We start from the raw sequence: 57671 nt of genomic DNA on the forward strand, positions 1-57671 counted from the left end.
TCAAAACTTCCTATTCTATAAGATGCATTTCCTTTAAGTGCAGGACTTGCAGGCTTTTCTGTAATAATATTGATTACACCACCTAAAGCTTCACTTCCGTATAAACTGCTCGATGGCCCTTTAACCACTTCTATTTGTTTAATATTCCCAACAGTAAGACGACTCAAATCAAAATTACCTGCGCTACGACCTACTAATGGAACTCCATCGATTAAAATCAGAATATAATCTGAAGAGATTCCTTGAATTTGCACTCCTTCAAAACCACTCTCGTCTGCAACTGTTATTATACCGGTTTGCTCATTTAGAATCTCATTCAAACGTATGGCTCCAGACTTCTCTATAGTCTTTTTAGAAATTAAGGTCACTGGTAATGGAAGTGACGATAATTGACGCTCTGTACGTGTAGCTGTTAGCACGATTTCTTCTAATTGTTCTGTCTTTGTAGTGTCCACTACTTTTTGTTGCGATTCCGCTTTCGCGAAAGCGAATAAACATAAACAAATGAAAACGTGATACTTAAACATAATACTAAATAGAATCATTCTTAATAAAGCACAAATATATGTCTTATTCTTATTTAGATTTAATAAAAACAATTATTTTTGCCAAAAATTTTAATCTTAAATTAATTTAGTATGAGAACTACCTACATCTCTTTATTATCATTTTTGACACTATTAATTGCAAGTGCGCAAGACAAAAAGAATCAAGATATAGACGCCATAAAAAGCATGTGTGGTTGCTATGAAGTCACCTTTAATTTTACAGAAACCTTTAATTATTCTAATGATTCTTTATACAAACCGTCCAAAACTAAGGTTGAAAAAGCTCTAGAATGGGCACAACTAATTACTGACGAAGAGAATAAAATCCAAATCCAACATTTATTACAAGTAGGTAACCCAGCAAAACCTATGATCGTTAAGCACTGGAGACAAGACTGGCTTTTTGAAAATCAAGATTTATACACTTATGATGCAAACAACAAATGGAAATTTGAACAAAGATCATCAAGTGAGGTAGATGGGCAATGGACTCAAAAAGTATATCAAGTAGATGACAGCCCTAGATATGAAGGGACAGCCACATGGGTTCACGTAGATGGTAAAAGTTACTGGGAAAACACTACTCCTGCACCACTAGCCCGTAGAGAATATACCACACGTAGTGATTATAATGTACTAGTAAGAGGAAACCGTCAGGAAATTACAAATTATGGCTGGTTGCATGATCAAGACAATCACAAAATCATTAAAGAAGAAGGGAAAGAAGAAATGCTTCTTGCTAAAGAAAAAGGATATAATACGTATGTAAAAGTAGATGATAGTCGCTGTAAAGCCGCCGCAGACTGGTGGACAGAAAATTCTAATAAATGGGCAACAGTACGTGCAAAATGGGATGATGTTTATGCTCGTAATAAAGACTTAGTGCTGGAAGAAAAAGTCGATAATAAGGTATTATACAAGCATCTATTTGATGAAGAGGTGACAGAAGTAAAACAAATCGACACAGTAATAGAATCTTTTGTAAAGAAGTAACCAGATGAAAATGATACTTAAGGCAGTTGCGATACTTTTTATAAGCTCTCACTGTATCGCTCAAGAAAATATTTTTTATTCTAGCGATTTTTGGAAAACTAATCCTAGCCTCAATCAAGTAAAAAACTTGATTGAGGAAGGTAATGATCCCGTGATGCTGAATGATAACGGTTTTGATGCTACTGTTTATGCCATTATACGTAAGGCAAATAATGATATTATCACCTATTTACTTGCTATGGAAGGTAATCATCCTAATAAGAAGACCCATGATAGCCGAAATTATTTGCACTGGGCAGCTTATGCTGGTAACGTAACCATTGTTAACGAGCTTTTAAAAGCTGGAGCCTCAATTACCCAATTAGATAGTAATGGAAATACACCATTAACTTTTGCGGCAAATGCTGGTGTAAAAGATTTAAAAATCTATAAGGCTTTTAAAAATCATGGTGTTGATTTAAAGAAAGAGCATAATGAAGATGGCGCTTCTGTTTTACTACTGGTTGCTGCTCATTTAGAAACTGAAAATGAGCTCAATGAATTTCTTACATTAGGTTTAGAGTTTAAAAAAGAAGATAATGATGGGAATAACATATTTCATTATGCAGCAAGAAAAGGCAATATTCCTTTTTTAAAATTACTAATTGAAAAAGGAATCGACCATAAAGCCAAAAATAAAAAAGGTGGTAATGCCATATTAATGGCAAGCCGTGGAGCAAGAGGTCATCAAAATTCTTTAGAAGTTTATAAGTTTCTAGAATCCCAAGGGATAGAAGTAAACACAATAGGTGATTATGGTCGTAATCCATTACACGCTATCGCCTTTAAAACAGATAACATTAATTTACTTGATTACTTTATCAATCGCGGCGTAGATGTAAATCTGCAAGATGATGGAGGCGACACTCCTTTTATGAACGCTGCAAACAGTAATCAACTAGAAATAGTAGCGTATTTATTTAAAAACGTGAAGAATATGAACACTCAAGATGAAACTGGTAAAACAGCTCTTACCATGGCTATCAATAGAAACACAGCTAATGTCGCAGCCTTTTTACTTAAAAATAACGCAAACAGTAAGGTGATCGATAAAAAAGGAAACAGTCTAGCATACTACCTGATAAATTCTTTTAGTGTTAAAAATATGAGCGAATTTGAAGAAAAATTGGACTTATTAAAAGCTCAAAATGTTTCTATGACTTCTATACAAGAACAAGGAAATACGCTTTACCATCTTGCTGTTCTTAAAGGGAATCTGGATCTTGTTCACTTACTAGCCGATTTTGACATCGATATCAACGTGAAAAATGATGAAGGCCTTACCGCATTACACCTTGCAGCTATGAAAGCTAAAGATGATGCCATTATTAAATACTTGATTTCAAAAGGTGCTGACCTCAATATCAAAACCGATTTTGAAGAGAGCGTTTACGACCTGGCCAGTGAAAATGAAATCCTTCAAAACAACAATACCTCATTAAACTTTTTAAAATAATGAAGACTTTATTTAAAATAGTACCAGCGCTTTTAATAAGCGCGCTTTTACTCATAAGTGCTGTAAAACCTATTGAAAAAGTTACTTATAAATGTATGATTCAACTTAAGAATTATACAGGAGAAGGCGCTTACGTCATTATTTCTCTTATTAATCCTAATGGAGGTTATGAAGAAACACTATATGTACAAGGTAAAGATGCTGAATGGTACAGCGAGATAAGTGAGTGGTGGAAGTTTTACGGTAAGCGCCGTCCAGATATTGATGCGATTTCTGGAGCAACTATTAGTGGTGGAGAACGCGCTGTTCATGTTATACAGATACCAGAGGAAAAAATGGGAAAAGGTTACAAAATCAGATTTGAAACAGCAGTTGAAGATCAAGAATATTATACCAAAGATTTAGAATTTGACCTTACTCAAGCAAATCTTAAAGGTAAAAAAGAAGGAACTGGCTTTATACGCTACGTGCGATTAATGCAACAGTAAAAACAATCCCATGATACTCTCTTTCTGGCGATACTGTCATTTGCTATTAGCATTTGTTTCGACATTATTTTTAATTGTTGCGGCAATTACTGGTGCAATTCTGGCTTGCGAGCCTATAGCAAATACTATACAAGCACATCAGGTTATAGATATAAAAGATGTAACTGCTGCAACAACTATTACACAGCTTGAAAAAAATTATGAAGAGGTATTATCGTTAAAGGTAACTGCAAATAAAGATGTTACTGCATCAGTTATATCAAAAGATGGTACTAGTGAAGATATTTATGTCCATCCACAAACAGGAGATAAGCTAGGTGTTGTTCAAGAAAGAGATCCTATTTTTATATGGACTACTAACTTACACCGATCTCTATTTTTAAAAAGTACAGGAAGGTTTTTTGTAGGTTTAGTTTCATTTTTGCTTTGTTTAATAGCTATTTCAGGTATTTTTTTGCTCGCACAGCGTCAGGGCGGTTTTTTAAAACTATACCGTAGGATTAAAGAAAAAGACTTCAACCAGCAATACCACGTTATTTTAGGAAGATGGTTATTGATTCCAATAATTGTAATCGCTGCAACTGGCGTTTATTTGTCGCTGATAACTTTTGATATATTAGCAACTAGCAAAACAGAACATGATTGGTCTAAAGATCCTATAAAACAGGTAGACAATGGAGATATTGCAGATATACCGTTTTTTCAAGAATTAAGCTTGAGTGAAATTCGCGATATTAATTTTCCATTCTCTGAGGATGAACTTGATTATTATGAAGTAAATCTAAATGATCGTGATTTATTAGTACATCAATATTCTGGCGAGATCATAAGTGACATAGAGCATCCTTTTAACTTTATACTTTCTAGATGGAGCTATGATTTGCACACTGGTACTGGAAATATCTTATGGTCTACCATATTGTTTATATCAAGTGTTAGTTTGCTCTTTTTTATATTTTCTGGTTTTGCCATGTATTTCAAAAGAAAACGTAAGACGAAGCCTCAGCTAGCTTTAGAAGATAAGGATTCAAGTGAAATTGTGATTTTAGTAGGCTCTGAAGGTGGTAGTACGTTCGCTTTCGCGAAAGCGCTGACAACACAATTATCTAAACAAGGAAAAAGTATTTTTCTAAGTTCATTAAATGAATACACCACGTACCAAAAGGCTACTCAACTAATTATTCTAACGGCAACTTATGGCGATGGTGATGCGCCTACAAATGCACGACATTTTCTGAAAAAATTAAACGCAATCCATCCACCTAATGTTCTTCAATATTCTGTAGTAGGATTTGGTTCTAGGGATTATGATCATTATTGTCGCTTTGCTGAGAAAGTTGATATAGCCCTCGTAAAAAATGATCAATTCAAACCTTTGTTAGAACTACAAAAAATTAACGATCAGTCCCAAGATGAAATTAACAACTGGTTACAAAACTACAGCCATGCAAGCGGTATTGAGCTTAAAAAAGAGCTAGCTGTAAAAAAGAGCTATGAATATATACAGTTTGAAGTGTTAGAACGATCTCCTTTAAACCTGGACGACACATTTATTTTAAGATTGAAAATTAATGATGATTTAGTTGTACAATCTGGAGATGTTTTACAAATTCTAGCTCCTACCGCACACAAACCTAGAGCTTATTCTATCGCATGTATTGATAATGAAATATTGTTAAGCATCAAGATGCATGAAAATGGTATTTGCTCTTCCTATTTGAGTCTCCTTAAAGCTGGTGATAGTGTCAAAGCATATGTAGAAGAAAATCCTAATTTTCACTTACCTAAAAGTAAAGCTCCTGTGATTTTTATTTCTAATGGAACAGGTATAGCACCGTTTTTAGGAATGGTTAATAGTAAAGACAAACATGACATTGATAGAGATCAATACCTGTTTTGGGGTGGAAAACTTAAGCAGAGTTTTGATATTTATAAACCCTATCTAGAAACAGGAAAACACCATATTAATAATTGTCAAGTTTCTACTTCTCGAGAATCAAGCAAAACATACGTACAAGATGAATTATGGGAACAAAAAGAACTGCTCTCTAGCGTTTTAAATCAAAATGGAACTATAATGATTTGTGGTTCTATAGCCATGCGCGATGACGTACTAAAAGCACTAGAACAAATTATGGAGCAAGTAAGTGAATCTGAATTAGCTTTCTATGAACAAAACGGTCAGATTCTATCTGATTGTTATTAATAAAAGCTTTTTGAAATATTACCTCAAAAAATTAACCATACACTGCACGGACTGCCTTAAATCTTCTGGCAAACGATCTTGATTCCATGGATGTGATGCACCAAAAACATGGTTTGCTGCTCTAATTAATTTAAGTTGTGAATTAGGGCTCGCTTCATGCAATTTATGAGCGTCGTTAACATGAACGGCTTCATCATTATCACCATGTAAAATCAAGTGTAGCTGCTTAATTTTTTGAGCTTGTCTTAAGATGGTTAACGCTTCTTCATTGTGTTTAAAATCTTCAAAGAACTGATACAAATGCGGCATATCCTGTTTAGTACGTCCGTTTTTAACATGCATCACACCTTTTTCTTTCCACTCTTCAAGTGCTTTCCCTGATGGAAATCGCTCGGCATAGTCAGCTACTCCAGCAAGTGTGACTAACTTAGAAACTCTGTGGTCATTTGCTGTTACAATAGTGGTAATTCCGCCGGCTCGCGAGTGACCGATAAGATTAATTTTTGTTTTATCTACTGGTAAATCAGCGCTCTCGATCCAGTCCAGTACTATTTTTGTTTCTCTTACTTCAATGCTGTAGTTATTCTTTGAGAAAGCGTCGAGATCTGGAAAATCGATAGGTTCTTCAACAGTGCCACCATTGTGTGAATAGTTGAATTTTATGAATAAGAATCCCGCTTTCGCGAAAGCGGAACCCATCAAACTCCACGCTCCCCAATCTTTAAACCCTTTGTAACCGTGGCAAAAAACTACTACTGGCAACGGATGATCGGTTTCTTGATACTGATAATCAAGTAAAATCACGCGACCATTTTCTCCTTTTAAAATATTATTATTACTCGTAATCATACTGGTTTTTCTTCTAAAGGTTTTTCTTTATTGTACAATTCTTGGATCAAAGCAAAAAGCTCTTGTTCAAACTTTTCTAACACCGCTAGGTCGATCATTTTTTCTTTATAAGATCTACCAGCTTTAAATCCGAAAGGAATATAGCCTTGATCAAAGTTCTTAAAACTAATAATTCCTGCGCTGGCCTCTGTGAAAGGATCGTTAAGACTGTATAAATAGGTGTACATGAGAACTTGAAAAGCTTTAGATTTTTTATACTCTTCTCTTAGAATACTAAAATACTCTGGATCGATTCCTACATTTCCTTTATCTGTAGCGCCAGATTTGTAATCAATAATACGCAGTTTACCATCCAGCTGATCGATGCGGTCCACCATACCATGAATTTTCACTTTACCGATTTGTGGTACATCGATCACTGCTTCTAACTTGCGCTCCACGCTTTTGATAATTAATTCTTGACCATTTTTAACAAGTTCTAAATCACTCTGCACCATTTTCTTGATGTAGTGTAAAGAAACTTCGTAAATAATCTTATTCTTACCTAAAGGAGCAGAATCTGAAGTGTAGCATTCCCGATATGCAACGTCTAATTCGGTTTTGACTTGTTTTTTAATTGTTGCAAAATCTTCTTTGATCAAAATCTTATCGACATAAGGCTGATACAATTTATCTAGTGCTTCATGAATGATGGAACCCATCGTATTTGCAGCGATATTTTCTTCTACATCTTCCATGTCTGAAATACGTAAGATTTTACTTGCATAAAAATCTATTGGATTGCGCACATAACTGGTCAATGCAGATGGACTAAAACCGTTTGCTGCTATTTGATTTAATCGATCAAAATAAGATAGCTCTTTCTTAATCACCATCAACTCTTCTTTTATCGCACTATTCTTAAAAATATAGTGTTTGTGAGTGACGATGTGATTAGAGTTTTGATCTGTTTCTAATTGAGTTAGAAATCGGCTTTTCTCGCCACCACCTAACGTATCGCCTTCAGTATTATAAATAAACGCTGCGTTTTCTACTCGATGTAATAACCTGTAAAAATGGTACGCATAAACGCTGTCTTTCTCTGAATAGGTAGGAAGATCAAATTGATATTTCATATCATTTGAAATGTATGAAGCTGTAGATTTACCAACTGGTAAAATACCTTCATTAACAGATAGCATGATTATATTCTTATAATCTAAAGCCCTTGTTTCTAGTAATCCCATGATTTGAAGACCACGTACTGGTTCTCCTATAAAATCTAGATTCTTAAGCGGTACAAGTTGCTTGTATAGGTAAGCAACGGTTTTTAAGTCTTTTATTTCTTCATTGTTATCGATAATGGTAGCAAGGTTTTGAACAACTTCAGTAATTCCAAGCAATTGTTCAATTTCTAGTCTTCTATTTTCTTCTTTAAACAATTCGGCCTTTAATTCTTGAAGTATAGATTGAACGAGGTGTATAAGCTCGCCTACATTCTCTACTGGCCTAATGATACTATGTAGTTTTGGTTCTTTAGAAACCTCATCAAAACTTGTTGGTGAGATATAAATCAAGTTATTATCTCTGATAAATTTTATCAACGACCTCGAATTATTTCCTAATAGAATATGCGCAAAAGAGGATTCTAAAATATTAATCATCCCTTTGTAATAATACCCTTCTTCTACCGCTTCCGTATGTAATTTTATGATGTCGTAGATAAAAGCAGATAATGGCAATTGATCTAACGCCAGTCCCATAGTTACATTAAAGTGCTTAATATTTTGTGGAATAACGTCTAATAGCGGCAGTAACAAACGCTCATCTGCTAGAATGATAGCAGTATGTTCTAATTCTTCTTGAGGAATTTGCTCCATTAATTGAGCTGCTACTTGAATCATACTTAAATTACCTGCAGCACCGTGAATATTTATTTTTTTAGCCGTTTGATAAGAGTTTCCTAATAAGCTTAATTCATTATTTTGATAGTATTTCCATTCCTTTTTAAATGCACGAATGAATTTTCCTGACTCATGATAAGTAAGCTGTGCCAAATAACTATCTATATCCCAGTAAACAGAAGCTTTTCCTTCTTCCAGAAGTTTTTGTATGATTTTAGATTCGGCTGTATTAAGCGCATTAAGTCCTAAAAAAATGGTTTTCTCCTTAAGATCTGAAATGAAGGATAATTGTTCCGCTTTTGCGAAAGCTAACCTATAAGCCATCCCTTGATAAACCGTTTCATTTTCTATGCATAGTTTCTGAAACGCATCGTAGTAAAGGTGTAGTTTTTTCCAAAACCTCAGATACTTTGAAACCATTAAAGTAGGGTTTTGATTCAAAGCCCAATGATCCATTTCTTTAATACTGCCTAAATAATTGAAAAAATGTTCTGGATCAACTAGATAACGATCCATCTCATTAAAATCTTTAAGAATAGTAGTTGCCCAACCTATAAATTCATCAAAACTATCTAGGTTTTCTTCATTTTCAACAGTTTTGTAAGCTTTATAAAATAAAGGTAATAAATCAAGGTCATTTACTATTTCAACCTCAGCGAGTTGTTCTATATATTCTTCTACACTATAAATTTTAGGTAAAAATATAGGTTGTTCAATGTGTTGTGATATATATCTACTTAAAAAAATACCTACACGCCGCGATGGTACCACATAACAAAGGCTAGTAATATCTTCTTGTTCTTTCTTAAGATCTATAAGAATGTTTTCTAAAAATGAATTCATCTGGTTAAGATAATTAATATGTACATTTTAAGGATGCCTTTACACCATTTTTAGGAATAAAAAAAGTCCACTTGCAATTGCAAGTGGACTTTTCAGCATTGGGTTAGTTAGTAATACTATCTATCTTTTTGTGATCGTAAATTCAGATCTACGTGATAACTCATATTCTTCTGACGTACAACTTTTTGCAGCACAGTCTACAACTGGATTTGCTTCTCCACGACCTTCTGCAGTTAATCTTGAACTATCCACTCCTTGAGACTCTACATATTTAATGATGCTATTTGCACGTCTTTCTGTAAGAGCAAGGTTATAAGAATCAGAACCTCTAATGTCTGCATATGTTTCTGCTTTAACTTCTAGAGTTGGATACTTCTTCATCAAACTAACAAGTCTGTCTAATTCTAAAGCAGCATCTGGACGTATATTAGATTTATCTAGATCAAAATAAATTTTGTTTAAAATAATTTTGTCTTCAACTATTTCTGGCTCTGGTGCCATCATTACTTCTACCATCGCTGTTTCTTCTTCTGCAACAGATAAAGTAGCCTCACCACTTTCATATTTAGTTTTTGCACCTCTAGCCGTAAGTTCTAGGTTACAGCCTGTGGTGAATACTGCCATACCATTTGCATCTGTAGTCTGACCAGGCATGGTATTACCATCTCCATCTTGAAGTGAAACAATAGCTCCTGGAAGTGGCATACCTGTTTCAGAATCTATTGCTTTTACCGTAACGGCAACTTCACAAATTTCAATTCTTTCTACACCATAAATATCATCGCCACCTTGTCCACCTTTTCGGTTTGAAGAAACATATCCTTTACCTGTAGCCTCAGAATAACTGAAAGCAAAATCATCTAAAGAACTGTTTACAGGTGATCCCATGTTAGTTACTTTACCATCTTTATACATGAAAACATCTAGACCACCTAAACCTAAATGACCATTACTTGAAAAGTAAAGAGTACCATCCTCAGCTATGTAAGGAAAAGAATCATCACCAGAAGTGTTAACAGTAGGTCCTAAATTTACAGGGTTGGATATTTTACCATCTTTAAGAGCTGCTTTATAAATATCTGTTCCACCTTGTCCACCTGGCGCCTCGCTTGCAAAAAAGATAGCTTTACCATCTTTTGTAATAGAAGGATGACCTACACCATATTCTTGAGCCTCTAAAGAAGTTGTTTTTACATCTCTCCATTCTCCACCAGCATTGATAGCTCTATAAATATTTAATTTACTTTCTCCATCACTTGCTTTTTCATAATCACCATTGATATAATCTACACGAGTAAAAAACATGTATTTCCCATCTGGAGTGATGTCTAATGTACCTTCATGGTACTTTGTGTTAACGTCACCTTTAAGAAGTTCTGGTTTTGCAACTACTCCTGCTGGGTCTACAAGCGCTTCATAAATATCTAGATACGGTTCTTTATTCCAGCCGTAATTTTTTCTAGACTCATTACGAGCACTAGAAAAATATAATTTATCACCAACTCTAACCGCAGCAAAATCACTTGATTCTGTATTAAACGGATTAGATTTAGTCGTAAAAGCTTCTTTCATATCTTGAATCGACTGAATGTAATCAGGATTAGATTTGAATTGTTTAGCACGATCATCTGCTGGATTTAAGTTAGCAAATTGTTTCATAATCGTGTTAGAAAGATCATATTTTTCTGAAGCCTTTAATGACTGCGCATAACGATACAATGTCTCTGGTTGAGGATCACGTTTGATCGCTCTTGCATAATTTCTTTCGGCATTTTTAAAATCGCTGTTATAAAAATAAGAGTCTCCTAGTTTTGTATAAACGTGCTGAGTCCTTACTCCTTTAGTAAGAAGTTTTTCATAAGCTTTTGCTGCATCTACATAACGTAGTTGTTCATATAGTTTATCTGCTTTTGCAGTTTGATCGCTTTGTGCTTGCGCGCTCATTGCAACACCAACGAATAAAATTAAAAGTATGTATAGTTTTTTCATGGTAGTATTCTTTGCTGTTTTGGAATTAGAAGAAACGTGGTGATTGCATCACTTTACGTGGGAAGGCAAGACCGAAAGTTAGAAATACCTCATGAGAGCTAGGTGCTACCACAGATATATCAGAAACTACACGATCGTAAGCATAACCTACTTTAATAGTATCAGTAATATTCATTCCTATTAAACCACTAAATGAATCTTCTAAACGATAAGAAACACCAACTTCAAACTTATTATTGAACAATACGTTTGTGTTTAAATCAAAACTAATTGGAGAATCAAAAGCTCCTTTAACAAGCACGTGTGGCTTTAATTTGATATTATCTGCAACATCAAAAACATATCCACCGGTTAAAAAGTAGTGTTGCGTTTCACTACCAAACTCTAAACCATTTTCATCTAGGTGCGTGCTGTTTAACATGTTTGGTACAGAAAAACCAGTATACCAGTTTTCTCCATATAAAAATGCTCCTGCACCTAAATTGATGTACGTTTCATTTAATTCTTCAGAAAAAAGAGGATCGCCAGGCACAGTGGTTTGAACCGTGTTTAAGTTTACATCAAAAAATGTAAGACCTGCTTTAAGACCTAAAGCTAAAGTGGTTTTCTCTCCTACTTGTAATCGATAAGAGAAATCTCCATAAGTATTCGTCTCACTTATAGGACCGATGTTATCTGAAATTACTGATAACCCAACACCTAACCTGTCACCAATAGATGTGCTACCAGATAAAGTAATAGTTTCTGGAGCACCTGTGATTCCAGACCATTGTTGCCTATAAAGGGCTGTAATGTTCATTCCATCCTGGGTTCCTGCATATGCCGGATTAATAACGTTCTGATTGTACATGTACTGTGTGTACTGAGGATCCTGTTGTGCGTGCACTACACTAGTAGCAGCGATAGAGATAAAGAGCCCCATTGCAAGTAATTTTTTCATTCTCACAAAGTTAGTTTTAAGGTTGCGTTCATAGTTTTTGATGGCTAAATATAGCACGATTCTAATTACTATCGTTCATTTCTTTGCTGTAATTCTGCTTTCGCGAAAGCGGAAACGTGAAAAACCCCTTGAATTAAGTAAGATAATGCCACATCTAAAGCGTGTAATATATAAAAAATCTTCACCTAACTTAGGTTTAACAATTCCTTAATAGATGAATAGATAGGTTTTGAGGTTGTACAACGTGTTAGTTTTTTCTAAAAACAGCAAAAACAGGAAAATGGTCGCTATAGCCACCTTTATAATTGCGCCCTGAAAAAGTCCTAGCTGGTTGCCCACGATACTTTCCTTTCCACTGTCGCAGCATGATATCATCAAATATATCTGCTTTGTGAAAATACAACGAATTAGGGACGTCATTATGTAAGCTTTTACTTATCATAATTTGATCAAATAGGTTCCATTTGAAATTATGATTTAAAGAGCCTCTATGAAAATTTTTCAATGATGCCGTAGGATTATCAAACCCATGAGGTAAAATCCCTTTTTTTATACTATCATTATCGGGATCATCATTAAAATCACCCATAATAATTATGTGATGTGCATCTTCCTTTGATAGATGATTTTCATTGCGTTTACTGTTTGGATCTTTATGACCAACATGGCTCATTAATTGATTTGCTACGCTCAGTCTTTTGTCATTTGTAGCATTTGCACCGTCACGTCGCGATGGCCAGTGATTAATATACACATGAACTGGTGTGCCTGCAAGAGTTCCCTCAATATATAAGATGTCTCTGGTAGTGTCTCGAACTCCTTTCTCATCTTCTAAATGAATATGTAACGGTTCTGAATGAGTAGGTTTAAAAACAGTAGTATCATAAAGTAAAGCTACATCTATTCCTCTTTCATCTGGACTGTTGTAATGAATAAAGTCGTATTTAGTATTGACCAGTTTAGGTTGCTGGATTAAGTCATTTAATACTTTTTTATTTTCAACCTCGGCTAGACCAATTATTGCTGGTAATTTACCTGTAGATTCAAAACCTATCTTACTTATAGCATCGCTTATTTTAGAGAGTTTTTTTAAGTACCTGTTTTCAGTCCAATTTTTACGACCGAATTCTGTGAAGTCTTCATCTAAAAAAACATGAGGATCATCAACGACGTCAAAAAGATTTTCTACGTTATAAAAAGCAACGGTATATTGTTCAAATGATTGTGACGGAATGGACAAATGGAAATGGTTTAGCTTTCAAATGTAATGTATGAAAGCGCTTATGTAAGTGATTTTGAAAATTTATTCTAAACTAGAATTCCCTTATTTACATTTCTCAAAAAATCTATACAAATAGTAAGCGCCTGATTATTACGTTCCAATTTACTCATCATCATGCTACCTTCTAATGTTGCGATAAAGACATGAACGATTTGGTCTACATCTGTATCTGCTTTAATCTGGTGTTTCTTTTTACCGGTTTCTAAAACTCTTTTTAATAAAGACTTTAAATTCACTAACATTCCGAAAGCTTGCTGACGCAGCACAGGATTTGCGTCATCATTTTCTGGTAAAATAAAAAAGCTTTTCCCAAATCCATTGGAATTTTCCTCTAATAGCTCTTCTAATCTTATATCTAATTCCGTTTTAGCTAGCTCGTAATTATCAGACTCCTCAAAAGAAATTGAAAATAAAAATATAAAGCTTAAAAAGTATAAATTTCTATTTTTATATCTCTTGTTAAATTAACATTATTTTCACAATCGTGACGCTTTTGTGATATTTTTCAAAATACAGAGTACAGTACCTTTGCTTAATGAATGTATTGCAATATAACTATGTAGATCGTCAACAACCTGTACTGCTGTTCTTACATGGATTTTTAGGCAGCATGGATCAATGGCAGTATATTGAAAAAGAGCTACCTATTAGTTTTTCTATCCTAAAAGTTGATCTTCCAGGCCATGGATTAAGTCCAGAATTCTCTGAAAATTATACGATTTTAGATATAGCTGTTTTAATCGATGAAATCCTAATCGCAGAAGATATAGATCATGTTCACATTGTAGGTCATAGTATGGGCGGCTATTTAGGTGCCGCTTTAGCAAAAGCGAGACCCAAAAAAACTTTATCATTAACAATGATTAATAGTATAGCAGGAGAAGATCCTGTAGAAAGAAAATTATTACGTGACAGATCTATACGACTTATTGAAAAGCATCAAGAAGCATACTTAAATATGGCTATAGCTAATCTATTTACTACCAAAGAAAGATTACTTTTTAAGTCCAGAATTGAAAAAATGAAGGAACAAGCACATCATATTTCTATAGTAAGTATTGTTCAATCTTTAATTGCGATGCGTGATAGAGATAGTTCTTTAAAAGCAATCAAGGAATTAGATATTCCTGTTACTTATATATACGGACAAAATGATGGAATCATACTGCCAAAATACATGAAAAATGAATGCGATATTTTATCTATCAAAGGAAAAAGCATCCAAAGTGGTCATATGTCATTGCTAACTAACGTTCCTGAAGTTCTTAAAAACCTGCTCTTCATCGATTGATTTTACCTTTTGACAAATTTTATAAACTATTAACATTCAATGTGAATCTTTTAAGATAACATAATTATCTTGATTCAAATTTTAGTTGATGTCTAAAAATTATTCTCCCTTAAAATCAGCATTGTGTTCTGTTATTGGACATAATTTTAAAGTTTATCATACCATAAATGAGCGTGTACAAGAACTGCGTTGTACCAACTGTCATAAACAAATGACACGCAATATTTATGGTAAAGTAGTACCGCTAGATGATCGCTACACACAAATCAATCGCGCTATAGATGATATGGCTCGCAAAAGAAAAAAGCAAGTCTAGCCTACTCTTGAAAACTATTCCATCCCATTGCTTTAATTGGGATCTGCTCTCCACTGCGTGTTACTAGGTTCATACCGTATGACGCATCAACAACATGACCTACTATAGATAAACTAGGATTAGCTTTTATCTTAGGAAAATCCTCTTGTTTTACTGTGAATAACAATTCATAATCTTCTCCACCACTTAGTGCTACTGTCGTGCTATCCAGATTAAATTCTTCACAAGCTGTAATTACCGTAGGATCTAATGGTATTTTTTCTTCATAAATAGTCATCCCAACATTGCTGTGTTTGCATAGATGAATGACTTCAGAACTTAGTCCGTCAGATAGATCTATCATACTTGTAGGATGTACCTCAAGATCTCCTAATAGTTTAATAATATCTTTTCTAGCTTCTGGTTTTAACTGTCTTTCTAATAAATAACTATAAGCTTCAATATCTGGTTGATTTTGAGGATTTGCTTTAAAAACAGCTTTTTCTCTTTCTAAGATTTGCAATCCCATATAAGCCGCACCTATATCTCCAGAGACAACTAGTAAATCGCCATCGCCAGCACCTTTTCTATGTACTATTTTATCGGCATCCTGTTCTCCTATGGCAGTTACTGAAATTATTAGACCACTTCTTGAAGCAGTAGTATCGCCACCTATTAAATCCACATCATACGCTTTACATGCCATGTGAATTCCTTCATAAAGTTCATTTACAGCTTCTACAGGAAATCTGTTAGATATAGCAATTGAAACGGTAACCTGAGTTGCTTTTGCATTCATGGCATACACGTCAGATAAATTCACCATAATCGCCTTGTAACCCAAATGTTTTAAAGGAACATAACTTAAATCAAAATGCACACCTTCTACTAGCATATCTGTTGTGACAACAGTAGATTGAGTGTGATTTAATACAGCCGCGTCATCTCCTATACCGGTAATGGTAGAATCATTAGAAATTTTGAAATTCTTAGTTATAAAATCTATTAGGCCAAATTCACCTAAGTTTTCTACTGGAGTACGCTGTGGACTTTTATCTTCTATCATACTGCAAAATTACAACTTAGGTAAGAATGACAGCACAAATACAACATATTCTTTATAATTATCTATCCCATAAACAGATTAAATATCACTATACGAGAATATCATGATTGCCCCATGTTTACTGCTCTGAGTGTTGTATATTTGTAAGCATTTTAAATAAGCTATTAATATGATAAGTGTATCGGAAACTGCAAAGATTAAACTCGCCCAGCTAATGAGCGAAGACGGCTTTGCTATTGAAAAAGATTACGTGCGCGTAGGTGTAAAAAGCGGTGGATGTAGTGGCCTTTCTTATGATCTTAATTTTGATAAAGAAACGGTAGAGACTGATAAAGTTTTTGAGGCAAATGAAGTTAAAATAGCCGTAGATAAAAAAAGCTTTTTGTACCTAGTAGGAACAGTGCTAGAATTTAGCGGTGGATTGAATGGTAAAGGCTTTGTCTTTAACAACCCTAACGCACAAAGAACTTGTGGTTGTGGAGAGTCTTTTAGTTTATAGAAAGGCATTAGAAGTGACGCTTTCGCGAAAGCGGAATTAAAAAAAAATTATGTCAAAGTACACAGAAGAACAATTAGAAAAAGAACTTAAGAATAAAGAATACGAATATGGCTTTTATACTCAAATGGAGTCAGATACTATTCCTATAGGATTGAGTGAAGAAGTGATACGTATTATTTCTGCAAAGAAAAACGAACCACAGTGGATGCTGGACTGGAGACTAGAGGCTTACCGCGTTTTTAAAGAAATGGAAGAACCAGAATGGGCAAATGTAACCTATGAAAAGCCCGATTTACAAGCCATTTCTTATTATTCTGCTCCTAATAAAAAACCTAAATACGACAGTCTGGATGAAGTGGATCCAGAATTATTAGAGACGTTCAAGAAATTAGGCATTTCTCTAGATGAGCAGAAGAAACTTGCTGGTGTTGCTATGGACATTGTAGTAGACTCTGTTTCAGTAGCTACTACATTTAAGGAAACTCTAGCAGAAAAAGGAATCATATTCTGTCCTATATCTGAAGCCATACAAGAGCATCCAGAATTAGTTAAAAAATATTTAGGAACGGTAATACCGCAAAATGACAATTATTATGCGGCTTTAAACAGTGCGGTATTTTCTGATGGGTCTTTCTGTTATATTCCTAAAGGTGTGAAATGCCCTATGGAACTTTCTACCTATTTCCGTATAAATGAAGGTGGTACCGGACAATTTGAAAGAACACTAGTTATTGCAGACGAAGGCAGTTATGTTTCTTATCTAGAAGGTTGTACAGCACCTAGTCGTGATGAGAATCAGTTGCACGCAGCATGTGTAGAATTAATTGCACTAGATGATGCAGAGATTAAGTATTCTACCGTTCAAAATTGGTATCCTGGAAATGACGAAGGTAAAGGTGGTGTTTTCAATTTTGTTACTAAGCGTGGTATCTGTGAAAGAAACGCAAAGATATCATGGACGCAAGTAGAAACTGGTAGTGCAGTCACTTGGAAATATCCTAGTTGTATTCTCAAAGGAGATAATTCTGTAGGAGAATTTTATTCCATTGCTGTGACTAATAATTACCAGCAGGCTGATACAGGAACAAAGATGTTGCATCTAGGTAAAAACACAAAATCAACCATTATTTCTAAAGGAATAAGCGCTGGTAAATCCCAAAATTCTTATCGCGGGCTTGTAAAAATAGGTTCTAGAGCTACAAATGCTCGTAACTTCTCACAGTGTGATAGTTTATTAATGGGTAATGAATGTGGCGCACACACATTTCCGTATATAGAAAACAGTAATAGTTCTTCAAAAATTGAACACGAAGCGACCACTAGTAAAATAGGTGAAGACCAGATTTTCTATTGTAACCAACGTGGTATAGATACAGAAAAAGCGATTGCTCTTATTGTGAATGGTTTTTCTAAAGAAGTACTCAATAAGCTACCTATGGAATTTGCCGTAGAGGCCCAAAAATTACTAGAAATAAGCCTAGAAGGATCTGTAGGATAAAGCAAATCACCAACCATTTAATATATTCAATATGAAACGATTAATCGTTTTAACTTTATTAGTTATAAGTTTTATTTCTTGTAAAGATGATAATAAATCTTCAGAGGAAGAAGCAGTGGTAATTCAGGAAAAAAAAGAGGAAGTTCTTGCAGAAGGACAGCAACTTTTTAAAGGCGAATTTATTTATCTGACTGATGCCGCGGTACTTACTACTAAAAGCGAAATATATGCCGTTAACATTGATGAAAAAATGCATGAGCTTAATGAAGTAGCAAAAGCATTGAAACAAACTGATTATGACATGGTAAATGTTGTTATCCACGGCAATTTAAAACCTAATCCTATTAAGGAAGAGTTAGGTGAAGGATGGGACCAGATGGTTACCATTACAAAGATTATAGAAGTTACTCCAGCAACAAGCGCAAACGTGATAAAGACTGGAAAATCATTAGATATTAAAGAAGTTAAATAACAGCTATGTTAAAGATTAAAGACCTAAAAGCAACCATAGAAGGAAAAGAAATCCTTAATGGAATCAATCTTGAGGTAAAAGCAGGAGAAGTACACGCGATAATGGGACCTAACGGTGCTGGTAAATCAACACTTGCAAATATTATTGCAGGACGTGAAGAATATGAAGTAACTGGCGGAGATATGTCTCTTGAAGGAGAAGATATTTCAGACTTAGATCCAGAAGAAAGAGCACACCGTGGTATCTTTCTTTCTTTTCAATATCCAGTAGAGATACCAGGAGTGTCGGTGACCAACTTTATGAAAACCGCTATCAATGAGACTCGCAAAGCTCAAGGTAAGGATGACATGACTGCAAAAGACATGCTTAAAATGATCCGTGAAAAGTCAGAGATGTTAGAAATAGATCGCAAATTTCTTTCTCGTTCCTTAAATGAAGGTTTTTCTGGAGGAGAAAAAAAGCGTAATGAGATCTTTCAAATGGCCATGCTAGAGCCTAAACTTTCTATTCTTGATGAAACTGATTCTGGACTAGATATCGACGCATTGCGTATTGTTGCCAGTGGTGTAAATAAATTAAAGAGTAAGGATAACGCAACTATTGTTATTACTCACTATCAGCGTCTTCTAGACTACATCGTACCAGATTATGTACATGTATTGTACCAAGGCCGTATTGTAAAGTCTGGTGATGCCTCACTGGCAAAAGAGCTTGAAAAACGAGGTTACGACTGGATTAAAGAAGAAATAGGAGCGTAACAATCAAGTTTGGGAAATCCCACAACTATTTGAATTGCTTTTATTTTTCAATAATGAACTTTTATGAGTTCGCTTTCGCGAAAGCGAGAAAACTATAAATTATGAGTTTTAAAGACCATATACTATCTTCTTTTATTGCCCTAGAAAACGAGGCAGATACCAACAGCTACATACATAATTTACGTAGTGAAGCACTGAATGATTTTGAGAAAATGGGTATCCCTCAATTGAAGGAAGAAGCCTATAAATACACTTCATTAAAGAAGTTTTTCAATAAGGATTATAATTTTTTTCCAAAAAATGAAACCTCTATTTCTTATGCAGATATAAAGAAATATTTAGTGCATCAAATCGACGCTTATCGTGTCATTTTTATAGACGGTATTTACAGTTCACATCTTTCTCAAACTACTCATGATAAATTTGACGTTTGTTTAATGTCTAGTGCATTAAATAATGTCAAGTACACCTCTGTTATTGAAGAATACTATAATCAACTAGCGACTAAGGATGGCTTAACTTCTTTAAATACCGCGTTTGCTAAGGAAGGAGCATATATTCATATAGGCAAAAACATAGCTGTAGAAAAGCCTATCGAAATTGTATATTTCTCTACAGGTACTGAGGCAGAATTAATGATACAACCGCGCAACCTAGTTGTAGTTGGAGAAAACTCTCAAGTGCAAATCATTGAAAGGCATCAAAGTTTAAGTGATAATGCAGTGCTGACTAACAGTGTTACAGAAATTTTTGCTGCAAAACGCGCTCTAGTAGATTGGTATAAAATCCAAAATGATAACTTAAACGCATCTTTATTAGACCACACCTTTGTAGAGCAAACAGATAATTCAGAGGTTCGCGTACATACCTTTTCATTTGGAGGGAAAATGACGCGTAATAACCTTAATTTCTATCAGCGTGGTGAGCATTGTGAATCTGTCCTTAATGGCGTTACTATTATAGAAGGAAAACAACATGTAGATCATTCTACTTTAGTGCATCATACTGCACCTAATTGTGAAAGTTTCCAAGAATACAAACAAATATTTGATGAACGTGCTGTTGGTGTTTTTAACGGTAAGGTACTTGTAGATAAGATCGCACAAAAGATCAACGCATATCAACAAAATAACAATATTCTAGTAAGTGATACATCTACTATAAATGCAAAACCTCAACTAGAGATATTTGCAGATGACGTAAGATGCTCTCACGGTTGTACTATAGGTCAATTAGACGAGGAAGCGTTATTTTATATGCAAGCGCGTGGAATTCCTAAAAAAGAAGCTCGCGCATTATTAATGTTTGCATTTGCAAATAGTGTATTAGAATCGGTGAAAATTCCAGAAATTAAATCACGTATAACTAAGTTAATTGCAATGAAGTTAGGTGTAGAAATTGGTTTTGATCTGTAGAAAAAATATTATTTCAAAAAAAGAGCTGCAATTATGCAGCTCTTCTTTTATATAGTTTACTCATATTTAGAAACTGGAAGGGACATTTCTTGAGAAGAATTCTTAGCTTGACTTTTCCTATAATCCTTTTTTGCTTTTTCTAATTCGCCCAGTTGTTCATAACAATAACCGCGACTGTATTCTGATTTACCATCAGTAAAGAGGTTTACTTTAATAACAACGGTAAGGCTTTTAATTGCTTCTTCATAATTCCTTTGGACTAGATCAATAATTCCTATGTTTTGAACCGATAGATAATCTTTAGGATTTGTTTTAAGAATTTCTTTAAAGATAGCTTTTGGTTTATCATATTCCTGTGTAGCAAAGTAATCAAATGCTTCTTGATGTTTTGCTTTCACTAACATTTATATCTGTAATCATCGAAAGACAGCTTACCAAAAAGAAGCTCAAATACAGATAGAAATATATTTTGGCATGTTTAGGAACTGTGAATACTTCAAATTCAATTCTATTTTTGAATATAAAAATAGCAGACACCATATTTATTAGAGAAACGTACAACCATTCTGGCGCGTCGTAATCCATTGCTCCAAAAAGTGGTGTAAAACCAACTAACAAATACAATACAACAAGGATTTACGAAATCGTATATGCAGAAGTTGTGGTAGCTTTTGATTCAATTGTCTTATGATTCTTTTGCATATTAGATAGCTTCAAATTGTATTGTAAAGCAAATTACGTGAAAATCTTGAAATGAGTAATTTAAGTGTTCATTTAATCACATTAGTTCTATTCTAAATGAGTGTATATTTTATGATCATCTGTTAATTTTAAAGAATTTCAATTCTGTTAGAATATCTGTCAGCACTTTAACAATGTCTTCACGCCTAGATCGTACCTTTGCAAGTATGCTAGACATCAAGAAAATAAGAGCTGATTTCCCAATTCTCAATAGAGAGGTAAATGGTCGTCCATTAATTTATTTTGATAATGCTGCGACTTCTCAAAAGCCAGTGCAGGTCATCAATAAAATTGTTGAATATTATACTTTGTATAATGCAAACATTCATCGTGGCGTGCATGCTTTAAGTCAGGAAGCAACAGATCTATTTGAAGACTCTCGTGAAAAAATAAGGGCTTTTTTCAATATTCCTCATGTAAAACAAGTATTGTTCACTTCTGGAAACACACATTCTATCAATGCTGTCGCAAGTGGTGCTCATGTATTTGTTAAAAAAGGTGATGAAGTTATTGTAAGTGCTGTTGAGCATCATTCTAATATTGTTCCATGGCAAATGCTTTGTGAACGTGTAGGTGCAACTTTGAAAGTTATTCCAGTTCTTGATAATGGAACCCTAGATATGAATGCTTATCATGAGCTATTGAATCCCAAAACTGCATTTGTGGTAGTCAACCATATTTCTAATGCTTTAGGAGTTACTAATCCTGTAAAGGAGATTATTGACGCAGCTCATAAATGTGGTGCCATGACACTTATTGATGGGGCACAATCTTGTGGCCATATGAGGCTAGACATGCAAGAACTAGATGCAGATTTCTACACGATGTCAGGACACAAAATGTGTGGACCAACAGGAATAGGTATTCTTTACGGTAAAGAAAAAGCCTTGAACGCATTGCCTCCTTATCAAGGTGGTGGTGAGATGATCGATCAAGTAACTTTTGAGAAAACAACTTATGCTGGTCTGCCGCATAAATTTGAGGCTGGAACACCTAATATCGCAGGTGGAATAGCTTTGGGCGCAGCTGTAGATTACTTGAAGGATATAGGAATGGAAAATATTGCTGACTATGAAAATGAGCTCCTTCTTTATGCAACAAAACAAATTAAGAATATTCCAGGCGCAACTATTTATGGTGATGTAATTGACAAAGCTGCCGTAATCAGTTTTAATGTTGCAAGTTTACATCCTTATGATATAGGAACTATTATAGATAAATTAGGCGTTGCAGTAAGAACCGGACATCATTGTGCACAACCAGTAATGGAAAGATTTGAAATCCCTGGAACTATAAGAGCTAGTTTTGCATTTTATAATACAAAGGAAGAAATAGATGTTATGGTACAGGCTTTGCAGCGTGCTGTTAATATGTTATCTTAACAAAATAAGATCATTTAAACAACTACCATGAGAATTAAAACCATATTATTTGCTCTTATAGCCATCAGTATTACTAGCTGTAAAGAAATGAAAAAAATCAGTGGAGACTATGAAGTGACCATTGTAGGTAACAAGGACTATTCACAACATGACATCACCTTGAAAATAGAAATGGGTGAAGAGAATAGAATCTCTGGTAAATCTGCTTGTAATCAATATTCTGGTAACTTTACAAATCCTAAGGATAACCAGGTGGATATTGGAATGTTAATGGGAACAAAAATGTATTGTAAAGATACCTCACAAATAGAAAGAGATTACCTAGATCATTTATCGCAAGTAACCTATGTAAATAAAACAAAAACAGGACTTGATCTTCTGGATAAGGAAGGGAAAGTAATTATAGTAGCTATAAAAAAAGAAGATAAGTAATGCCTAGTATTCAAGAAATACAAGAAGAAATAGTAGAAGAATTCTCCATATTTGATGACTGGATGGATCGTTATGAATACATGATCGATCTAGGTAAAAACCTTCCTTTAATAGAGGAAAGTTTAAAAACAGACGACCGTATTATAAAAGGTTGTCAGTCAAAAGTATGGGTAAATGCCGAGTTAGAAAGCGATAAAATTGCTTTTACTGCAGATAGTGATGCCATTATTACAAAAGGAATCATCGCTATTCTGATTAGAGCATGGTCTGGACAAAAACCAGCAGATATTATCGCTGCAAATACAGACTTTATAGATGAGATAGGACTCAAAGAACACCTTTCTCCTACTAGAGCAAATGGACTCGTATCCATGATCAAACAACTAAAAATGTATGCTGTTGCATACCAAACTCAAGCCAACTAAGATGGAAGAAATAAACGGACAAGAAATAGGAGAAAAAGTAGTGAAAGTTCTTAAAACTATTTACGATCCAGAGATACCAGTGGATATATACGAACTAGGCTTGATCTATGACGTAATGGTAAGCAGTGATGCAGATGTTAAAATACTTATGACACTAACCTCACCTAACTGTCCTGTGGCAGAGACACTTCCTGTAGAAGTAGAAGAAAAGGTAAAGACTCTCAAAGAAGTAAATGATGCAGAAGTTGAAATCACATTTGATCCACCATGGAACAAAGATTTGATGAGTGAAGAGGCAAAATTAGAACTAGGAATGCTTTAATATGGCAGAAGAAATTATCAATCGTGTCGCAAATTCTAAGTTAAAAACTTTTGACTTAGAAGATTTCTATGCGCCAGGTCCACGCACGATCATTGATATTTCTCAATGGTTGTTAGAAGGAATTGTGTTGGTAGAATCTCGCTTTCGCGAAAGCTTAAAAACAACAGATTTCACTGCATATAATAATCATTATATAGCAGTTCAATGCAGTACAGATGCAATCGTACCGCAATGGGCATGGATGTTAGTGCAAAGTCAACTTCATGGAGTTGCTAAAAAAGTAGTCTTTGGAACTTTAGAACAACTAGAATCTGAAATTTATAGAGAAGTCCTTGAAAATATAGACGTAAGTGAGTTTCAGGATGTTCCTATGATTGTAAAAGGATGTTCTAACAAGCCAGTACCTGTAGCTGCCTATGGAATGATCACAGATAAGCTTCAAGGAGTAGCAAGGTCTATTATGTACGGTGAGGCATGCTCTGCAGTGCCAGTTTTTAAACGTAAAAAGTAATTCTACTGGTCATGTTGTCATCTTTAGATCTACAAAAAGCTATGGCACATTCCTTGAATTCAAAAATTTATATTCGAGAATGATCTCGTAATTACAAGCAACTTACCTATGTCATTTTTCGGTTATATCGCTATATTTTTTGTTCTTAGATGGATTTATAATACTTTTTTGAGTGATGGAAGTTCACAACAAGGAAGACCTATTTCAGGAAATCCTTATGCGAGACAGACTACAGTAAGTCCACAAGACTTTGAATTACACTTACTTTCACTTACCTCATTAGTCATTAAGGCAGATGGTAAAGTGACACAAAAGGAGCTGGATTATGTAAGACAATACTTTGTAAGTTCTTATGGTAAAGATAGAGCTAACGCTATTTTTAAAGTATTCAATGAGGTCGTTAAAAAACGAGAAGTAAGCGCTTCAAGAATATGCAGTTACCTTAACGCTAGAACTCGTTATGAATCTAGGTTACAAATTCTTCATTTCTTATTCGGTATTGCACAGGCTGACGGTCACGTAGGAGAACCAGAAATTAGAGTAATTCAACAAATAGCAAGTCATCTAAGGCTTACAGAACGTGATTTTATCTCTATAAAAGCCATGTTTGTTAAGGATCAAGATAATGCTTACAAAATTCTTGAAATTGACAAATCTGTTCCAGATCATGAAGTAAAAAAAGCTTACAGAACTATGGCCAAAAAATACCATCCAGATAAATTAATGGATATGGATGAAGCTTATAGAAAAGGTGCTGAAGAAAAATTCCGTAAAGTCCAGGAAGCTTATGAGATTGTGCGTAAAGAACGTGGAATGAGTTAATAACAATGCCTACTTCTTTTTTAAAGCTTTACTAATTTTTACTTTTCAATTATGTCAGATCAAGAAAACCCCTATTTAACCGGTCAAGTACTCCTTATAGACAAACCGCTAGAATGGTCTTCATTTCAAGTGGTAAATAAACTGCGCTGGTTAATTAGAAAAGAATACAAAATTAAAAAGATCAAAGTGGGCCATGCTGGAACCTTAGATCCGCTAGCATCAGGACTCTTGATTATTTGTACAGGAAAAGAGACTAAAAACATAAGTACTTATCAAGCACAAGAAAAAGAATACACTGGTACTATCACTCTAGGAGCAACAACACCTAGTTATGACCTAGAAACAGAAGTAGATCAAAAATATTCTTTGGATGGTGTTACAGAAGAAATAATCAAAGAAACAATCGCGCAATTTACTGGAGAAATACAGCAAAAACCACCCATTTTTTCTGCAATTAAAAAAGATGGAAAACGTTTGTATGAAATTGCTCGCGCTGGAGAAACTACCGAAATTGCATCTAGAACAGTAACTATTCACGAATTTGAAATTACAAGAATTGAACTTCCTGAAGTAGATTTTAGAATCTCTTGTAGCAAAGGAACTTATATCAGATCCATTGCAAACGATTTTGGTGCTGCATTAAATAATGGTGGTCATTTAACCGCGTTGCGTCGTACTGCGATAGGAAATTATCGTGTAGAAAATGCGATGAGTATTGAAAGTTTTGAAGAATTAGTTACTTCTGACTCTAAAGGTTAAAACTTTAATTTTACAGGAACACTTAAACTATCGATTACTGGAACGTTAAAATTAATAGCTCCTTTACCTACTTTAATCGTTCCTTCATACTTGACATCAATTTTTTGATTTCCCAGAATCTGGAGCGCTGCACCCAGTAAACCTTTTCCTTTATCTCCATAAAGGTCTTTGGGGTTAACGGTTGCTTTTATTGGAAATTCAAAATCAGAATTTGCCGGCATCACGACATCTTCATTCTGATCAATTGTAGCTGCTTTTTTACCATTTACATAAACGTCAAAATCCGCATTTTTGAGATTTAGCCCTACACTATTAGGATTAAAAAGTACGCAAGTAGCGGTAATCTCTAAATTTGAAACATCTGCTTTTATGATTTCTGCATTTTTAATTTCTACAAATAAAATGTCTTCGTAAGGATTATCACACGAACAGAAGAATATAATTGTGACAAGAATCAATAGCTTTCTCATAGGGTATAAGTTTAATCAAATATAGAATTCATTATAATTGATTGAGAAAATAAAATACAAGTTCTTTTACCAAATAATTTAAAACACATTTTTAACGATCAATGGCAAGAAATATAAATAACATTCTAAAATAAACACTATGTGCCTTAGGCTTTACTGTACGTTTAAAACGACTAACTCACCTTTAGGAATTAGTTTTTTTGATTTAAAGAATACCTCTTTTTGATTTTTAGAGGCTAGAATCAAATAATCGGTCCCTTGAAAAAAGGATTGCTTTACCTGTACTTCAAAACCATTTCTAGCAATAACTAATTGATGCGGATATAAAACAAGATCTTCTGAAACATCAAGCCATTCTAACGGTATTAGATTTACCTCATCAAACAAAGAAGCGGTGTATGCATTTAATGGTTTGCCGTAAACGTCTTTTGTCATTCTAAAATCTATGATCTCACCTTGTTGTAGTATCAATGTTTTATGACAAAAAGAAAGTACATCATCCCGATCATGAGTAGCCACCAGGCAACTGATGTTATTATCGGTTAGGTAAGCAAAAAGCTTCCTGCGTAATGCATTTTTTCTAAAATTATCAATATGAGAGAAGGGCTCATCTAACAATAGGATTTTTGGCTCTTGTGCAAGCGCTTTTGCAATAGCCACACGCTGTTTCTGACCTCCAGAAAGCGTTTTTACCTTGCGGTCTTTAAAGCCGCTCATATCGACTACATCGAGCAATCTTGAAATACGTTCTGATCGATCATCTATTTGAATAGATAAATGTTCTCCTACATTTTCAAATACAGTAGTAAACGGCATCAAATCAAATTCTTGCGGTACGTATTTCATCATAGCGTGTCCTGGTACTAAATGATGATCTGCCCCTAAAAGCTCTTCATTATCCCATAAAACCTGGCCGCTCTTTGCTTGTAACAAGCCATAAGTAATATCTAGCAATGTACTTTTCCCACATCCACTTTCTCCTATAACAGCAACATGAGTACCTTGTTCTATTTCTAGAGAAATGTTTTTTAGGGTTACCGCTTTCGCGAAAGCGAAATTAATTTCAATCAATTGCAACATAAAACAAAGGTATCAACAAAAAACCCATGTCGTGTAACATGGGTTCTTGAAAATTTGAAATTATTCAACTACATTTTTACTTGTTCCTTCAATTTAGGAAGCTCTGAATAACCCATGTTATAAAGGCCAAACCCATAAATATCTGCAGTTTCTTGGATGGTTTCTTCTGTAGATTTACCAGCACCATGTCCAGCGTCTACGGCAATTCTAATTAAAGTAGGTGCATCGCCTGTTTGTTTAGATTGCAACTCTGCAGCAAATTTAAATGAATGTGCTGGTACTACACGATCATCATGATCTCCAGTAGTTACCATAGTTGCTGGGTAAGAAACACCTTCTTTTATATTATGTAATGGAGAGTATCCTTTAAGGTATTCAAACATTTCTGGGTTATCCTCTGCAGTTCCATAATCATAAGCCCATCCTGCTCCTGCTGTAAATTTATTGTAACGCAACATATCCAATACGCCAACTGCTGGAAAAGCTACTCCTGCAAGATCAGGTCGTTGTGTCATCGTTGCTCCTACTAGAAGTCCACCATTTGATCCACCTTGAATTGCAAGGTGTTTTGTATCTGTATATTTATTTTCTTTTAACCATTCTCCTGCGGCAATGAAATCATCAAATACATTTTGTTTATTCATTTTAGTACCTGCATCGTGCCATTTTTTACCGTACTCGCCACCACCACGTAAATTTGCTACAGCATAAACGCCGCCCATTTCCATCCATGCGGCTCTCGTTACAGAGAAACCAGGATTAAGAGAAATATTAAAACCTCCATAACCATATAGTATCGTTGGGTTCTTACCATCTAAAACCAATCCTTTTCTGTAAGAAATGATCATAGGTATTTGTGTACCATCTTTTGAAGTGTAAAACACCTGCTTACTCTCAAAATCTTCACTGTTAAATTTAATATTTGGCTTACGGTATAATTCTGAAGTTCCTTCTTTAATATTATATAAATAGGTGCTTCCTGGTGTTGTATAATTAGTAAAACTATAATACAAAGTTTTGTCTTCTTCTTTTGCTCCAAATCCACCTACGTTCCCTATACCAGGCAACTTTACTTCTCTTACTAATTTACCGCTGTAATCATACTGTTTTACTTGAGAAACAGCATCTACCATGTATTCTGTAAAGATATAACCACCACCAGTTGATGGAGACAGTACATGTTCTGTTTCTGGAACAACATCTTTCCACGTTTCCTGAGTAGGATTTGAAAAGTCTGTTGTTACAATTCTTTTATTAGGTGCGTTATAGTCCGTAACTAGCCATAACTTTGAACCTTCATTATGTAATAAGTAGGTATTAGTATCAAAATTATCTACTACAGCAACTAGTGGCGCGTTAGGCTTATTTAATTCTTTCAACCACATTTTGCCACCATTTGTAGAGGTACTACCTGAAATGACTAAAAACTTCTGATCATCAGTAACGCCGCCACCTACATATCTATATTTTTGATCTGGAGTACCACCAAAGATCACTTGATCCTCGCTTTGTGGTGTTCCTAATTTATGGTAATACAATTTATGCTGATCTGTCATGGCGCTTAACTCGCTTCCTTCTGGTTTATCATAGCTAGAATAGTAAAAACCATCATTGCCTTTCCATGACATCCCTGAAAACTTAACGTCAACAATAGTATCTCCTATTTGCTCCATAGACTTTGTATCTAGGACAATTACTTTTCTCCAGTCGCTACCACCTTCACTTATAGAATAAGCAAATAAAGAACCGTCTTTAGTAAAACTAGTACCACCCAAAGAAGTTGTTCCTTTTTCACTAAAGGTATTAGGGTCTAGAAAAACTTCAGCAGTTTGTGGATCGCCACCTTTAGGATATCTATAAATCACATATTGATTTTGTAATCCGTCATTTTTATAGAAGTATTCAAAATCTCCTTCAATGAAAGGTGCTCCTACTTTTTCATAATTCCAAAGTTCTGTAAGTCGCTCTTTAATTTCGTCTCGATATGTAATTTTTGATAAGAAATCTTGAGTAGTTTTGTTTTGCTCTTTTACCCAATTACCTGTTTCTTCACTACGATCATCTTCTAACCAGCGATAAGGATCTGCTACCTCTACACCGTGATACACATCTACGGTATCCACTTTTTTTGTTTGCGGATATGTCGTTGCCATACTTACTTCATTTTTCTCTTCTTCCTTACAGGAAATTAATACTGCTAGAGCTGCCGCTCCTACTAGCCATTTTTTCATATTTATAGTTTTAGGAATCGTATGATTCTATTAATCAATCCTGTTATAAATTAAAGCAAAATAAGCCTAGGTTTGATTTGTTTTTGTCTCTAAAGCATGAAGCTTACTCCATCCCGTTAGACTACTCGTAAATGCTGATGAGGTTTCTGTCGAGAATTACGCTTTCGCGAAAGCGAAACAACAAATTAAAAAACCAGTGCGTATTTTTCTAATCATAACTTAAAACGTTAGAACGTAAAGTTAGAGAAAAAAAAACACTGGTTCGTTAAGGAAATCTTTTTATACCAATTCGTTTTCAATCAAATATTCTGCTATTTGAACAGCGTTTGTAGCCGCTCCTTTTCTGAGGTTATCTGATACTATCCACATGTTCAATGTATTTTCTTGAGAAAAATCTCTTCTAATGCGACCTACAAAAACATCGTCTTTACCATGAGCCATCAATGGCATAGGATAAACATTTACATCAATATTATCTTGAACAGTAATTCCAGCTGTTTCTGATAATAATTTTCTAATATCAGACACTTCAAATTCATTTCTGAATTCTACGTTCACACTTTCTGAATGTCCACCTACTACGGGAATACGAACGGCAGTTGCTGTAACTGCAATAGTTCTATCATCAAGAATTTTTTGAGTTTCTCTTACCAGTTTCATCTCCTCTTTGGTGTATCCATTTTCTTCAAATACGTCACAATGCGGGATGGCATTTTTATGGATTTGATAAGGATATGCCATAGGTCCTTTCTTACCCTGGTATTCATTCTCTAATTGCTCTACGGCTTTAACACCAGTTCCTGTAATAGACTGATAAGTAGAGATAACCAATCTTTTTACACCGTATTTTTTATGAAGCGGCGCCATAGTAGCCACCATCTGAATGGTGGAGCAATTAGGGTTTGCTATTATTTTATCTTCTTTTGTTAAGGTACTTGCATTTATTTCTGGAACGATCAATTTTTTATCGGCGTCCATTCTGAAGGCGCTCGAATTATCGATAACGGTAGTTCCTACAGCTGCAAATTGTGGTGCAAACTCTAGACTTACAGAACCGCCTGCAGAAAAAAGAGCAATCGCTGGTTTCATTTCGATAGCTTGTTTCATACTAACTACCTTAATTTGTTTACCCTTAAAGGTAATTTCTGTACCAACAGATTTCTCTGAAGCTACAGGTATAAGAGATGTAACATTAAGGTTGCGTTCTTCAAGTATACGCAACATTACCTGGCCTACCATACCGGTAACACCTACAACAGCTATTTTCATTTTCAAAAATTTAAGCCGTAAAAGTATATGGTAAGATCTATTCTACCATAAGATTGCACTATAATTTCAAAATTTTACAAATTGTTTAATAGTTAACAAAACGGATCATTTATCGTTACTCATAAGCATAAAAAAACCGCCTTGCTTTTCAACAAGGCGGCTATAATCAGTTCGTTAAAACTTTTAGATAATTACTTAGTTCTTAAAGCATCACGTATTTCTGTAAGAAGTACTTCTTCCTTAGAAGGTCCTGCTGGTGCTGGTGCTTCTTTAGGTTTTCTAACCTTATTGTATGCTTTTACAATCATGAATAAAACAAATCCTATGATAATTAATGAAATGATCGTGTTGATCCACTCACCATATAAAATAGCATTTTCTGGTTTAGTTACTACTCCATCTGCTCCTACCACAGCATCGGTAAGTATGATTTTCATGTCTTTAAAATCTACTCCACCAGAGAAGTGACCTATAATAGGCATCATAATAAGGTTCACAAATCCTTTAACTACTGCACTTACCGCACCTGCAAGTATTACTGCGACAGCTAAATCAATGACGTTACCAGTCATTATAAAATTCTTGAATTCTTTAAGCATAATTGTATTTGTTTAGTTAATTGTAGGGCAAATTTAAGAGAAATCAATAAGCGAACTTACAGTTAAAATTAAATTATGACTCATTACTGGTGAAACACGATGAATGGACAATATCTAGGTTCAGTCACTCTTGTAAACACGTTTTACCCTTTTTTGAATGCCTGTGAGTAGTTCATAAGATATCGTTTTGGCATCTTCTGCCATTTCTCTTGCACTATGTGTTACTGGATCAAAAATGATGACCTCGTCTCCTACTTTTGCATCGATGTTTGTGACATCTACCATAAACATGTCCATACATATGATTCCTAATGTAGGCGCAGGCTGTCCATTAATCCTAACTTTTAAGTTACCATAACCATAAATACGATTGATACCATCGCCATGTCCTAGCGCAATTACAGCATAAGTCGTTTTATGATTTGCAATAAATTTTCTATTATAACTTACTGATTCTCCTTTCTCGATAGTCCTTATTTGAGAAATATTTGAAATAAGAGTTGCAATAGGTTTTAAATTCACATCGTGCTGTAGATCGTTTCCATATCCATACAAGCCTATTCCAGAACGTACCATACTGAAATGAGCATTGTTATAATTTAAGATACCACTAGTATTAGATTCATGAATTAAAAATTCATAATCCAATGCTTTTTGAACGATAGGAATCAATTGTTCAAAACGAGAAATTTGTTCTTGAGTAAAATCGTCTTCATTAAGGTCTTCACTTGCTGCAAAATGAGATTGAAGACCACGTACTTTTACCGCAGGACTGGACGTTACTTTTTCTAAAGCTTTATGGACATCTTTAAGGTCCATGCCTAAACGATTCATTCCTGTATTGAATTCTAAATGTATAGGATAAGACTGTTGTTGTTTTGCATTCGCAAAAGCGATAAAAGCTTCCAGCATCTCCACACTATAAATCACTGGTTCTAAGCAGCGATCTATACACATCTCTAAATGATGCTGTTGAGGATGTAATATAAGTATAGGTTTAATAATACCATTATCTCTAAGTTCTACACCTTCTTCTGTGTAAGCTGTTGCAAAATAATCGGTGTTTAGATCTTGAAGTTTTTGAGCAATCTTTACAATTCCATGGCCATAAGCATTTGCCTTAACAACAGACATAAACTTTGTGCCTTCTTTAATTTTACTGCGTAAATAATTGTAATTGTGTTCTAAGGCATCGAGATTTACTTCTAGTCTTGTACCATTAAATTGCATTTATATGTTTTTTTTATCGTTGACCTCTTCTGCATCTACGTCCATATCTTTCATTTTATTAGAAAGCATGGCTTTGTAATAAGCGGCACGACTTAATGGTTCATATTCCTGTTGTTCACCTAGCATGACTACATCGTCATTTGCAGTTTTACGATAAGAATATTGAGCTAAATTTCCAGTTCTTGTGCATACTGCATGTACTTTTGTAACATACTCTGCCGTAGCCATGAGTGCTGGCATCGGACCGAATGGATTTCCTTTAAAATCCATATCTAACCCTGCTACAATAACTCTAATACCGCGATTTGCTAGCGCATTACAAACAGCAACTATCTCGTTATCAAAAAATTGTGCTTCATCAATTCCTACTACCTGACAATCACTCGCTAATAATGGAATATTTGCGGCAGCAGGAACTGGAGTGCTAGGTATCTCATTAGAATCATGCGAGACTACCATCTCTTCATCATAGCGTGTATCTATGGATGGTTTGAAGATTTCTACCCTTTGCTGTGCAAATTGTGCACGTTTTAAACGTCGTATCAACTCTTCTGTTTTACCAGAAAACATGGAACCACAAATTACCTCGATCCAGCCGAATTGCTCTTCATGATTAACCGTATTTTCTAGAAACATTTTGTAATTTACAGGCGTTAAATAAAGAGGCTCTTTTACCTCGTTACAGAATTCAAAAATACAAATAAACCAGCGGCAATAATCCCAATATGAAAAAGAAAATAGCAGCAGACCTAACTAGCCTAGCGCACCGCATTCTTCAAATGAAAAATAAAGAAGATGTGAATGAACTACAGGCCATTGCCAAGGAATTATATGAAAAATTAACCGTTCTTGCTTTCACAGAAAAACATTTTGCTGACATTCAACCTACTGCTGGTGATGCCGAAGTAGAAAGACGTCTGGAAAATGCCTTTACTGAGGCTCAAGAAGATGTAAGCAGCATCTCTAAAGAAGTAGAGCAAGTTATGGAGGACACGCAAGATGAAGTCGAAGAAGCTTTCTCAAATCATGATCTTAGTGATCTTTTTATGCCTATAGAAGATGACACTAGAGAAGAAATAGAATTACCAGGAATAGCTACTATTAATAAAATGGTGATAGAAATGCCAGATGAAGTGCCTGAAACAAGTGCACACATTGAAGTTCCTGCAGCTAAGGAAAAACTTGAACAGGAGCCTTCTAAAAATGAGACCGTAGACATAGATAAAGCTACCACTTCTAAAGAATCATTGCCTCCTATTGATATTCCAGATCCTAAAAAGTTCATTAAAAATGATCTAGAAGACATCACAGCAGATTTTCAAACGATGCCTGTTTTTGAAAGAAAAGTTAATGATGCCAATGCTAACGATAAACCAGTTTCTTTAAACGAACGATTGAATAAAGGATTAAAATTTGGTATGAATGACAGGCTAGGTTTTATAAAACATCTATTTAACGGCAGCGATCAGGATTTTAATCGTGTCATCTCACAATTGAACACACGAACTACCTATGCCGATGCACAAAATTTTATAAACGCAATGGTAAAGCCTGATTATAACAATTGGGAAGGAAAGGAAGCATATGCAAATCGTTTTATGGAACTGGTAGAAAGGAATTACTAGAAGGTTCTTCTTGAATCTAGGTTGAATCAGACTATACATTCTATTACAATTTTGAACATACTTCCTAAGAATATTTGTAGAACAATTTTTAAACAAGATGTTGATCTCGCTTTCGCGAAAGCGAGATCAACATCTTTGTGGTAAGAATAGAAAAGCTACGGCCTAGATAATTCCTTCTCTAATTGCTCTAGTGTTTTACGTTCTTTTTTAATATGGTAGCGTATAAAAACAACCATTGCGATGGCTATTGGAATACTAGAAATCCATACATATGTAAACCAAAATGAAGTTAAGTTTTCTTTTAATGTAGGTAATAATAATACAAATCCTATCCAATAAATTAAAAGTAGAAAAGGTGTTATCACTTGATGAATTCTCAATCTAGAATTGTAATATACTTTCATACTTTGATGATGATCATGATACGAGTGATCTAACGGTATGCGATTGAGTAAATTCATAGATCTCCATTCTAATACAATACGAATTGTCAAGACTGACATCATTAAAATCAGACCTACCGTAAATAAAGGCGGTGCATAAATTCCAACCCATAAAAAATAACCAAATAATATAGCCATAGTAATCGCTAGTACTATCATTGTAATCTTCTTTTTGGCTTTTACATTTTGAATCCTTCTAGTTATTCCTTTAAGAAAAGATTCGTTTATCTTTTGCTCTTTTTGTTGCCAAGAGTTTTGTAATTCTTCAAATGTTTTCATTGTTGACACATTTAGTGAGTTGGCTCTTGATACGGTTTAAACGCGTTCTGAGAGCATTATGTTTAATTCCTATAATTGCTGCTATTTCTGACTGTGGAAGACCTTCTAACTCAAGTAAAAGAATGGTTTGATTTTCTTTGTTCAGCCTATTTATACAAGCATAAAGCTGTTGGTACATTTCTTCTTTTTGAACCGATTGTTCTACAACTACCTCTTTTTTAATAGTTTCTAAGGAAGTAGCTTTATATTTATTGTCACTGCGCAGTTGTTGTAAACAGGTATTTACCGCAATACGATACAGCCAGGTAGATCGTTGAGCCTTGCCTTCAAAACTATCCCAATGCTGCCAAACCTTAATAAAAACCTCTTGCAATAAGTCTTGGGCTAGAGCAGCGTTGCCATTTACATAACCTAAACACAATCGGTTCACTTTATTATAGTGATCCCGATATAATTTTTCAAAAGCCTGTTTCTGAATACTCATTATTTAGCTAAAATAAGACTCAATTGTTCATGGAACCATTCTGAAACATCCATCATCATAAAGTGTTTGGAATTCTCATTTATGATAAGATCGTAAGCTTTTAAATTAGCATATTGATTATTATACGTTTGCGTGGCCATATCCTTACCGTATGGTTGTCCAGCACCCATAATAGTAACTGGTATTTTAATATTAGATAATAAAGGTCTTACATCCATTTTTAAATAGTCCGTATACCCATAAACATACGTTTTACGATCCGAATTCAAGATGGCCCTTTTAATTAGTTGTTGATGTTCAGGACTAGTTGCCATACCACTAGCCATGCCTTCTGCCATTTGTTCAAAGCCTGCATTATCCATTACTAATAATTGATTGTTATATGGACTTTCATAAGCCAGATTATCTGGAGAAAAATTAGGCATCATCAAAGCTCCTGTGCAAGGCAACGCATCTACTGCAACTATCTGTTTGATTTTAAGGTCTGGTTGTGCTGCGAGCCAGGTAGCAATAGTTCCACCCATGCTATGTCCTACAATAATGAGGTTAGAATTATCTAAGTTCTTTATATACGTTTTGAGGTCCTCTAAAATGGTTGGTAACCAAGGGAATTCTATAGGCGCTACCTTTCCAAATCCAGCATAATCCACAGTATGACATTGATTTGTAACAGAGAATTTTTCAATGGTCGAATCCCAAACGGTTGCATCGCTTGCAAAACCTGGAAGAAACAATACAGGATCGCCGTTTCCTATAACTGAGGTGCTTATACTTTTATCTTGCGCATGCACTTGTAACTGAACCAATAAGAAAAGAAATAATGTAAATTGGAGTGTAGTTTTCATGTTTTTAGTTTTAATGATTTATCCTTTAGATACAAAAGCATGAAAATGTTACATGAAAATGTTATAAAATTTAAAACTTGGGTTATTGGGCATCAAAAAACCCTTTCAGTATTTCTGAAAGGGTTTTATGTGTAATGCGATAACTTCAAGAAGATTTCCGCCTGTGCGGAAATGATCGGTTAGTTATTCAAAGCCTCTGCTCCACCTACGATCTCAAGAATCTCGTTTGTAATTGCAGCCTGACGTGCTTTGTTATAAGTTAATTTAAGCTGATCTCTAAGCTCTGTAGCGTTGTCCGTTGCTTTGTGCATTGCAGTCATACGTGCACCGTGCTCACTAGCCCAAGAATCACGCACTCCTTTATACAATTGCATCTTTAAGGACTTAGGAATTAACTCTTCTATAATTTTTTCCTTAGAAGGCTCAAAAATATAATCCAATTCTTTTTCTGCTTGAATGGCATCTTCATCTTTAGCCACAGGCTTTAGAGGTAAGAAGTCTTCTGTCATTACTACTTGAGTAGCAGCATTTTTAAAACTATTATAAACAATAACAATTTTATCAAATTCACCACTAACATAAAGTTCCATCAACTCTTCAGCAATAACAGCTACATTATCGTAAGAAATATCATCAAAAAGATCACTTTTATTGGATAGTACAGGAGATTGTTTGCTTACAAAATCATTTGCCTTTTTCCCAATCGCCATATAAGAAACAGCTACACCTTTCAATTCGTTTTGATTGAGACGTGTTAATTCTTTAATGATATTAGAATTAAAAGCTCCTGCTAATCCACGATTAGAAGTAATCGCTACTACAAGCGCTCTTTCTACCTCACGTTGTTCAGCAAATTTGCTTCCTGCTTCACCTTCCATTGTAGCACTAAGACTTTGTAAAAGCTCAGTTAGCTTATCAGAATAGGGACGCATAGCTGTAATAGCATCTTGTGCCTTTTTCAACTTTGCTGCACTTACCATCTTCATAGCAGATGTTATCTGCATAGTAGATGATACGGACGATATTCTGTTTCTTATTTCTTTTAAGTTAGCCATAAATCAAGTTATGAGTTCAGAGTTATGAGTTCAGAGTTAAAAGTTATGAATTTTTAAGTATCGCTACTAAAATTCTTATTAACTCTTCACTTTTCTCTCATTCCCTGAGGTACTGCTCTTCCTGTCGCTTGAAGAATATCTAACCAGTAAATAGTCTCATCTGCTTCTTTTAGAGCAATGCCAAATTTATTTCTAAAGTCTTTTGTACTAACACCTCTTTGCGCTTCTCTGGTATTGGCTCCAATACTCGTTCCACTTCTAAGAAGTTGAGATGCCAGCTCAAAATCCTTATTGATTTTTAATTCATCACAATACCTCACTATTTCACAAGCAAAATCAAAACTCTTAGTTCGTATAGGACTGTTTTGATAACCCATTAATTGCAAAGCTTGTTAATCTAATTTAAAGCTGGAATAAAAAGTCACTCTGAACTCTGAACTCCAAACTAATTAGTATCTACTAGAAAGATCTTTAGCAACTACTGTGAGTGTATCAATAACCTCGTCAGTAAGCTTTCCAGCTTTAAGAGTACTCATCACATCACTATGCTTTGCATTAAGAAGTTCTAAGTAATCTCTTTCAAATTCTTTTACTTTTTCGATAGGTACATTTCTTAACAAGTTCTTAGAACCTGCATAAATAATTGCTATCTGATTCTCTACCGGATAAGGATTGTTTTGAGATTGTTTAAGAATCTCAACGTTTCTCTTACCTTTTTCGATAATACTTAAAGTAGCCGCATCAAGATCAGAACCAAATTTTGCAAATGCTTCTAATTCACGATATGCCGCTTGATCTAGTTTTAATGTACCAGATACTTTTTTCATTGATTTTATCTGCGCGTTACCACCTACACGAGATACTGAAATACCTACGTTTATCGCTGGACGTACACCAGAGTTGAATAAATCTCCATCTAGGAAGATCTGTCCATCTGTAATAGATATCACGTTAGTTGGGATATATGCAGATACATCACCAGCCTGTGTTTCAATAATAGGAAGTGCTGTAAGGGATCCACCACCTTTTACGATAGGCTTCAAACTGTCTGGCAAATCATTCATTGTTGCCGCGATCTCGTCATTGTTGATCACTTTTGCAGCACGCTCTAATAATCTTGAGTGAAGGAAGAATACATCTCCTGGATACGCCTCGCGTCCTGGTGGACGACGTAATAAAAGAGATACCTCACGATAAGCAACTGCTTGCTTTGATAAATCATCAAATACAATAAGTGCAGGACGACCAGTATCACGGAAGTACTCACCTATCGCTGCACCAGCAAATGGTGCATAAACTTGCATAGGAGCAGGATCTGATGCGTTTGCTGCAACGATAGTCGTGTAAGCAAGTGCTCCAGCTTCTTCAAGTACATTAGCAATTAAAGCAACGTTAGAGGCTTTTTGTCCTATAGCAACATATATACAATATACTGGCTCACCAGCATCATAAAATTCTTTTTGATTGATAATAGTATCGATACAAACAGTGGACTTACCTGTCTGACGGTCACCGATTACAAGCTCACGCTGTCCACGACCTACTGGAATCATCGCATCAATAGATTTGATACCAGTTTGCATAGGTTCTGTTACAGGCTCACGGTAAACAACTCCAGGAGCTTTACGTTCTAATGGCATCTCATAAAGATCACCTTCTATAGGACCTTTACCATCGATAGGCTCTCCAAGTGTATTAACTACACGACCTACAATTCCTTCACCTACTTTAAGAGAGGCGATACGTTCCGTACGTTTCACAGTATCTCCTTCTTTAATCTCAGTAGATTTACCTAAAAGTACAACACCTACGTTATCTTCTTCTAAGTTAAGAACGATTCCTTCTAGTCCACTTTCAAAAGAAACTAGTTCTCCATATTGTGCGTTAGAAAGACCGTAAACACGTGCGATACCATCACCTACGGTAAGTACGGTTCCCACTTCATCAAGAGATGCAGTAGCATCAAAACCTGATAGTTGTTGCTTAAGTATTGCAGATACTTCTGCTGGATTTACTTCTGCCATGTTCTTATTTTTATACTTGTTTCAATAATCCTTTTACGGATCGTTTTGTTTGTTTTGTTCTCGCTTTCGCGAAAGCGGAATACTTAAAAATCAATTACTAATTACTCGCAAAAGTTCTTTTAAGTTCTCCAAATTTATTTTGTACACTCGCATTAATCTCTCTATCTCCTACTCTTAGGATAAAACCTCCCAGTATAGTTGGATCGATTACTTTTTCAAGAGTTACTTCTTTTCCAGCTAGTTCTTTTGCTTTAGCAAGAACTTTCTTCTCAAGATCTGCATTGATTTCTACAGCAGTTGTTACTGTAGCAATTTCACGCTTATTCATCTCTTCAAAACTGATGATATAGCTGGTTGCGACATCCTGAAGTATATCCGTGCGTTTATTAGTTACTAAAAGGTCAAAAGTGTTTTTAGTAATTGCGCCTGCACTCGCAAAAACCTGATGTAAACCATCACGTTTTTTAGCGTCTTTTACAATCGGACTTGATAAGAAGTTGCGCAGTTCCTTGTTCTTTGAAACAGTAACAAGGATGCTTTTCATATCTTCATTTACAGCAGCAGCTTCATTCTTATCCACAGCTAGAGAAAGAATGGCTTTTGAGTAACGTGATGCAGCTCTTGATAATTTCATAGTTTCTAGATATTAGCTTCTGCAAGCATTTTATCGATAAGTGCTAATTGTGCGTCTTTTTCAGAAAGCTCTTTACGAGTTACTTTCTCTGCGATATCTACTGAAAGGTCAGCAACTTGAGATTTAATATCTGCAAGAGCAGCTTTTTTCTCAGATTCTATAGCTTCTTGTGCGCTAGCGATAATTTTATCTGCTTTTTCTTGAGCCTGTCCAGCAGCATCTGCTATCATTTGCTCCTTGATCTCGCGTGCTTCTTTGATCATTTCATCTCTTTGAGCACGTGCTTCTTGTGCTGCAGCTTGATTAGATGCTTCTAAGTTTGCCATTTCCACTTTTGCTTGTTCTGCACTTGCAAGAGCGTTAGCGATTCCCTCTTCACGAGTATTAAGTGCGTCAAGAATAGGCTTCCATGCAAATTTTCTCATCAATACAATTAAGATAATAAGAATAAGCGCTTGCATGAAAAACAAGCCTGGCGAAAAGTCATTTATTAAATCTAACATATCTAAATGTTGTTTTGTTTAAATTTTACTAATTAAACAATTCTTGCAACCAACCGTTACAAGAATTGTTTTAGTTTAAGCTATTATTAGTTTTTACCTAATAAAAGAGCTCCAAATGCAAGTCCTTCAAGAAGTGCACCGATAATAATCATCGCTGTTTGGATTTTTCCAGCAGCTTCAGGTTGACGAGCGATAGCTTCCATCGCTTTTCCACCTATTTGACCAAGACCGATACCACCACCGATAACGATAAGACCAGCACCTATTAAATTGTAAGCAGTTTCCATAATAATGGGTATTAAAAATAATTAAACAAAAAAATTAAACAAAACGTTCTCTTACCTCATCGATATCATCTTCGGCTGCGCCAGCATGCTCAGGATGATCATGCTCTGCAACTGCCATTCCTATAAATAGGGCTGACAACATCGTAAAGATAAATGCCTGTAAAAAGGCAACTAATAATTCTATAACTGAAAGGAATAAAGTTAGAAACAGAGATAAACCTGTAGACCCTACTACTCCAAATTGTTCTTTTAATGTGATCATCAAAGCAATCAGTCCCATAACTACAACGTGACCAGCTGTGATGTTTGCAAATAGACGCACTAATAATGAGAATGGCTTTGTAAGCAAACCTATCAATTCTATAGGTATTAAAGCTATTTTCATTAATACTGGTACACCTGGCATCCAGAAAATGTGCAACCAGTAATCTTTATTTGCACTAAATTGTACAATAAAAAAGGTAAATAACGCTAGACAAACTGTTACTGCAATCTGTCCTGTAATGTTAAAACCAAAAGGAGTTAACCCTAAAAGGTTACCAATCCAGATTAAGAAAAATACGGTTAACAAATAACCCATGAATTTTCTATACTTATGTTCACCTATATTAGGTCTTGCAATCTCATCTCTTACATAAATTACTAGAGGCTCTAAAACACGTCCAAAACCTGTAGCAATATTTTTATTCTTATACTGCTTTGCCAAACCTCCAAAAATTAGAAGCATAAAAACACCTATTAAAATCAATCCAAAAACAGATTTTGTAATAGACATATCAAAAACTCGATGAGCATTGGTAGGATGATGCGATTCGTCAAAATTAATTTGAGTAGCACCATTTTCTAGCTCATAAATCTTACTGTGCAATTTTGTAAAAGTAGCGTCTCCTTTGTTTACTAGCACTTTTGCATCGTCATCATGATGAAATTCTGAAGACATGAAAAACTTAAGACCATCAGTAGACCATACTATAACAGGAAGTGGGAAACCTACATGCTTTCTTTCACCAGCATCGTTAGAATAAGAAAATAAATGAAAGTCGTGTGAATCTTTTAAGTGATGGTCGATATAGGAATCGATCTCTGCTTTAGTATTGATTTTACCACCAGCAGATTCAATTTCTTTATCATAAGCATAATCACCCATTTGATCTTGAGCTTTTGCTGTTGCAGAAGCAATGAAAATCAAAGCAAAAAAAGCTGTTTTTAAATACGCTCTAAACATGTAAATCACCTTAAAAAGTTAGGTCTTTTAATTCGGCTGCAAATGTATGACAAAAAAAGATGTAAAATGAAAGCTTTTAAAAGTTAATTTACAAGCTTTTTATCCTAGGCTTTTCAACGGTCAATTAATTCTTATTAAGCCACTTAATTACAATTGTAGCTTCTATAAATAAAAAGATAAAGTAAGGTCCTAAGAAGCCTAATATCTCAACTTTAGATAACTTAGGTTCATCATTCAATAATTCTGGAAATAAAAGGAACACTGCACCAAACTTTACAAAAACTAGAGCTAAGAATGCAAATCCCAATTTATCAGGTACTAAACCAAAGACATATTTGAGCGCGCTAACAGTTATAAAAGTAGCTGCTCCTAGGAATGAATAGGTTTTTATCAAAGAAATGGCGGAATTCTCTACAAGTAAAAAGTGTGCACCATAGACTATAAGTGTTAGAAAAAAGACTAGGATAAAAGTTTTAAGATAAAAATTCACGTATGGTTTTTGATTTGAGATATTAAAAGTCAACAAGAGAACCTATGTTTTTCAAATATCTATATGATGAGGTAAATTACTTTTACAAAAGGCTATGCCGTTCTATCTTTCTTACTATTATTACTTAGAGATTTAACGCCAGATTCCATCTTGCAACTGGCATTGAAAGTAGCACCAGGCTCTACAGCTAACTTTTGCGTAACAACCTCGCCTTCTATAGTAGCTGTTGATTTAAGAGTAAGTAAACCTTCAATAAATAATTTTCCAGAAAAGATACCTTCGATATCAGCATTGTTACATTCTAATGTTCCATCAAGTTTACCATCTTTACCTATAACTACTTTACCAGGTGTTTTAAGCGTACCATTAATTACCCCATCTATCCTAAAACCTCCATCACTTACAATATCACCTACAATACTTGTTCCATGACTGATTCTGTTTTGAGATTTACCAGATTCCATAAATGACTTACTATTTTTTTTCTCGTTAAACATATAATAGTTTTAAAGCATTTCTTTCTCATACTTATCAAGGTTTTTATAAACCTGAATAATCTTATAGTTCTCTGAAGCTATTGCAAAGAAAGGTCTTATAATTTTGTAATTGTTGTCTGGTTTTGCCATGAAATCACCTAAACCAATAGCACCTAATTTTGAACCTAAACCATGTACAACAACTAGCTTATCGTCTTTGTCATAAACGTCTATAGATACTCTAAAGGTATAGTTTTCTTTAACAAATGCTTCTTTTAATTTTTCCTTTAATTCTTCCATAGCAGAAACTTCTGCACTTTTAAAACGATAAACCAGTTTAAAATTATTTAAACCTTTCTCAGGTAAAAATACTTCTGGAATTTTCACCGCCTCGGCATCTGTAACAAGTTTTTGAGCGCTCTTACCTACTTCGGTATTAGGAAAGTTCAATGCGACATAATCAATTCCTTTTTTATACTCTTGAAAACCATAAAGCCTACCAGCTGCAAATGCTTTTAATAATTCTAATCTTGGGACAATATCGTCTCCATTAAATAAGTTAGCATATTCTGCTGCACTTGTAACCACCAGATCATAGTTCTCTTTTTCATATTCCTTATACAAGCGATTGTAAACAGCAATGGGACTAGCACTGTCATCTAGTTTTGCATCAGGGTTTCTTAAAATTTGTGCATATCTAGTTTCTGGATAACCAGAAATGATTCGGTTTTTTAAATCTTCCGCTTTCGCGAAAGCGTCACTACTTCCATCTTCTTTATATATTAGATACAAATTATAAAGAGCTGGTAATAATAATTTTTCTAAAGGATCATAGGTCAACAAAGATTCAAAACGATTGATTGCTAAGTCATTACGTTTGAACTTCTCCTTATAGATAACGCCTAACTGATAATATGCAAAATTTCTAGCTTTTGCTATACTATCTAAAACGGTTTTATCTTCAGGAAGTGTACTGGTATAGAACTGCGTTGTAAACTCGGGACGTACTTCTACCTCTTCTATTTCTTCAATAATTTCGATGTTTGTTTCCAGCTCTACTTTTTTATTTTTACGTCTCCAGTTATCTTTTAGTTCACGTTTTCCCCATTTTTTTCTAAAATCTATCTTACCACGAGCAACAGTTTGCTGATTGAAAAAGTAGAAAGTACTGTTATTGTTTGCTCCTACACCAGCACCTGGCAAACCAAAAGTAGGTCCTGTATTTGCTCTTTTACTAACTTTATTATTATTTATTTTTGAGAAGGCTGTTTGTTCTTGGGCTGCTTTTGCCGCTTCAATTTCTGCTTCTTCTGCAATTCGAGCCTCTTCTTCTTTTAATAAATCAATGTATTCTTGATAAAATTGATCTCTCTGCTCAGGCGACATAGCGATAACTCTAAAAATACTATCTGCACGACGACGACGACCTTCATAAAGAATAACATCATCTAGATTATTTCTTTTTTTAGTAACTAATCGGTGTTCTTTTGTTCTAGGTATATAATTAGCAATAGCACTATCATAATATTTACCTGCGTTTACAAACATAGATTGGTCAAAACTTATTTTTCCCAAAGAAGAATAATTATTACCTCTTAAATATAAGTCTTTACCACCTTTTGCTCGCAAAGACTTGTTGTAGTATTTTTTTGCTATTTCAACACTATCTTCTTGCTCAAAGAAAATAGCCTTACGAGAATAAATCGCGTCTAACCACGGTCTATTTTCTCTATTTTCTTCCAGCTCATTAATTGTTTCAAGTAATTCTGATTTACTATCCGTTGTGGCATCAAAATTCTTAATCTTCTCTATAAAAGCATTTAAATAATAACGACGCGGGATTTTCCGGTGCATCTCAATAATCTGGTCATAATGAACAAAAGCACTATCACGCTGGCCTGTTTTTGCAAAAAGCTGTGCGGTTATAAATTTATACCTTGCTTTTGTTTCTTTATTTTTAGTTTGGTTTTCTGCACGATTCATGTAAATCAGTGCACTATCTACTTCTTCAAGGTTTAAAAAAGCCTGAGATAAAGTAGCGTTTGCGATGGAAAGGTCTTCCATTTCTATAGAACCTGCTTCTTCTTTAAGTAATTTTTTCAAATTCTTGATAGCAGTCTCATTATTATCTAAACGCATATTAGTGCGTTCTCGCCATACTTTTGCTTGATTGATCTGATCAGCATCTGGCATAAATTGTAAAATATAATTGAAGGCTTCTAGAGCAGGAATAAATCGCTGATCATAATACCTAGCTTTACCTAAAAGCATGTAAGCTTCATCCACTTGAGGATTGTACTCGGTCTCATTAATAAGCATCGAGTGTTTTTGTACTGCTTTTACCGCTTTTTCCTCGGCGCGTTCAAAATTAGGATCTGCAGGTTTATCTCCTGGTAAGAAAACTTGATCCTTAACAGTCATGCGTTCTACTGGTAAAATGTCCCAATAGTTATCATTATATGTTTGTTCTAGTCCATCAAGACCGGCTTGCAAAGCAAGATTACCGTTATAGAGAACGTTGTATTCTGTACCAACCGCATGGAGGTTGCGACTTATAAAAGAGTTCTTTTTTCTACTACAGCCTGTTATAACAGCTATAAGCAAAAGTGTAATTGAAATATTGAAGAAAAGCTGTTTCAAAAAGTAGGTTTTAAACTAACGTACATAACTCTAAATACCGCATCGATATTGTGAAAGGTCGTAAAAATAAGGATTTTTATATTCAATGAAGTTATAAAGCTACAGGATCACATATTTGAAGCATCATATGAAATGAAAACAGATCGTTAAAGTTTTGATTTCAGAACGTGTTTGTTCTATTTTAGAGACCTCAGAGGTTATTTCATTCCTACCTCAAACAACTTATTTTATTATATGAAGTATTTCTTTACGCTTTTTGCACTAGCTATATTCACACAACATATTCATTCACAAACTGATAACAGCCTTCTTTGGGAAATCACTGGTAATGGTTTAGAAAAACCATCCTATTTATATGGTACCATGCACGTAAGCAGCAAAGTGGCTTTTAGACTAGATGATGTGTTTTTTGAATCTCTTAAAAAAGCAGATGCCATAGCCTTAGAATCTGATCCATCACAATGGATGGATCAATATTACAATGAACAAATACTTTCTGTTCAAAATGGGTCCAGCAGTTATCGATCGCAATTTTATGAAGATATTTTTAAAATGGAACATCCTGATCCACGTAGAGTGCGTTCTAGTATACGGATGAATGATATGGCATTAAACGGTTATTTGTATCGTAAAAATGGAGCATCAGATAATTTTGAAGAAGAAACCTATCTAGACATGTTTATTTTTCAGGCTGGTAAAAAAGCAGGGAAATCTATAATAAGTCTTGAAGATTTTAAAGAATCTCAATATTTAACTTCAAAAGCTGCAACAAATCCCACCAAAAAAGAGATTGCCAAATGGCTAGAAGAACGTCTTGAAAAAGAAAATAGATATACGCTTCAAGAAAACGTTTATAGAGATCGCAACATATCGTTATTAGATTCTATAGGTAAAGCCGTTAATACAGAATATTTTAGAAAGAACATGCTGTACGATCGCAATGAAAACATGGTCATTGTAATGGATTCTGTGATGAAAAAGCAAACGATTTTTGCAGGAGTAGGCGCAGCACATTTACCGGGAGAAAATGGTATGATTAAAATGCTTCAAAATCGAGGTTATACTGTAAAAGCTCTTACCTCTGCCCAAACAGAACTGGCTAAAAATGAAAAGAAATATTTAGACGAGCATTTTGTAGCACCTACGCTTTCGCGAAAGCGGACACCTGATCAATTTCTTTCCTTAAAAACTTTTGATGATCTACGAGAGTTTAGTAGTGGAAATCAGTCTTTTTATATGATGCCTGAGATGACTAATGGTGCATACCTGACCATTTCTAGAATAAATACTTTTGATTATTTACCTACTGCAAAGAAAAAGATAGATCTGGATTTTATAGATAATGTACTCTTTGAAGATATTCCTGGAGAAATTCTTAAAAAGGAAAAAATTATATCACCTTATCCTGGTTATGCGATTCTTAATAAGACTAAAAAAGGTGATTACCAGAAATACCATATTTATCAAACACCTTTAGAAATAGTAGTAATCAAATTTGGTGGTAAGCTGGATTTTGTAAAATTATATGAAAAAGAGATTTTTGATTCTGTTGAGTTTTTACCTTTAAGTGAAAAACTTGAACCATTTACTGCACCTTTTAATAAATATGAAGTGCTATTTCCAGAACACGTAAGTGCAAATAATTTAGAAAATCCTGGCAAGACATTACTTCAGGGAACTGACGGTGAATCATTTTATTTTCTTCAAGAATCTCCGGTTTTTGATACAGAATATGTTGAAGAAGACAAGTTTGAGGCTCAATACATTGTAGACCAATTCATTAAAGATTTAGAATATAAAAAAGAAAAAGGTGCAATAGAAAAAACACCTTATTACAGTTACAAGGCAACTGCTATCCTAGACAGTGTCACAAATACTCAATTACAACTTAAGTCTATCGTTAAAGACGGTAGTTACTATTTAATGGGTTACACAGGTACCAATCAAAAAAATGCCGATGCTTTTTTAAATTCTATGAAGTTTAAAACCATAGATTATGGTGATTTTAAAACCGTAAAAGACACTGCCATGCACTTTAGTGTCAAAAGTCCTGTGAAAGCACCAATAACAAGAAGTAGGTACTCTTATGAAGAAAACAAAGATTATGAAGCAAATGAGAAATCTTCCTACTACACCACACCTGCAAATGAACAAATAGAGGTGAAAATGAAGAAATTTCATGACCTTCAAATGTTTATAACTGCAGATGAATTATGGAAAGAAGTAGATAAAACAGATTGGGCTGATATGAAGTTGTATCGTGGTAATTTACGAGCAAAAAAGAAAGAAAAGACAAAGCGTGACAGCTTATTTACCTACAAAAGAGTTTTTAAAGATAGTCTGAGTATTAAACACATTCTTGCAAAAAGTGTTTATTATAAAGGCCGCATTTACCATCTTAAAACAGTCATAGACAGCACGCAGCAACCATCTAAATTTATAAGACAATTTTATAATAGCTTTCAACCTAATGATACTCTTCTAGGTAAAGATGTATTTAGTGATAAAACAGCTTTGTTTTTTAAAGGCGTAAAAGCGAAAGATACATTAGTGTTTGATGCAGATGAAAAAATAAAATTTAAGACAAAAGACATTCCTCAAATGATCGATTTAATCGATTCTGTAAGTGAAGATGACAGCAGCCTTAAGAGTATAAAAGAATACACACTAGGAGAATTGATGGATTTAAAAGATGCAAGAGTATTGCCTTATATTACAAATCTATACGAGACATCTTATAGCAATCCTGATGTACAACTAATTATATTGAACAAACTATTGCGTAAGAAAACAGCCAGCAATCATGAAAAAGCACTGGACTTACTGGAAAAAGATTTGCCTTTAAAAAAATCTGGTATTTCTAATGCTCTTAATCATTATGGCGATTCTTTAAAATTATCTTCAAAATTATTTCCAGACCTTTTAACTTATGCCTCTATAAGTGAGTATAAAGAACCAGTTTATGAATTGTTAGCACGTGCCAAAGATTCTGGATTTGTAAAAAAGAAAACTTACAAAAAGTACCGCAAGCAAATCATAACCGATGGAAAAATAGAGATCAAAAGGACATTAAGTGCTAGAAGGACTTCTTATAATTTTAGATCTAATGATTTACTAACCAGTTATGTAAAGCTTATCTTCCCATATAGAAAAGATAAGAATGCACAAGACTTCTTTATGAAGTTATTAGATAGCGGTCAGAAAGAAGCTCTAGCCCAGTATTTTACATTACTCATAATTAATAATGAGTCTGTTCCACAAAAACTATTCGATGAAATAGAGAACGATATCTCTTTAAAAGCTCAAGTAGTGATTACCGCTTCAGAAATGGACATAGAATTATCTCCTCAAGTAACCCAACAAGAACTTGCAAAAAGTATTGTTCTTAACTCAAAAGAGTTTGATAAGAATGAAAATAAGCTGAATTTTTTAAAGGAACAGGTTATTACCACTGATAAAGATGTTAAAGTGACTTTATACTTATTTGACTTCATTAATAAAGGAAGCTATGAAGAAGAAAAGTATATAAGATACGTAGCTTTTGAACTGGATAACGATAAGCAGCAACTCATTACAGACGTCTACTCAAAGTCTTATGGCAATGGAAAAGGTTATGATACAGATAAAGAAAAAGAAGATGTACTAGAAGAGGTCTTTAAAGAAATCAAACACAAAGGACGTTGGAGAGTGAATTGATAAGAAGTAAAAAAAGCCATTATAATTTTACAATTATAATGGCTTTTTACTTGGATTTAGAATCTAAATGGTTCTTTAGAAAAAATGGACTTTAATCCGTATTCTTTACCATTTTTAGTTTCTTCTATATGAGGTTTAGGAGAAAATACCATAGCGATTCCTATGGGCACAAAAGTGGTCCAAACGCCTTGTTCAATAAACTGAAGTAAAATAAATCTTGTTATTAAAAATAGTGCCGTAAAGCAAACTCCGTAAATAAGGAAAACTCTAATTTTAGGACTCATATTGTTTTTTTTCAAATATAGTTACATCTTATAAATCTTCTTTGCAAAAAGAAATTTCAATCCGTACTGCTTACCAGATTGCATTTGTACCACATGAGGCCTAGGTGATAAAATCCAGGCACATACTGCAGGGATAATAGTAATCCAAGTATTAGTGGGCTCTGACATGAACTGCATCATTACATATCTAATCAATAAGAAAACTCCTAAAAAGATAATCGTATGAACGCCTAACATTTTATATCTAGGATGCATATTATTCCTCTTCTAAAACAGCAACTGGTGCATAACTCTCAGAAATTCCTTTGAAGTAATTCTCTAATTCTGCAAAAGTTCCTGCTGTCTTCTCTTTATCCATAACCACGTTTCCTTTTTCTAAAAGAACGACACGCTGCGCTACCTCTGTAACATGTTGCAAATCGTGTGAAGAAACAAGAACCGTTGTATTCGTATCTTCTGCAAGTGCTTTGATAATTTTCTTTAATCTTATTTGGGTAGATGGATCTAGATTTGCAAACGGCTCGTCTAGGATAACTACTTCTGGATTACCTATTAAAGCAGCAATAATTCCTACTTTCTTCTGGTTTCCTTTAGATAAATCTCGCAAGTATTTATTCTGCCCAACGGCTTCTCCATTAAAGAAATCAGAGTAAGAAGCGATTAGTTTATCGATATCTGCTTTGTTCTGGCCCCTTAATTCTCCTATAAAGTAAAAATACTCTTCTGGTGTTAGGTAACCGATTAAGAAACTTTCATCTACAAAGGCGCTGGTAAAAGGCTTCCAGTCTTCGCTCTCGCTTACTTTCACCTCATTACTTAAAATGTAACCGGTTGTAGGCTGGATCAAATCAAGTAATAAAGAAAATAAAGTGGTTTTTCCAGCACCATTATTTCCTACCAGTCCTACGGCTTGTCCTTTTGGAATTTTTAATTCTTCTATATTTAATACAGAGACGCCGTTATATACTTTTGAAAGGTTGGTTATTGAAATCATAATATTATTTTTTTGTTTGGTTATTCTCTTCGACACTTCTGCTAGCTAGGCACAGGCAATCTCAGACTGACAATTAGTTTATTTTTGTTGTTCTCGCTTTCGCGAAAGCGGAATTAGAAAAAAGTCTATACTGACTCATTAATCTTTTTGTGCATAAGCAGCAATCGTGTCGTACTTCTCGTTTTTATAAATGTTCTCAATCCATTTAAAGATCAAGTTTCTAAACAATAAGCCTAAAACACCAGTCAATGCAAGTGCAATAAAACCAGCTGCGTCACTAATAGTCCACGCAAAAGCATAATAAATAATTACAGGCAGTATCAATTTTGGGATAGTAAGCAACAAGGTTTTTGCATTGAATGCTTTACTGTCTCCAAAGGCTTTTTTATTACTCATTAAATCAATAGGTGTTTTTACAAAGGCACCACCTAATAAAACCACAGAAGAATTTAAACCTATATTATAGACTGCACCAGCTAGAATCGCATACAACCATTCTACACCAAAGTAAACGTACCATAAACTTAAGATGGTACTGGCTGCCGTTACCATAACCATTAACCACCATTTACTCAATAAAAATTCACGATAGGGAATGTTTTGCGCCATCATTAATTTATAATAGCTGCTGTCCCAACTAGGAACTAATCCACCAAAACTAAATAAGAATCCACCAGTACAAAATAGGGCTGCAAAAATCATCATACCTTCTTGATCCAGCATCACAAAATAAAGACCATAAAACATGAATAAGAATCCAATAATAAAAGTAGTTCTTGCTCTTTTATTGCGCTTTATGAGTTTAATGTCATTCTTTAAATAGGTAGATATTTTACCGAATCTGTCTAAGAAACTCAAATCTTCTACTTTGGCTTCTTCTACTTTTTTACTCAATCCTACATCTAGATATAACTGCTTAATAAAATACTTAAATGCCACCTGATATAAGAATATAGCCAGTCCTATAGGAATGATAAAACTCCAAATATTCTCATAGAAGAACTCAAAAACTGGTGCAGTATAGATGGTAATATCAAAGTATTCATGATATTGAGCAAATCCTAATACCACTACCACGACTACCACCGGATAGAATACTTTATCTAAATTATTTAAAAATATATTGAGGAAGTTTAAAGAAAGTGTAATTCCTAACATAGCAACATGCCAGCTTATGACACCTGCTGCGTCATAACCATTGAACAATAAAACAATACTAAAAGGAACAAAGAAAAAAGCTGGTAAAATATTAAAGAAAGAAACGATAGTTTTTCCTATGGAATATTTTACAATTTCACTTTTTGTAAAAGGTAAATACAGCAATGGTTTAATGTTAGCTACAGGCATCTTTTGAATCAAGTATCTAAAGAACAAATCTGCAACAAACCAGTAAATCAAAAAACGATTCACAATTTGAAAAGGATTATCAGCAACTATTTTACCTTCTTCTATAAATTCTTCTAATATGAGATAACTAAAACCTCCTAAAGCAGCAAACTCTATTAAAAACAGTATGGCAAAAAATCCAATAAAGATTTTAAAGGCGAGATTTTGCTTAAATGCGGCGCTTCTAAAAAAGCTTTTCCACTCAAGATTGATAAATTGTTTGATCATTTTGGTTGTGATTTAAACTATAAGTTACAAATATTATAAAAGTGTTACAGCTCCATTTTCCTTTATTACTTTTGCAACTTTAAATTTAAGCAAAATGACCTTTCATCATCTCACTATAAAACAAGTTACTAAAGTTACTTCTCAAGCGGTAGAAATACTTTTTGAAATACCTGAAAAACTAGCCTCAGACTTTGTTTATAAAGCTGGTCAGTACTTAACGCTTAAAGCCATGATTGATGGCAATGAAGTACGACGTGCTTATTCTCTTTCTAGCGCACCTCATGAAACAGACCTAAAAGTAGTCATTAAAGCGGTAGAAAAAGGAGTTTTCTCAAATTATGCGATGACTTTACGCGCTGGTGATAAGATAGAAGTTGCTGCTCCAGACGGGCTTTTTATACATGAAAAAAGTCATACTGCTCAAAATTATTTAATGATTGCAGCAGGAAGTGGTATCACTCCTATTACGTCCATCATAAAAGATGTGCTGACTAACGAGCCAGACAGTAAAGTAGCTTTGATCTATGGTAATCAGTCTGTTGCTCAAACTATTTATTATGAGCAATTTAATGATATGAAGGATCAATATGGTGATCGCTTTAAACTTCAGTACTGTTTTTCTCGAGAAGAGCGTGACGAGGCACTTTTTGGTCGTGTGAGTAAATCTAACCTCAACTATTTCTTAAAACAGACTGTTAGTGATCTCACTTTCGCGAAAGCGTACTTATGTGGACCTGAACAAATGATCACGATGGCGACCGAAAATCTGGTTGAAAAAGAAGTTCTTACAAAGGAAAACGTGAAATTTGAGCTTTTTACAGCCAAAGAAAATGAGATCGAGATCACTGAAGATAGTCATCTAACTGAACTAACGGTTATTCTCGATGACGAAAAGCACACACTTACAGTAAAACGTAGCGATAATTTACTAGATGTGATGCTTAAAAATGACATTGATGCACCATATAGTTGTCAAGGTGGAATTTGTAGTTCTTGTATTTGTCAGATAGAAGAAGGAACGGCACAAATGGCAAAAAATGCCATCTTAACCGATAGTGAAGTCGCTGAGGGACTTTCTCTTGCCTGCCAAGCTTATGCCACCAGCGCAAAAGTGGTGGTGAATTTTGATGTGGTTTAGAAAAAGGAAATTCTAAAAAAACAAACTCCAAATTCCAAATCTCAAAAAGTCACATCATAAAGCGTAGAATTAATTCCACCCAATATGACATCTTAATATTAAAGAATTTTAAAATTTGACATGCCAACTATTCTTGTTGGCATAGTCTAAATTTATTCTCGCTGTTAGAATTAACGTATCGATCACAACCAAACATGCCAAGACGAATACTTGGCATGTTGGTCTAGCAATTAAATAAGGTATTAAAAACTACTATTATTCAAAATCATGATAATGGTTTTATTACGATTTGCGATAAGATCAAATTTCTCTTTGAGTATTTCATAAACTTCCTTGCCACTATTAAAGAACATAGTGACTAATAAAAAGATGCCTTTTTTATTAGTGCTCATTCCGCGATCATGCTCTATAAACTCTTTAATTTCTGATGATCTTACTTCTGGAATTGTTAGAAGCAATTCTTTTATAAAATTGTCATTATGGTGCAATACATAGTCATGTAACATTTTCATATTTCTTTCATGAATAAGAGAAAACTCAGAAACTGTATTTATACTATGCGTGTTTTGAGCAAAGTCTGCCACCATTTGAAGTGACTTTTTTAGAATATTGAAATACATAAATCAAAATATTGTTCTTCCCAAAGAGTAAAATTAATGCTGCCCTTTAAGAAATAACAATTCTTAAATCTCCATCTCAGGAATTTCTCCATCGATTATTAAAGTTCCTTCTGTAGCGTTTTGAATTTCTTCTACACTTACTCCAGGAGCACGTTCTAGCAGTTGAAAACCTTTATCGGTTACTTCAAGAACGGCTAGGTTAGTCACAACCTTATTGATACAATTCACTCCGGTAAGTGGTAAAGAGCATTTTTTGAGCAGTTTTGAAGCTCCAGCTCTATTAGTGTGCATCATGGCAACAATGATATTCTCTGCACTAGCAACAAGATCCATGGCGCCGCCCATTCCTTTGACCATTTTACCTGGTATTTTCCAGTTGGCTATATCGCCATTCTCGGCAACTTCCATAGCACCTAAAATGGTTAGATCTACATGCTGCCCACGGATCATTCCAAAACTTGTAGAACTATCAAAAAAGCTAGCGCCAGGCATAGTGGTTATAGTTTGTTTACCAGCGTTAATAACATCGGCATCTTCTTCTCCTTCAAAAGGAAAAGGTCCCATTCCTAAAACTCCATTCTCTGACTGGAATTCTACATCTATTCCATCTGGAACATAGTTGGCCACCAAAGTTGGTATTCCTATTCCTAGATTTACGTAGTAACCGTTTTTTACTTCCTTTGCAATACGCTTTGCGATTTGTTCTTTAGTCAACATTTTTTATGCTTTTTGTCTTACGGTTCGTTGTTCTATCCTCTTCTCATACTTCTCTCCTTGAAAAATGCGTTTTACAAATATTCCAGGGATATGAATTTCATTAGGATCTAGTTCTCCTGCAGGTACAAGTTCTTCTACTTCTGCCACAGTAATAGTTGCTGCACCAGCCATAACTGGATTAAAGTTTCTAGCGGTTCCTTTAAATATTAAATTCCCTGCTTCATCACCTTTCCATGCTTTTACAAAAGCAAAATCTGCTTTAAAGGCATGTTCTAGAATATGAGGTTTTCCATTAAAATCGCGTACTTCTTTACCTTCGGCTACTTCAGTACCGTAACCTGCTGGTGTAAAAAATGCTGGTATTCCTGCCTGAGCGGCACGACATCTTTCAGCAAGAGTTCCTTGTGGTATCAGATCCACTTCTAGTTCTCCACTCAACATTTGTCTTTCAAACTCATCATTTTCACCTACATAAGAAGAAATCATTTTCTTGATTTGCTTGCCTTGTAATAATAAACCCAATCCAAAATCATCCACACCTGCATTATTAGAAATACAAGTCAAATTTTTAACTCCTGTTTTTACAAGTTGCGCAATACTGTTTTCAGGGATTCCAGAAAGGCCAAAACCACCTACCATAAAAGTCATATCGCTTTTAACGCCTTCCAGCGCTTCTTCCACGCCTTTTACCGTTCTATTGATCATAATTACATTTATTTGGTTTAAAAATACGGAATTTATCGAGCATTATAAATGCTTATCGACAACAAAAAGCCTGACAATATATTAAATTGCTATTCTAATTAGAGTCAACAATTAAGAACTAAATCTAAATGTCTTTTAAACACCTTATTGATCCCAAATACAGTAAAAACGATTATTTCCCAATCGACCTTTCGGTTAACAATCCGTTTTGGGATAATAATGATGTTAGTGATATCCCAGTTTTTGAAGAATACTTAAAAAACCAGCGTGACAAAACAGGTAAATACGTCGCTCATGGTGGTTATTTAGAACAGCGTGCCTTGTATAGAAAATCGATTAGATTTCAAGCTGGAATAGTTAGAGATGTACATATGGGCATTGATCTTTGGGCGCCAGCTGGCACAAGCGTTCATGCATTTATGGATGGAACAGTTCATAGTTTTGCAAATAATGATGACCAGGGAAATTATGGTCCTACCTTGATCTTGGAACATGATTATAACGGTAAAAAGCTCTACACACTTTATGGACATCTCGCTATAGGTGATATGAATAAATGGTCTGTTGGTTCTCGCTTTCGCGAAAGCGAGAAAATAGCAACCTTAGGAAAACCAGAAGAAAATGGAGGTTACAGCCCGCATCTTCATTTTCAAATCATGACTGATATGGGCAAATATAAAGGAGATTTTCCAGGTGTTGCTGCACAAGTAGAATTACAATATTATGAATCCATTATTTTAGATCCCAATACTTTGATTTTTTAAGATACACTGTTTTTAGCAATCCATTTTAGGGTTTCACAAGAAGTCCTATAGTGTACACTCTCAATTTTCCTATATTTACAGCCCGATTCAACCTAAAATTTTTATGAAAAAAAGAGTTCTTATTACCGGTGCCGCTGGCTTTTTAGGATCACACCTTTGTGATCGTTTTATCAAAGAAGGTTACCGTGTGGTTGCCATGGATAATTTAATTACTGGCGATCTTAAAAATATTGAACACCTTTTTCCTAATGAAAATTTTGAATTTTATCATCAAGATGTATCTAATTACGTGCATGTTGCAGGCGAGCTAGATTACATTTTGCATTTTGCCAGCCCTGCCAGTCCTATAGATTATTTAAAAATCCCTATCCAGACTTTAAAAGTGGGCTCGCTAGGAACGCATAATTTGTTAGGTCTAGCAATGGCAAAAAAAGCGAGACTTCTCATAGCTTCTACTAGTGAGATTTATGGAGATCCATTAGTACATCCTCAAGATGAATCTTATTATGGAAATGTAAATACCATAGGACCTAGAGGTGTGTATGACGAGGCAAAACGTTTTCAAGAATCCATGACCATGGCATATCATAGGTTTCATGGTCTAGAGACTAGAATTGTACGTATTTTTAATACCTATGGTCCTAGAATGAGACTCAATGACGGTCGTGTTATTCCTGCATTTATGGGGCAAGCATTACGTGGTGAAGATATTACCGTCTTCGGCGATGGATCACAAACACGATCATTTTGTTATGTAGATGATCAAGTAGAAGGAATTTATAGATTATTATTAAGTGATTATTCAGATCCTGTTAACATAGGTAATCCTAATGAGATTACGATAGGTGATTTTGCTGAAGAAATTATTGCTCTTACAGGAACAGATCAAAAGGTAGTTTATCAAGATTTACCACAAGATGACCCTTTGAAAAGACGTCCAGATATTTCTTTGGCAAAGAAAGTCCTAGATTGGGAACCGAAGGTAGGCCGTGAAGAAGGAATGAGAATAACTTTTGAATATTTCAAATCGTTATCACAAGAAGAAT

The 57671-nt window shown here is 34.6% G+C and carries 59 protein-coding genes (2 of these 59 cut by a window edge); 23 read left to right on the forward strand and 36 right to left on the reverse strand.

Translation table 11 applies throughout. The annotated features are described in order from the left end of the window. Positions 1-527, reverse strand: the 5' end (the start) of a protein-coding gene (locus tag ACTF54_RS04505; protein WP_438968839.1) for a TonB-dependent receptor plug domain-containing protein. The gene continues 1555 nt to the left of window position 1, outside the view; only the first 527 of its 2082 coding nucleotides appear in the window; the start codon lies at positions 525-527; the stop codon falls past the left edge of the window. Between the two features lie 111 nt (positions 528-638). On the opposite strand from ACTF54_RS04505, the gene ACTF54_RS04510 reads away from it, so the two are divergent. From ACTF54_RS04510 to ACTF54_RS04525, 4 genes are read left to right on the forward strand one after another with little or no spacing between them, the layout of a single operon-like run. Beyond that, complete coding sequence (locus tag ACTF54_RS04510) at positions 639-1541, forward strand: DUF6607 family protein (protein ID WP_347196484.1); 903 nt, start codon at positions 639-641, stop codon at positions 1539-1541. A gap of 4 nt (positions 1542-1545) precedes the next feature. Further along, complete coding sequence (locus tag ACTF54_RS04515; protein ID WP_438968840.1) at positions 1546-3036, forward strand: ankyrin repeat domain-containing protein; 1491 nt, start codon at positions 1546-1548, stop codon at positions 3034-3036. Continuing rightward, the gene (locus ACTF54_RS04520; protein WP_438968841.1) at positions 3036-3524 is read left to right on the forward strand and encodes a DUF2271 domain-containing protein; all 489 of its coding nucleotides are present in this window, start codon (positions 3036-3038) and stop codon (positions 3522-3524) included. Before ACTF54_RS04515 ends, ACTF54_RS04520 begins: the two co-directional genes overlap by 1 nt. Positions 3525-3534: 10 nt before the next feature. Continuing rightward, entirely contained in the window at positions 3535-5730 is a 2196-nt protein-coding gene (locus ACTF54_RS04525) for a PepSY domain-containing protein (RefSeq protein ID WP_438968842.1), read from the forward strand. Positions 5731-5748: 18 nt separating this feature from the next. Here ACTF54_RS04525 and ACTF54_RS04530 read toward each other — a convergent pair whose 3' ends face one another. From ACTF54_RS04530 to ACTF54_RS04555, 6 genes are all read right to left on the reverse strand, one after another. Then, a complete protein-coding gene (locus tag ACTF54_RS04530; RefSeq protein ID WP_438968843.1) occupies positions 5749-6579 on the reverse strand; it encodes an alpha/beta hydrolase family protein in 831 nt (276 codons plus the stop codon). Then, the gene (locus ACTF54_RS04535) at positions 6576-9305 is read right to left on the reverse strand and encodes a PD-(D/E)XK nuclease family protein (RefSeq protein WP_438968844.1); all 2730 of its coding nucleotides are present in this window, start codon (positions 9303-9305) and stop codon (positions 6576-6578) included. Before ACTF54_RS04535 ends, ACTF54_RS04530 begins: the two co-directional genes overlap by 4 nt. A gap of 120 nt (positions 9306-9425) precedes the next feature. Then, the gene (locus ACTF54_RS04540; RefSeq protein ID WP_347196478.1) at positions 9426-11294 is read right to left on the reverse strand and encodes an OmpA family protein; all 1869 of its coding nucleotides are present in this window, start codon (positions 11292-11294) and stop codon (positions 9426-9428) included. Positions 11295-11319: 25 nt separating this feature from the next. Next, positions 11320-12234 (reverse strand): PorP/SprF family type IX secretion system membrane protein, encoded by a 915-nt coding sequence (locus tag ACTF54_RS04545; RefSeq protein ID WP_347196477.1) that lies wholly within the window; start codon positions 12232-12234, stop codon positions 11320-11322. Positions 12235-12481: 247 nt separating this feature from the next. After that, positions 12482-13474 (reverse strand): endonuclease/exonuclease/phosphatase, encoded by a 993-nt coding sequence (locus ACTF54_RS04550; protein ID WP_347196476.1) that lies wholly within the window; start codon positions 13472-13474, stop codon positions 12482-12484. A gap of 68 nt (positions 13475-13542) precedes the next feature. Beyond that, the gene (locus ACTF54_RS04555) at positions 13543-13935 is read right to left on the reverse strand and encodes a TetR family transcriptional regulator C-terminal domain-containing protein (RefSeq protein WP_438968938.1); all 393 of its coding nucleotides are present in this window, start codon (positions 13933-13935) and stop codon (positions 13543-13545) included. Positions 13936-14051: 116 nt separating this feature from the next. Here ACTF54_RS04555 and ACTF54_RS04560 point away from each other — a divergent pair, with 116 nt between their 5' ends. Both ACTF54_RS04560 and ACTF54_RS04565 read left to right on the forward strand, forming a co-directional pair. Next, positions 14052-14807, forward strand: coding sequence for an alpha/beta fold hydrolase (locus ACTF54_RS04560; RefSeq protein WP_438968845.1), 756 nt, complete (start codon positions 14052-14054; stop codon positions 14805-14807). Between the two features lie 88 nt (positions 14808-14895). Continuing rightward, on the forward strand, positions 14896-15123 hold the full coding sequence (locus tag ACTF54_RS04565) for a hypothetical protein (protein WP_347196473.1): 228 nt from the start codon (positions 14896-14898) through the stop codon (positions 15121-15123). Between the two features lies 1 nt (position 15124). Here ACTF54_RS04565 and thiL read toward each other — a convergent pair whose 3' ends face one another. Continuing rightward, positions 15125-16168, reverse strand: coding sequence for a thiamine-phosphate kinase (thiL, locus tag ACTF54_RS04570; protein WP_347202407.1), 1044 nt, complete (start codon positions 16166-16168; stop codon positions 15125-15127). Positions 16169-16337: 169 nt separating this feature from the next. On the opposite strand from thiL, the gene ACTF54_RS04575 reads away from it, so the two are divergent. The 5 genes from ACTF54_RS04575 to sufD all read left to right on the forward strand — a co-directional run bounded on the left by ACTF54_RS04575 (position 16338) and on the right by sufD (position 20810). Continuing rightward, a complete protein-coding gene (locus tag ACTF54_RS04575; protein WP_347196470.1) occupies positions 16338-16667 on the forward strand; it encodes a HesB/IscA family protein in 330 nt (109 codons plus the stop codon). 49 nt (positions 16668-16716) lie between these two features. Further along, positions 16717-18165, forward strand: a complete 1449-nt coding sequence (gene sufB / locus ACTF54_RS04580) for a Fe-S cluster assembly protein SufB (RefSeq protein WP_347196469.1) — start codon at positions 16717-16719, stop codon at positions 18163-18165. 31 nt (positions 18166-18196) lie between these two features. Continuing rightward, positions 18197-18637, forward strand: coding sequence for a component of SufBCD complex (locus tag ACTF54_RS04585; protein ID WP_347196468.1), 441 nt, complete (start codon positions 18197-18199; stop codon positions 18635-18637). Between the two features lie 5 nt (positions 18638-18642). Continuing rightward, positions 18643-19395, forward strand: a complete 753-nt coding sequence (sufC, locus tag ACTF54_RS04590) for a Fe-S cluster assembly ATPase SufC (RefSeq protein ID WP_347196467.1) — start codon at positions 18643-18645, stop codon at positions 19393-19395. 101 nt (positions 19396-19496) lie between these two features. Beyond that, positions 19497-20810 carry a Fe-S cluster assembly protein SufD gene (sufD, locus tag ACTF54_RS04595; RefSeq protein ID WP_347196466.1) on the forward strand — a complete coding sequence of 438 codons (1314 nt, stop codon included), beginning with the start codon at positions 19497-19499 and terminating at the stop codon, positions 20808-20810. Positions 20811-20866: 56 nt separating this feature from the next. Here sufD and ACTF54_RS04600 read toward each other — a convergent pair whose 3' ends face one another. Continuing rightward, positions 20867-21214 (reverse strand): tetratricopeptide repeat protein, encoded by a 348-nt coding sequence (locus ACTF54_RS04600; protein WP_347196465.1) that lies wholly within the window; start codon positions 21212-21214, stop codon positions 20867-20869. A 471-nt stretch (positions 21215-21685) separates the two neighbouring features. Between ACTF54_RS04600 and ACTF54_RS04605 the strand changes: the two genes are divergently transcribed. The 7 genes from ACTF54_RS04605 (at position 21686) to truB (ending at position 26204) form a co-directional block, all read left to right on the forward strand. Next, entirely contained in the window at positions 21686-22933 is a 1248-nt protein-coding gene (locus ACTF54_RS04605) for an aminotransferase class V-fold PLP-dependent enzyme (RefSeq protein ID WP_438968846.1), read from the forward strand. A gap of 27 nt (positions 22934-22960) precedes the next feature. Further along, positions 22961-23365, forward strand: coding sequence for an META domain-containing protein (locus ACTF54_RS04610; RefSeq protein WP_438968847.1), 405 nt, complete (start codon positions 22961-22963; stop codon positions 23363-23365). Further along, positions 23365-23790 carry a SufE family protein gene (locus ACTF54_RS04615; protein WP_347196462.1) on the forward strand — a complete coding sequence of 142 codons (426 nt, stop codon included), beginning with the start codon at positions 23365-23367 and terminating at the stop codon, positions 23788-23790. The genes ACTF54_RS04610 and ACTF54_RS04615 overlap by 1 nt, the downstream gene beginning before the upstream one ends. A gap of 1 nt (position 23791) precedes the next feature. Next, entirely contained in the window at positions 23792-24112 is a 321-nt protein-coding gene (locus tag ACTF54_RS04620; protein ID WP_006796533.1) for an iron-sulfur cluster assembly protein, read from the forward strand. Position 24113: 1 nt separating this feature from the next. Then, on the forward strand, positions 24114-24623 hold the full coding sequence (locus tag ACTF54_RS04625; RefSeq protein ID WP_347196461.1) for a DUF2480 family protein: 510 nt from the start codon (positions 24114-24116) through the stop codon (positions 24621-24623). Positions 24624-24731: 108 nt separating this feature from the next. Further along, on the forward strand, positions 24732-25445 hold the full coding sequence (locus ACTF54_RS04630; RefSeq protein WP_347196460.1) for a molecular chaperone DjiA: 714 nt from the start codon (positions 24732-24734) through the stop codon (positions 25443-25445). Positions 25446-25496: 51 nt separating this feature from the next. Beyond that, positions 25497-26204, forward strand: a complete 708-nt coding sequence (gene truB, locus ACTF54_RS04635) for a tRNA pseudouridine(55) synthase TruB (protein ID WP_347196459.1) — start codon at positions 25497-25499, stop codon at positions 26202-26204. Here truB and ACTF54_RS04640 read toward each other — a convergent pair. From ACTF54_RS04640 to ACTF54_RS04670, 7 genes are all read right to left on the reverse strand, one after another. Beyond that, positions 26201-26674, reverse strand: coding sequence for an LEA type 2 family protein (locus ACTF54_RS04640; RefSeq protein WP_438968848.1), 474 nt, complete (start codon positions 26672-26674; stop codon positions 26201-26203). The two genes, truB and ACTF54_RS04640, sit on opposite strands and share 4 nt — an antisense overlap. 153 nt (positions 26675-26827) lie before the next feature. Continuing rightward, positions 26828-27754 (reverse strand): ABC transporter ATP-binding protein, encoded by a 927-nt coding sequence (locus tag ACTF54_RS04645; protein ID WP_347196457.1) that lies wholly within the window; start codon positions 27752-27754, stop codon positions 26828-26830. Positions 27755-27822: 68 nt separating this feature from the next. Next, complete coding sequence (locus ACTF54_RS04650; RefSeq protein WP_347196456.1) at positions 27823-29985, reverse strand: prolyl oligopeptidase family serine peptidase; 2163 nt, start codon at positions 29983-29985, stop codon at positions 27823-27825. A 279-nt stretch (positions 29986-30264) separates the two neighbouring features. Beyond that, the gene (locus tag ACTF54_RS04655) at positions 30265-31254 is read right to left on the reverse strand and encodes an aspartate-semialdehyde dehydrogenase (protein ID WP_347196455.1); all 990 of its coding nucleotides are present in this window, start codon (positions 31252-31254) and stop codon (positions 30265-30267) included. A gap of 191 nt (positions 31255-31445) precedes the next feature. Continuing rightward, positions 31446-31853, reverse strand: coding sequence for a large conductance mechanosensitive channel protein MscL (gene mscL / locus ACTF54_RS04660; RefSeq protein ID WP_347196454.1), 408 nt, complete (start codon positions 31851-31853; stop codon positions 31446-31448). Positions 31854-31973: 120 nt separating this feature from the next. Continuing rightward, positions 31974-33083 (reverse strand): alanine racemase, encoded by a 1110-nt coding sequence (gene alr / locus ACTF54_RS04665; protein ID WP_347196453.1) that lies wholly within the window; start codon positions 33081-33083, stop codon positions 31974-31976. Further along, positions 33084-33719, reverse strand: coding sequence for a thymidine kinase (locus tag ACTF54_RS04670; protein ID WP_347196452.1), 636 nt, complete (start codon positions 33717-33719; stop codon positions 33084-33086). 89 nt (positions 33720-33808) lie between these two features. Here ACTF54_RS04670 and ACTF54_RS04675 point away from each other — a divergent pair, with 89 nt between their 5' ends. After that, a complete protein-coding gene (locus ACTF54_RS04675) occupies positions 33809-34708 on the forward strand; it encodes a hypothetical protein (RefSeq protein WP_347196451.1) in 900 nt (299 codons plus the stop codon). Between the two features lie 155 nt (positions 34709-34863). Here the strand turns inward: ACTF54_RS04675 and ACTF54_RS04680 are convergent, their stop codons facing one another. The 13 genes from ACTF54_RS04680 to ACTF54_RS04740 all read right to left on the reverse strand — a co-directional run bounded on the left by ACTF54_RS04680 (position 34864) and on the right by ACTF54_RS04740 (position 46093). Then, a complete protein-coding gene (locus ACTF54_RS04680) occupies positions 34864-35430 on the reverse strand; it encodes a hypothetical protein (RefSeq protein WP_347196450.1) in 567 nt (188 codons plus the stop codon). Further along, positions 35417-35914 (reverse strand): RNA polymerase sigma factor, encoded by a 498-nt coding sequence (locus tag ACTF54_RS04685; RefSeq protein ID WP_347196449.1) that lies wholly within the window; start codon positions 35912-35914, stop codon positions 35417-35419. The genes ACTF54_RS04680 and ACTF54_RS04685 overlap by 14 nt, the downstream gene beginning before the upstream one ends. Further along, positions 35914-36759, reverse strand: coding sequence for an alpha/beta fold hydrolase (locus tag ACTF54_RS04690; RefSeq protein ID WP_438968849.1), 846 nt, complete (start codon positions 36757-36759; stop codon positions 35914-35916). Before ACTF54_RS04690 ends, ACTF54_RS04685 begins: the two co-directional genes overlap by 1 nt. A 179-nt stretch (positions 36760-36938) precedes the next feature. After that, positions 36939-37814, reverse strand: a complete 876-nt coding sequence (gene atpG / locus ACTF54_RS04695) for an ATP synthase F1 subunit gamma (protein WP_347196447.1) — start codon at positions 37812-37814, stop codon at positions 36939-36941. Positions 37815-37900: 86 nt separating this feature from the next. Beyond that, positions 37901-38191, reverse strand: a complete 291-nt coding sequence (locus tag ACTF54_RS04700; protein WP_347196446.1) for a four helix bundle protein — start codon at positions 38189-38191, stop codon at positions 37901-37903. Between the two features lie 72 nt (positions 38192-38263). Beyond that, a complete protein-coding gene (atpA, locus tag ACTF54_RS04705; protein WP_347196445.1) occupies positions 38264-39838 on the reverse strand; it encodes a F0F1 ATP synthase subunit alpha in 1575 nt (524 codons plus the stop codon). A gap of 97 nt (positions 39839-39935) precedes the next feature. Next, positions 39936-40472, reverse strand: a complete 537-nt coding sequence (gene atpH / locus ACTF54_RS04710; protein ID WP_347196444.1) for an ATP synthase F1 subunit delta — start codon at positions 40470-40472, stop codon at positions 39936-39938. A 5-nt stretch (positions 40473-40477) separates the two neighbouring features. Further along, entirely contained in the window at positions 40478-40975 is a 498-nt protein-coding gene (locus tag ACTF54_RS04715) for a F0F1 ATP synthase subunit B (RefSeq protein WP_347196443.1), read from the reverse strand. 86 nt (positions 40976-41061) lie between these two features. Next, positions 41062-41262: an ATP synthase F0 subunit C gene (gene atpE / locus ACTF54_RS04720; protein WP_036583467.1), complete on the reverse strand. Its 201-nt coding sequence runs from the start codon at positions 41260-41262 to the stop codon at positions 41062-41064. 34 nt (positions 41263-41296) lie between these two features. Beyond that, positions 41297-42487, reverse strand: a complete 1191-nt coding sequence (atpB, locus tag ACTF54_RS04725; protein ID WP_438968850.1) for a F0F1 ATP synthase subunit A — start codon at positions 42485-42487, stop codon at positions 41297-41299. Positions 42488-42611: 124 nt separating this feature from the next. Further along, positions 42612-42977 (reverse strand): hypothetical protein, encoded by a 366-nt coding sequence (locus ACTF54_RS04730; RefSeq protein WP_347196442.1) that lies wholly within the window; start codon positions 42975-42977, stop codon positions 42612-42614. 92 nt (positions 42978-43069) lie between these two features. Continuing rightward, on the reverse strand, positions 43070-43474 hold the full coding sequence (locus tag ACTF54_RS04735; protein ID WP_347196441.1) for a bactofilin family protein: 405 nt from the start codon (positions 43472-43474) through the stop codon (positions 43070-43072). A 9-nt stretch (positions 43475-43483) separates the two neighbouring features. After that, positions 43484-46093: a tetratricopeptide repeat protein gene (locus ACTF54_RS04740; protein WP_347196440.1), complete on the reverse strand. Its 2610-nt coding sequence runs from the start codon at positions 46091-46093 to the stop codon at positions 43484-43486. Between the two features lie 234 nt (positions 46094-46327). Between ACTF54_RS04740 and ACTF54_RS04745 the strand changes: the two genes are divergently transcribed. Beyond that, positions 46328-49789: a TraB/GumN family protein gene (locus ACTF54_RS04745; RefSeq protein WP_438968851.1), complete on the forward strand. Its 3462-nt coding sequence runs from the start codon at positions 46328-46330 to the stop codon at positions 49787-49789. A gap of 56 nt (positions 49790-49845) precedes the next feature. Here the strand turns inward: ACTF54_RS04745 and ACTF54_RS04750 are convergent, their stop codons facing one another. From ACTF54_RS04750 to ACTF54_RS04765, 4 genes are all read right to left on the reverse strand, one after another. Then, positions 49846-50073: a hypothetical protein gene (locus ACTF54_RS04750; RefSeq protein WP_347196438.1), complete on the reverse strand. Its 228-nt coding sequence runs from the start codon at positions 50071-50073 to the stop codon at positions 49846-49848. Positions 50074-50094: 21 nt separating this feature from the next. Further along, the gene (locus ACTF54_RS04755) at positions 50095-50328 is read right to left on the reverse strand and encodes a hypothetical protein (protein ID WP_347196437.1); all 234 of its coding nucleotides are present in this window, start codon (positions 50326-50328) and stop codon (positions 50095-50097) included. A 1-nt stretch (position 50329) separates the two neighbouring features. Further along, complete coding sequence (locus ACTF54_RS04760; RefSeq protein ID WP_347196436.1) at positions 50330-51067, reverse strand: ABC transporter ATP-binding protein; 738 nt, start codon at positions 51065-51067, stop codon at positions 50330-50332. A gap of 138 nt (positions 51068-51205) precedes the next feature. After that, the gene (locus tag ACTF54_RS04765; protein ID WP_438968852.1) at positions 51206-52681 is read right to left on the reverse strand and encodes a DUF5687 family protein; all 1476 of its coding nucleotides are present in this window, start codon (positions 52679-52681) and stop codon (positions 51206-51208) included. Between the two features lie 94 nt (positions 52682-52775). Here ACTF54_RS04765 and ACTF54_RS04770 point away from each other — a divergent pair, with 94 nt between their 5' ends. Further along, positions 52776-53819: a ferredoxin--NADP reductase gene (locus ACTF54_RS04770; RefSeq protein ID WP_347197414.1), complete on the forward strand. Its 1044-nt coding sequence runs from the start codon at positions 52776-52778 to the stop codon at positions 53817-53819. 242 nt (positions 53820-54061) lie between these two features. Here ACTF54_RS04770 and ACTF54_RS04775 read toward each other — a convergent pair whose 3' ends face one another. From ACTF54_RS04775 to ACTF54_RS04785, 3 genes are all read right to left on the reverse strand, one after another. Then, positions 54062-54439, reverse strand: a complete 378-nt coding sequence (locus ACTF54_RS04775) for a hypothetical protein (protein WP_347197413.1) — start codon at positions 54437-54439, stop codon at positions 54062-54064. A 63-nt stretch (positions 54440-54502) separates the two neighbouring features. Then, complete coding sequence (locus tag ACTF54_RS04780; protein ID WP_438968853.1) at positions 54503-55156, reverse strand: CoA transferase subunit B; 654 nt, start codon at positions 55154-55156, stop codon at positions 54503-54505. Positions 55157-55159: 3 nt separating this feature from the next. Further along, positions 55160-55861 (reverse strand): CoA transferase subunit A, encoded by a 702-nt coding sequence (locus tag ACTF54_RS04785; RefSeq protein ID WP_347202413.1) that lies wholly within the window; start codon positions 55859-55861, stop codon positions 55160-55162. A gap of 128 nt (positions 55862-55989) precedes the next feature. On the opposite strand from ACTF54_RS04785, the gene ACTF54_RS04790 reads away from it, so the two are divergent. Together ACTF54_RS04790 and ACTF54_RS04795 are read left to right on the forward strand one after the other, a co-directional pair. Continuing rightward, positions 55990-56625 (forward strand): peptidoglycan DD-metalloendopeptidase family protein, encoded by a 636-nt coding sequence (locus ACTF54_RS04790; RefSeq protein WP_438968854.1) that lies wholly within the window; start codon positions 55990-55992, stop codon positions 56623-56625. A gap of 103 nt (positions 56626-56728) precedes the next feature. Then, positions 56729-57671, forward strand: partial view of a UDP-glucuronic acid decarboxylase family protein gene (locus tag ACTF54_RS04795; protein ID WP_347202415.1) — the 5' portion only. Its footprint extends 47 nt past the window's final position; only the first 943 of its 990 coding nucleotides appear in the window; the start codon lies at positions 56729-56731; its stop codon lies off the right edge, out of view.

Origin of the sequence: Nonlabens sp., from assembly GCF_965657255.1 — a bacterium.
Classification (GTDB): Bacteria; Bacteroidota; Bacteroidia; order Flavobacteriales; family Flavobacteriaceae; genus Nonlabens.

Coding starts and splice junctions, on each gene's coding strand:
- ACTF54_RS04510 (WP_347196484.1), top strand. CDS start 639: ATGAGAACTACCTACATCTCTTTATTATCATTTTTGACACTATTAATT.
- ACTF54_RS04515 (WP_438968840.1), top strand. CDS start 1,546: ATGAAAATGATACTTAAGGCAGTTGCGATACTTTTTATAAGCTCTCAC.
- ACTF54_RS04520 (WP_438968841.1), top strand. CDS start 3,036: ATGAAGACTTTATTTAAAATAGTACCAGCGCTTTTAATAAGCGCGCTT.
- ACTF54_RS04525 (WP_438968842.1), top strand. CDS start 3,535: ATGATACTCTCTTTCTGGCGATACTGTCATTTGCTATTAGCATTTGTT.
- ACTF54_RS04530 (WP_438968843.1), bottom strand. CDS start 6,579: ATGATTACGAGTAATAATAATATTTTAAAAGGAGAAAATGGTCGCGTG.
- ACTF54_RS04535 (WP_438968844.1), bottom strand. CDS start 9,305: ATGAATTCATTTTTAGAAAACATTCTTATAGATCTTAAGAAAGAACAA.
- ACTF54_RS04540 (WP_347196478.1), bottom strand. CDS start 11,294: ATGAAAAAACTATACATACTTTTAATTTTATTCGTTGGTGTTGCAATG.
- ACTF54_RS04545 (WP_347196477.1), bottom strand. CDS start 12,234: ATGAAAAAATTACTTGCAATGGGGCTCTTTATCTCTATCGCTGCTACT.
- ACTF54_RS04560 (WP_438968845.1), top strand. CDS start 14,052: ATGAATGTATTGCAATATAACTATGTAGATCGTCAACAACCTGTACTG.
- ACTF54_RS04565 (WP_347196473.1), top strand. CDS start 14,896: ATGTCTAAAAATTATTCTCCCTTAAAATCAGCATTGTGTTCTGTTATT.
- thiL (WP_347202407.1), bottom strand. CDS start 16,168: ATGATAGAAGATAAAAGTCCACAGCGTACTCCAGTAGAAAACTTAGGT.
- ACTF54_RS04575 (WP_347196470.1), top strand. CDS start 16,338: ATGATAAGTGTATCGGAAACTGCAAAGATTAAACTCGCCCAGCTAATG.
- sufB (WP_347196469.1), top strand. CDS start 16,717: ATGTCAAAGTACACAGAAGAACAATTAGAAAAAGAACTTAAGAATAAA.
- ACTF54_RS04585 (WP_347196468.1), top strand. CDS start 18,197: ATGAAACGATTAATCGTTTTAACTTTATTAGTTATAAGTTTTATTTCT.
- sufC (WP_347196467.1), top strand. CDS start 18,643: ATGTTAAAGATTAAAGACCTAAAAGCAACCATAGAAGGAAAAGAAATC.
- sufD (WP_347196466.1), top strand. CDS start 19,497: ATGAGTTTTAAAGACCATATACTATCTTCTTTTATTGCCCTAGAAAAC.
- ACTF54_RS04600 (WP_347196465.1), bottom strand. CDS start 21,214: ATGTTAGTGAAAGCAAAACATCAAGAAGCATTTGATTACTTTGCTACA.
- ACTF54_RS04605 (WP_438968846.1), top strand. CDS start 21,686: ATGTCTTCACGCCTAGATCGTACCTTTGCAAGTATGCTAGACATCAAG.
- ACTF54_RS04610 (WP_438968847.1), top strand. CDS start 22,961: ATGAGAATTAAAACCATATTATTTGCTCTTATAGCCATCAGTATTACT.
- ACTF54_RS04615 (WP_347196462.1), top strand. CDS start 23,365: ATGCCTAGTATTCAAGAAATACAAGAAGAAATAGTAGAAGAATTCTCC.
- ACTF54_RS04620 (WP_006796533.1), top strand. CDS start 23,792: ATGGAAGAAATAAACGGACAAGAAATAGGAGAAAAAGTAGTGAAAGTT.
- ACTF54_RS04625 (WP_347196461.1), top strand. CDS start 24,114: ATGGCAGAAGAAATTATCAATCGTGTCGCAAATTCTAAGTTAAAAACT.
- ACTF54_RS04630 (WP_347196460.1), top strand. CDS start 24,732: ATGTCATTTTTCGGTTATATCGCTATATTTTTTGTTCTTAGATGGATT.
- truB (WP_347196459.1), top strand. CDS start 25,497: ATGTCAGATCAAGAAAACCCCTATTTAACCGGTCAAGTACTCCTTATA.
- ACTF54_RS04640 (WP_438968848.1), bottom strand. CDS start 26,674: ATGAGAAAGCTATTGATTCTTGTCACAATTATATTCTTCTGTTCGTGT.
- ACTF54_RS04645 (WP_347196457.1), bottom strand. CDS start 27,754: ATGTTGCAATTGATTGAAATTAATTTCGCTTTCGCGAAAGCGGTAACC.
- ACTF54_RS04650 (WP_347196456.1), bottom strand. CDS start 29,985: ATGAAAAAATGGCTAGTAGGAGCGGCAGCTCTAGCAGTATTAATTTCC.
- ACTF54_RS04655 (WP_347196455.1), bottom strand. CDS start 31,254: ATGAAAATAGCTGTTGTAGGTGTTACCGGTATGGTAGGCCAGGTAATG.
- mscL (WP_347196454.1), bottom strand. CDS start 31,853: ATGCTTAAAGAATTCAAGAATTTTATAATGACTGGTAACGTCATTGAT.
- alr (WP_347196453.1), bottom strand. CDS start 33,083: ATGCAATTTAATGGTACAAGACTAGAAGTAAATCTCGATGCCTTAGAA.
- ACTF54_RS04670 (WP_347196452.1), bottom strand. CDS start 33,719: ATGTTTCTAGAAAATACGGTTAATCATGAAGAGCAATTCGGCTGGATC.
- ACTF54_RS04675 (WP_347196451.1), top strand. CDS start 33,809: ATGAAAAAGAAAATAGCAGCAGACCTAACTAGCCTAGCGCACCGCATT.
- ACTF54_RS04680 (WP_347196450.1), bottom strand. CDS start 35,430: ATGAAAACATTTGAAGAATTACAAAACTCTTGGCAACAAAAAGAGCAA.
- ACTF54_RS04685 (WP_347196449.1), bottom strand. CDS start 35,914: ATGAGTATTCAGAAACAGGCTTTTGAAAAATTATATCGGGATCACTAT.
- ACTF54_RS04690 (WP_438968849.1), bottom strand. CDS start 36,759: ATGAAAACTACACTCCAATTTACATTATTTCTTTTCTTATTGGTTCAG.
- atpG (WP_347196447.1), bottom strand. CDS start 37,814: ATGGCTAACTTAAAAGAAATAAGAAACAGAATATCGTCCGTATCATCT.
- ACTF54_RS04700 (WP_347196446.1), bottom strand. CDS start 38,191: ATGGGTTATCAAAACAGTCCTATACGAACTAAGAGTTTTGATTTTGCT.
- atpA (WP_347196445.1), bottom strand. CDS start 39,838: ATGGCAGAAGTAAATCCAGCAGAAGTATCTGCAATACTTAAGCAACAA.
- atpH (WP_347196444.1), bottom strand. CDS start 40,472: ATGAAATTATCAAGAGCTGCATCACGTTACTCAAAAGCCATTCTTTCT.
- ACTF54_RS04715 (WP_347196443.1), bottom strand. CDS start 40,975: ATGTTAGATTTAATAAATGACTTTTCGCCAGGCTTGTTTTTCATGCAA.
- atpE (WP_036583467.1), bottom strand. CDS start 41,262: ATGGAAACTGCTTACAATTTAATAGGTGCTGGTCTTATCGTTATCGGT.
- atpB (WP_438968850.1), bottom strand. CDS start 42,487: ATGTTTAGAGCGTATTTAAAAACAGCTTTTTTTGCTTTGATTTTCATT.
- ACTF54_RS04735 (WP_347196441.1), bottom strand. CDS start 43,474: ATGTTTAACGAGAAAAAAAATAGTAAGTCATTTATGGAATCTGGTAAA.
- ACTF54_RS04745 (WP_438968851.1), top strand. CDS start 46,328: ATGAAGTATTTCTTTACGCTTTTTGCACTAGCTATATTCACACAACAT.
- ACTF54_RS04750 (WP_347196438.1), bottom strand. CDS start 50,073: ATGAGTCCTAAAATTAGAGTTTTCCTTATTTACGGAGTTTGCTTTACG.
- ACTF54_RS04755 (WP_347196437.1), bottom strand. CDS start 50,328: ATGCATCCTAGATATAAAATGTTAGGCGTTCATACGATTATCTTTTTA.
- ACTF54_RS04760 (WP_347196436.1), bottom strand. CDS start 51,067: ATGATTTCAATAACCAACCTTTCAAAAGTATATAACGGCGTCTCTGTA.
- ACTF54_RS04765 (WP_438968852.1), bottom strand. CDS start 52,681: ATGATCAAACAATTTATCAATCTTGAGTGGAAAAGCTTTTTTAGAAGC.
- ACTF54_RS04770 (WP_347197414.1), top strand. CDS start 52,776: ATGACCTTTCATCATCTCACTATAAAACAAGTTACTAAAGTTACTTCT.
- ACTF54_RS04775 (WP_347197413.1), bottom strand. CDS start 54,439: ATGTATTTCAATATTCTAAAAAAGTCACTTCAAATGGTGGCAGACTTT.
- ACTF54_RS04780 (WP_438968853.1), bottom strand. CDS start 55,156: ATGTTGACTAAAGAACAAATCGCAAAGCGTATTGCAAAGGAAGTAAAA.
- ACTF54_RS04785 (WP_347202413.1), bottom strand. CDS start 55,861: ATGATCAATAGAACGGTAAAAGGCGTGGAAGAAGCGCTGGAAGGCGTT.
- ACTF54_RS04790 (WP_438968854.1), top strand. CDS start 55,990: ATGTCTTTTAAACACCTTATTGATCCCAAATACAGTAAAAACGATTAT.